The 57671-nt window shown below is 42.8% G+C and carries 49 protein-coding genes (1 of these 49 running past the window's edge); 40 read left to right on the forward strand and 9 right to left on the reverse strand.

The window, feature by feature from the left end; all coding sequences use genetic code 11:
* Positions 1–389 precede the first annotated feature (389 nt).
* The 9 genes from PV403_RS20530 to PV403_RS20570 all read left to right on the forward strand — a co-directional run bounded on the left by PV403_RS20530 (position 390) and on the right by PV403_RS20570 (position 16461).
* Positions 390–6098, forward strand: a complete 5709-nt coding sequence (locus PV403_RS20530) for a pectinesterase family protein (protein ID WP_332085859.1) — start codon at positions 390–392, stop codon at positions 6096–6098.
* A gap of 234 nt (positions 6099–6332) precedes the next feature.
* Positions 6333–8690: a helix-turn-helix domain-containing protein gene (locus tag PV403_RS20535; protein WP_332085860.1), complete on the forward strand. Its 2358-nt coding sequence runs from the start codon at positions 6333–6335 to the stop codon at positions 8688–8690.
* Between the two features lie 324 nt (positions 8691–9014).
* On the forward strand, positions 9015–9923 hold the full coding sequence (locus tag PV403_RS20540) for an ABC transporter permease (RefSeq protein ID WP_249717717.1): 909 nt from the start codon (positions 9015–9017) through the stop codon (positions 9921–9923).
* Between the two features lie 18 nt (positions 9924–9941).
* Complete coding sequence (locus tag PV403_RS20545) at positions 9942–10814, forward strand: carbohydrate ABC transporter permease (RefSeq protein ID WP_213535309.1); 873 nt, start codon at positions 9942–9944, stop codon at positions 10812–10814.
* Positions 10815–10842: 28 nt separating this feature from the next.
* Positions 10843–12339 (forward strand): extracellular solute-binding protein, encoded by a 1497-nt coding sequence (locus PV403_RS20550; protein ID WP_332085861.1) that lies wholly within the window; start codon positions 10843–10845, stop codon positions 12337–12339.
* A gap of 286 nt (positions 12340–12625) precedes the next feature.
* A complete protein-coding gene (locus PV403_RS20555) occupies positions 12626–13978 on the forward strand; it encodes a sodium-dependent transporter (RefSeq protein WP_213535311.1) in 1353 nt (450 codons plus the stop codon).
* 189 nt (positions 13979–14167) lie between these two features.
* Positions 14168–15196 (forward strand): hypothetical protein, encoded by a 1029-nt coding sequence (locus PV403_RS20560; protein WP_332085862.1) that lies wholly within the window; start codon positions 14168–14170, stop codon positions 15194–15196.
* A gap of 9 nt (positions 15197–15205) precedes the next feature.
* Positions 15206–15754 (forward strand): hypothetical protein, encoded by a 549-nt coding sequence (locus PV403_RS20565; protein ID WP_332085863.1) that lies wholly within the window; start codon positions 15206–15208, stop codon positions 15752–15754.
* A 71-nt stretch (positions 15755–15825) separates the two neighbouring features.
* Positions 15826–16461, forward strand: a complete 636-nt coding sequence (locus PV403_RS20570) for a DUF975 family protein (protein ID WP_332085864.1) — start codon at positions 15826–15828, stop codon at positions 16459–16461.
* Positions 16462–16540: 79 nt separating this feature from the next.
* Here PV403_RS20570 and PV403_RS20575 read toward each other — a convergent pair whose 3' ends face one another.
* Complete coding sequence (locus PV403_RS20575; protein ID WP_332085865.1) at positions 16541–17581, reverse strand: serine hydrolase domain-containing protein; 1041 nt, start codon at positions 17579–17581, stop codon at positions 16541–16543.
* 222 nt (positions 17582–17803) lie between these two features.
* On the opposite strand from PV403_RS20575, the gene PV403_RS20580 reads away from it, so the two are divergent.
* The 4 genes from PV403_RS20580 to PV403_RS20595 all read left to right on the forward strand — a co-directional run bounded on the left by PV403_RS20580 (position 17804) and on the right by PV403_RS20595 (position 23850).
* The gene (locus tag PV403_RS20580; protein WP_332085866.1) at positions 17804–18685 is read left to right on the forward strand and encodes a polysaccharide deacetylase family protein; all 882 of its coding nucleotides are present in this window, start codon (positions 17804–17806) and stop codon (positions 18683–18685) included.
* Positions 18686–18709: 24 nt separating this feature from the next.
* The gene (locus PV403_RS20585; protein WP_332085867.1) at positions 18710–19387 is read left to right on the forward strand and encodes a YkyA family protein; all 678 of its coding nucleotides are present in this window, start codon (positions 18710–18712) and stop codon (positions 19385–19387) included.
* Positions 19388–19558: 171 nt separating this feature from the next.
* The gene (locus PV403_RS20590) at positions 19559–20440 is read left to right on the forward strand and encodes a radical SAM/SPASM domain-containing protein (protein WP_332085868.1); all 882 of its coding nucleotides are present in this window, start codon (positions 19559–19561) and stop codon (positions 20438–20440) included.
* Positions 20441–20532: 92 nt separating this feature from the next.
* Entirely contained in the window at positions 20533–23850 is a 3318-nt protein-coding gene (locus PV403_RS20595) for a DEAD/DEAH box helicase (protein WP_332085869.1), read from the forward strand.
* Between the two features lie 90 nt (positions 23851–23940).
* On the opposite strand, the gene PV403_RS20600 is transcribed toward PV403_RS20595, so the two are convergent.
* Positions 23941–24177, reverse strand: coding sequence for a DUF896 domain-containing protein (locus tag PV403_RS20600; RefSeq protein ID WP_213535319.1), 237 nt, complete (start codon positions 24175–24177; stop codon positions 23941–23943).
* 222 nt (positions 24178–24399) lie between these two features.
* Between PV403_RS20600 and PV403_RS20605 the strand changes: the two genes are divergently transcribed.
* The 14 genes from PV403_RS20605 to PV403_RS20670 all read left to right on the forward strand — a co-directional run bounded on the left by PV403_RS20605 (position 24400) and on the right by PV403_RS20670 (position 38928).
* Entirely contained in the window at positions 24400–25467 is a 1068-nt protein-coding gene (locus PV403_RS20605) for a fatty acid desaturase (RefSeq protein WP_332085870.1), read from the forward strand.
* A gap of 123 nt (positions 25468–25590) precedes the next feature.
* Complete coding sequence (locus tag PV403_RS20610; protein WP_213535367.1) at positions 25591–26712, forward strand: sensor histidine kinase; 1122 nt, start codon at positions 25591–25593, stop codon at positions 26710–26712.
* A gap of 16 nt (positions 26713–26728) precedes the next feature.
* Positions 26729–27328, forward strand: coding sequence for a response regulator transcription factor (locus tag PV403_RS20615; protein ID WP_213535322.1), 600 nt, complete (start codon positions 26729–26731; stop codon positions 27326–27328).
* Between the two features lie 222 nt (positions 27329–27550).
* Positions 27551–28303, forward strand: coding sequence for a methionine ABC transporter ATP-binding protein (locus PV403_RS20620; protein ID WP_249717708.1), 753 nt, complete (start codon positions 27551–27553; stop codon positions 28301–28303).
* Positions 28300–28971, forward strand: a complete 672-nt coding sequence (locus tag PV403_RS20625) for a methionine ABC transporter permease (protein WP_332085871.1) — start codon at positions 28300–28302, stop codon at positions 28969–28971. The genes PV403_RS20620 and PV403_RS20625 overlap by 4 nt, the downstream gene beginning before the upstream one ends.
* A gap of 47 nt (positions 28972–29018) precedes the next feature.
* Positions 29019–29879, forward strand: a complete 861-nt coding sequence (locus tag PV403_RS20630; RefSeq protein ID WP_249717711.1) for a MetQ/NlpA family ABC transporter substrate-binding protein — start codon at positions 29019–29021, stop codon at positions 29877–29879.
* Positions 29880–30116: 237 nt separating this feature from the next.
* Positions 30117–32021, forward strand: a complete 1905-nt coding sequence (locus PV403_RS20635; protein WP_332085872.1) for a PAS domain S-box protein — start codon at positions 30117–30119, stop codon at positions 32019–32021.
* A 63-nt stretch (positions 32022–32084) separates the two neighbouring features.
* The gene (locus PV403_RS20640; protein WP_332085873.1) at positions 32085–32978 is read left to right on the forward strand and encodes an AraC family transcriptional regulator; all 894 of its coding nucleotides are present in this window, start codon (positions 32085–32087) and stop codon (positions 32976–32978) included.
* Between the two features lie 356 nt (positions 32979–33334).
* Positions 33335–33946, forward strand: a complete 612-nt coding sequence (locus tag PV403_RS20645) for an ECF transporter S component (RefSeq protein WP_332085874.1) — start codon at positions 33335–33337, stop codon at positions 33944–33946.
* Positions 33946–35439, forward strand: coding sequence for an ABC transporter ATP-binding protein (locus PV403_RS20650; protein WP_332085875.1), 1494 nt, complete (start codon positions 33946–33948; stop codon positions 35437–35439). Before PV403_RS20645 ends, PV403_RS20650 begins: the two co-directional genes overlap by 1 nt.
* Positions 35430–36224 carry an energy-coupling factor transporter transmembrane component T family protein gene (locus PV403_RS20655; RefSeq protein ID WP_332085876.1) on the forward strand — a complete coding sequence of 265 codons (795 nt, stop codon included), beginning with the start codon at positions 35430–35432 and terminating at the stop codon, positions 36222–36224. Before PV403_RS20650 ends, PV403_RS20655 begins: the two co-directional genes overlap by 10 nt.
* A gap of 178 nt (positions 36225–36402) precedes the next feature.
* Positions 36403–37908: an alpha-glucosidase/alpha-galactosidase gene (locus PV403_RS20660; protein WP_332085877.1), complete on the forward strand. Its 1506-nt coding sequence runs from the start codon at positions 36403–36405 to the stop codon at positions 37906–37908.
* Between the two features lie 210 nt (positions 37909–38118).
* The gene (locus PV403_RS20665) at positions 38119–38271 is read left to right on the forward strand and encodes a hypothetical protein (RefSeq protein WP_332085878.1); all 153 of its coding nucleotides are present in this window, start codon (positions 38119–38121) and stop codon (positions 38269–38271) included.
* Positions 38272–38499: 228 nt separating this feature from the next.
* On the forward strand, positions 38500–38928 hold the full coding sequence (locus tag PV403_RS20670; RefSeq protein ID WP_213535331.1) for a helix-turn-helix domain-containing protein: 429 nt from the start codon (positions 38500–38502) through the stop codon (positions 38926–38928).
* A 109-nt stretch (positions 38929–39037) separates the two neighbouring features.
* Here the strand turns inward: PV403_RS20670 and PV403_RS20675 are convergent, their stop codons facing one another.
* The gene (locus tag PV403_RS20675; RefSeq protein ID WP_332085879.1) at positions 39038–39835 is read right to left on the reverse strand and encodes a formate/nitrite transporter family protein; all 798 of its coding nucleotides are present in this window, start codon (positions 39833–39835) and stop codon (positions 39038–39040) included.
* Between the two features lie 531 nt (positions 39836–40366).
* Between PV403_RS20675 and PV403_RS20680 the strand changes: the two genes are divergently transcribed.
* The 9 genes from PV403_RS20680 (at position 40367) to PV403_RS20720 (ending at position 47383) form a co-directional block, all read left to right on the forward strand.
* On the forward strand, positions 40367–40888 hold the full coding sequence (locus PV403_RS20680) for a metallophosphoesterase family protein (RefSeq protein WP_332085880.1): 522 nt from the start codon (positions 40367–40369) through the stop codon (positions 40886–40888).
* The gene (locus tag PV403_RS20685; RefSeq protein ID WP_332085881.1) at positions 40857–41303 is read left to right on the forward strand and encodes a hypothetical protein; all 447 of its coding nucleotides are present in this window, start codon (positions 40857–40859) and stop codon (positions 41301–41303) included. The genes PV403_RS20680 and PV403_RS20685 overlap by 32 nt, the downstream gene beginning before the upstream one ends.
* Positions 41296–41952, forward strand: coding sequence for a glycerol-3-phosphate responsive antiterminator (locus PV403_RS20690; RefSeq protein ID WP_332085882.1), 657 nt, complete (start codon positions 41296–41298; stop codon positions 41950–41952). Before PV403_RS20685 ends, PV403_RS20690 begins: the two co-directional genes overlap by 8 nt.
* A 275-nt stretch (positions 41953–42227) precedes the next feature.
* Positions 42228–43556 carry an ABC transporter substrate-binding protein gene (locus tag PV403_RS20695; protein ID WP_332085883.1) on the forward strand — a complete coding sequence of 443 codons (1329 nt, stop codon included), beginning with the start codon at positions 42228–42230 and terminating at the stop codon, positions 43554–43556.
* A gap of 14 nt (positions 43557–43570) precedes the next feature.
* Positions 43571–44686, forward strand: coding sequence for an ABC transporter ATP-binding protein (locus tag PV403_RS20700; RefSeq protein ID WP_332085884.1), 1116 nt, complete (start codon positions 43571–43573; stop codon positions 44684–44686).
* Positions 44687–44690: 4 nt separating this feature from the next.
* Positions 44691–45578 carry a carbohydrate ABC transporter permease gene (locus PV403_RS20705; RefSeq protein ID WP_332085885.1) on the forward strand — a complete coding sequence of 296 codons (888 nt, stop codon included), beginning with the start codon at positions 44691–44693 and terminating at the stop codon, positions 45576–45578.
* A 91-nt stretch (positions 45579–45669) separates the two neighbouring features.
* Positions 45670–46497, forward strand: coding sequence for a carbohydrate ABC transporter permease (locus PV403_RS20710; RefSeq protein WP_332085896.1), 828 nt, complete (start codon positions 45670–45672; stop codon positions 46495–46497).
* 46 nt (positions 46498–46543) lie between these two features.
* The gene (locus PV403_RS20715) at positions 46544–46819 is read left to right on the forward strand and encodes a hypothetical protein (protein ID WP_332085886.1); all 276 of its coding nucleotides are present in this window, start codon (positions 46544–46546) and stop codon (positions 46817–46819) included.
* 360 nt (positions 46820–47179) lie between these two features.
* Positions 47180–47383: an excalibur calcium-binding domain-containing protein gene (locus PV403_RS20720; protein WP_332085897.1), complete on the forward strand. Its 204-nt coding sequence runs from the start codon at positions 47180–47182 to the stop codon at positions 47381–47383.
* Between the two features lie 109 nt (positions 47384–47492).
* On the opposite strand, the gene PV403_RS20725 is transcribed toward PV403_RS20720, so the two are convergent.
* From PV403_RS20725 to PV403_RS20740, 4 genes are all read right to left on the reverse strand, one after another.
* The gene (locus tag PV403_RS20725; RefSeq protein ID WP_160033967.1) at positions 47493–47690 is read right to left on the reverse strand and encodes a hypothetical protein; all 198 of its coding nucleotides are present in this window, start codon (positions 47688–47690) and stop codon (positions 47493–47495) included.
* Positions 47691–48127: 437 nt separating this feature from the next.
* The gene (locus tag PV403_RS20730; RefSeq protein WP_332085887.1) at positions 48128–49276 is read right to left on the reverse strand and encodes a mannitol-1-phosphate 5-dehydrogenase; all 1149 of its coding nucleotides are present in this window, start codon (positions 49274–49276) and stop codon (positions 48128–48130) included.
* A 38-nt stretch (positions 49277–49314) separates the two neighbouring features.
* Positions 49315–51282, reverse strand: a complete 1968-nt coding sequence (locus PV403_RS20735) for a PTS mannitol transporter subunit IICBA (RefSeq protein WP_332085888.1) — start codon at positions 51280–51282, stop codon at positions 49315–49317.
* The gene (locus PV403_RS20740; protein ID WP_332085889.1) at positions 51279–53414 is read right to left on the reverse strand and encodes a BglG family transcription antiterminator; all 2136 of its coding nucleotides are present in this window, start codon (positions 53412–53414) and stop codon (positions 51279–51281) included. Before PV403_RS20740 ends, PV403_RS20735 begins: the two co-directional genes overlap by 4 nt.
* Positions 53415–53828: 414 nt before the next feature.
* On the opposite strand from PV403_RS20740, the gene PV403_RS20745 reads away from it, so the two are divergent.
* Complete coding sequence (locus PV403_RS20745) at positions 53829–54248, forward strand: organic hydroperoxide resistance protein (RefSeq protein ID WP_332085890.1); 420 nt, start codon at positions 53829–53831, stop codon at positions 54246–54248.
* A 152-nt stretch (positions 54249–54400) separates the two neighbouring features.
* Here the strand turns inward: PV403_RS20745 and PV403_RS20750 are convergent, their stop codons facing one another.
* Positions 54401–54565 (reverse strand): hypothetical protein, encoded by a 165-nt coding sequence (locus tag PV403_RS20750; protein WP_213535347.1) that lies wholly within the window; start codon positions 54563–54565, stop codon positions 54401–54403.
* A gap of 169 nt (positions 54566–54734) precedes the next feature.
* On the opposite strand from PV403_RS20750, the gene PV403_RS20755 reads away from it, so the two are divergent.
* Positions 54735–55112 (forward strand): hypothetical protein, encoded by a 378-nt coding sequence (locus PV403_RS20755; RefSeq protein ID WP_332085891.1) that lies wholly within the window; start codon positions 54735–54737, stop codon positions 55110–55112.
* 123 nt (positions 55113–55235) lie between these two features.
* Here PV403_RS20755 and PV403_RS20760 read toward each other — a convergent pair whose 3' ends face one another.
* Positions 55236–56078, reverse strand: a complete 843-nt coding sequence (locus PV403_RS20760; RefSeq protein WP_332085892.1) for a hypothetical protein — start codon at positions 56076–56078, stop codon at positions 55236–55238.
* A gap of 411 nt (positions 56079–56489) precedes the next feature.
* Between PV403_RS20760 and PV403_RS20765 the strand changes: the two genes are divergently transcribed.
* Positions 56490–56960: a GNAT family N-acetyltransferase gene (locus tag PV403_RS20765; RefSeq protein WP_332085893.1), complete on the forward strand. Its 471-nt coding sequence runs from the start codon at positions 56490–56492 to the stop codon at positions 56958–56960.
* A gap of 239 nt (positions 56961–57199) precedes the next feature.
* Positions 57200–57671 carry the 5' portion of a TetR/AcrR family transcriptional regulator gene (locus PV403_RS20770; protein ID WP_283771314.1) on the forward strand. Its footprint extends 71 nt past the window's final position, so only the first 472 of its 543 coding nucleotides appear in the window; it begins with the start codon at positions 57200–57202; its stop codon lies beyond the right edge, outside the window.

The raw sequence follows: 57671 nt of genomic DNA on the forward strand, positions 1-57671 counted from the left end.
TTGATTTGAAATCATCCGAGACACCACCTGAAATTTATACTTTTATTATACAAAAAATCAGGATGCCTTTCCTCAATATTGAGGAAAGGCATCCTGATTTTAGATATTGGACTTTTTCAGTGGCCTCGGCACATGAGAGGGGTCTTTTTTTGTCCTATTATAGTGATGTGCAGAAATGAGCAAGAAGTATGCAGTAAACAACTTTATTGATAACGCTTACATAAGAATTCTTAATCTAATCGGGAGGTTGCTTCAGATATATAGCTTGTAAGTGTTGCCCTGACTGATAATGAGGATAATCTCTGAGACAAAAATCATGGAAAGTTCAGATCAGGGAGGTAAGGAGGATGTAAAGCAAGGAAGCTATTCATTTGAGGAGGGATTGTTTAATGTTGAAAAAACTCGGTGTGCTGCTGCTTGTTCTATCGCTTATTGCATCCATGCAGCCAGCTGCTGCGGCAACGTCTGATGTTTCGTCAGAAGCACCCGCTCTGCCGGCATTTCCTGGAGCAGAGGGCGGAGGCATGTATACGACTGGCGGACGTGGCAGTGAGACGGTGTATGTCACTACATTAAAAGACAGCGGACCGGGTTCACTAAGAGAGGCAGTAGCTAAAAGTAATGCAACCATCGTTTTTGAAGTGGGAGGGACGATCCATCTTGAATCCCCGCTCAAAATTACAGGCTCTAACTTGACGATTGCAGGACAAACCGCACCGGGAGAAGGCATAACGATATCGGATTACACCACTTCTTTTGCAGGTGATAATCTGATCATCCGTTATTTAAGATTTCGTCTGGGAGATCGTTATGTAAATGAAGATGATGCTTTTGGTGGTCGTTACCACAAGAACATTATCATTGATCACTGTTCATTCAGCTGGTCAGTTGATGAGGTGCTCAGCGTCTATGATAACGAAAATACAACGATTCAGTGGTCCATCGTTTCTGAAAGTATGCTGATGACCACACATTTTAAAGGCAGACATGGATATGGCGGGATATGGGGAGGAAAGAATGCAAGCTTCCATCATAACCTGATTGCCCATAATGCCAGCAGAAATCCTCGGCTTCCAGGTAAATCTCCAGAAGATAACGTAGATTTTTATAATAATGTCATCTATAACTGGGGATTTTTCTCCACTTATGGAGGGGAAGTCGGGCAGTACAACATTCGAGACAATTACTATAAATATGGGTCAAATACTTATCGTACGGTCCGCGACAATATTTTTCAGGAAGTTCATGAAGGCTCGAAAATATATATTGGCGGCAACTATGTAGATGGATCAGAAGAAGTGACAAGTGATAACTGGAAAGGGGTACCGATTGTTCGTAACCCAGCTTCCAAGCTGAATACACCGATCGTAATGCCAAACCCATCGGCACCGGAAACCGCGACGGATGCTTATGAGAGCGTGCTCGAAGGAGCGGGTGCTGTGCTTCCGCGAAGAGACTCGGTTGACGCAAGGATCATCAGAGATACAGCGGAACGGACCGGGGAACATATTAATTCTCAGAAAGAGGTTGGAGGGTACCCGGAATTTGCGTCTGTGAAGTCTGATCTAGCGGATGATGACAGGGACGGAATGCCGAATGTGTGGGAGACTCAGCAGGGGCTGAATCCTAACGATCCTTCTGATCGAAATGGGACGCAGCAGTCTGGATATACGAACCTAGAGGTATATCTAAACGGAATTGTCAGCAGTGGCTCCGTGAGTCCTGTAGTTACCATCAATTCACCAACACATCATACGATAATTACAGCAGGAGACTCCGTTACCATTGCGGCAGAAGCAATAGATCCAGATGGATCCATTGACCGAGTGGAATTTTATCAAGGGGATCAGCTGCTTGGGGAAGATAAAGCAGAGCCTTATTCTTTTGAATGGAAGGACATTCCTGATGGTACGTTTTATATAACGGCCAAAGCAATCGATAATACAGGAACCGCTGCACAGTCAGACAAAGTGACGATTCATGCCAACACAGAAGGAAATACAGAGCCATGGGTTTCAAAGGATATTGGAAATCCAGGAATCGCTGGTCATCTTCAAATCGGTGCGGACATTTCAGAAGTTACACTGAAAAGTGCCGGAGATATTGGTGGTCCTGCCGATGCGTTTCATTTTGCCTACCAAGAACTTGTCGGTAACGGTGAAATTATAGCAAAAATAGAGCACATCACAGGAACAGATAATGAGGCTGAGGCAGGTGTGATGATTCGTGAAAGCCTTGAGCCGGGTTCTAAGATGGCAGCTCTGATGATTCCATACGTTAAGGAAGGAAAGAAAACGGTCCTCATTTCGAGAACTGCCAGCGGAAAAAATGCAGTTACGAAAGAGCCAGAAGCTTTTGTAAATACACCGTACTGGGTCAAACTTATGCGCCTGGATGACAAAATCACAGCACTGACTTCAAAGGATGGGATCGAATGGACACAGTTTGATACGATCACTCTTCCGATGAATGAAAAGGTATATTACGGTCTTGCAGCAGATGCCTCCAAAGCAAATGATGAGGTGCTGAAATATAATACTTCAAGGTTCACAGGAGCAGAGGTCAAAAACCTGAAAGCTGATTACCCTGTAGCACCAACCGGAATAAAGACTGAGGCTGGAGATCAGCAAGTGAAACTGTCTTGGAATGAAGTTCCTCAGGCAGAGAGTTACCATATTTATTCTAGTACGATACCTGGCGGACCTTATGAACAGGTCGCATCCGCTGTTACAGGTTCTTCGTACCTTCACACGGGTCTGACTTCAGGGCTTGCTTATTATTATGTTTTGACAACAGTGAACGCGAGCGGCGAAAGCTTCCGTTCTTCCGAAGTAAGCGCGATACCGACAGGATCGGTCGGAACGATCCATGTGGTAGATGATAACTTTGAAGAGGTTGAACTCGGCGCCACCCCTGCAGGTTATGTCGTTCTTCCCGATCCACAGGATGCCGACCATACAGTAACTGTGGTAGATACTCCAGCAAGTTCAACAGGAAATTCATCGGCGAAGAGTCTAAAAGTTTATGATAACGCGCCTGTGAATACCCAATTCACTCGGCAGTTTACAAAACAGACAGGTGCATTTGTTGTAGAAGCTGACGTGATGTCCGAATCATGGCCGGGTACTTCCGTCCTGCTTCAGCTTCAGGATGAGACAGGTACCAAGATTCCGCTGTCCATTGAAATCCGGAAACCAACCCAGCCAGCGGCAGAAGGAACGGACACTTTCGTATATAAACGCAGTGGAGCGGACTATAAGCTTGCAGACCGTCCAGAAAATAACCGCTGGTATAATGTGAAGGTAGCAGTGGACATCACTGCACAGACTGCGGATATCTATATTGATCATGTGCTTAGTGCAGATGATGTACCGCTTCAAGCGGATGTGCGAGCTAGTGGGATCAGCCGCATTATGGGCAAGATGCCGGGAAGCGGCAAGGGTACGATCTATTATGACAACCTAAAAGTGTATAACGAACCTGTAGCGTCTCCAAAAGGACTGAAAGCTTTGCCTGGCAATGGAAAAGTTCAACTCGAGTGGCAGCCGGCTGCAGGAGCTGCTTCTTATACGGTGAAACGCAGTCAAAAAGATGGCGGTCCTTATGAGATACTAGCAAAAGGACTGACCGAATTTAGCTATGTCGATGAAACCGTTAAGAACGAAGTCAATTACTATTACGTAGTGACAGCAACAGGACCCGCTGGAGAGAGCGGCCTATCCAATCAGGCCACAGCACTGCCAAGCGCAAGCGCAGTGAAACCAGATGCTCCAAGCGGACTTACCGCTGCTGCCCGGAGTGGTCAGATAGATCTGAATTGGCAGCCGCTTACACAGGCGGTGACTTATACGGTGAAACGCAGTCAGACCATGACAGGACCTTTCGAGATGGTTGCCAGTAAAATTAGCGGTTCCTCCTATCGAGATTCCGGTCTTGTAAATGGACAGGTATATTACTATACGGTATCTGCTTCAAGTGTTGCAGGTGAGGGACCCGATAGTGAACCCGTTCAAGTTACACCTGTTCTACAGCTGAGAACACCGGAGATAACAGGCGAAAGTATCTCTCAGGGTGCCCTTATTTCTTGGTCTGCTGTGGATGCAGCTGAGAACTATTCCGTACAGCGAGCTGTATACGCGGATGGACCATTTGAGGAACTAGGGATTGCCGAATCCACATCCTATACGGATACGAATGTAATTAGCGGCAAGCCATATTATTATCAGGTAATTGCCAAAAATCAGGATTCGCGTAGTTTGGGATCGAAAGTGGTTGTTGTGAAACCTCAAGAACGCGAGGGATCGCCACCGGCAGGACCTCAGGGAGTTATGATTGTGCCGAGCAATGAACGGCTTACCCTGAAATGGGAACCTCTAGCAGGAGCCGATACGTATTCGGTGAAAAGAAGCTCGTCTCAAGACGGCTCTTATCTAACCATCGCGGATGGTTTGACAGAAACTTCCTTTACTGACACAGGCCTTACGAACGGAGAATCTTATTACTATATTGTATCTGCCGTCATCGGGGGAGTTGAAAGCGCAGCTTCACTTCCCATCAGTGATACTCCAGCCCGTAGTATTACCGTGGCACTAGACGGAAGCGGAGATTATCAGACCGTACAAGAGGCCATTAATGCAGTACCAGATCAAAATACATCCCAGATGATTATTTATATTAAGAACGGCACCTATCGCGAGAAATTGGTCCTTCCGGCTACGAAACCGAACATTCGGATGATCGGGGAGAGCAGGGAAGGTACCGTTCTCGTATATGGCGACAGTGCGAATACCCCGGGAGCCGACGGCTTGCCAATGGGAACTTCCAATAGTTCTGGATTCAAGGTGCTGGCAAACGACTATTCAGCAGAGCGATTAACCATTATGAATGATGCGGGAGATGACGCCGGTCAGGCGGTTGCCTTATATACTAAAGGAGATCGTATGACATTCCGGGAAGTAAATCTGAAGGGTTATCAAGATACCTTCTATGCCAATGATGGTCGTCAGTATTTTGTAGACAGTTATATTGAAGGGGATGTTGATTTTATCTTTGGCGGAGCAACTGTTGTTTTTGAGAACAGTATTATTCACAGTCTGAATGATGGTTACGTCACAGCGGCATCAACCCCGGAAGACAAACTAGGCTATGTATTCTTGAATAGCCGATTCACTGCAGAACCAGGACTTACAGGTACAGTTCCTTTGGGACGTCCGTGGAGACCTTATTCTAATGTATATGTCATTAACAGTGAACTCGGTGATCACATTGAACCAACGGGATGGGATAACTGGAGAAATCCTACGAATGAACTCACCGCCCGCTATGGGGAATTTGCGAGTTACGGCCCAGGCGCGAATCCATCGGCAAGATACGCTTGGTCAACACAGCTAACATATGAGGAAGCATCTTTGCTCACTCCTGAACATATTCTTTCTGGAGATGATGGATGGAACCCAGCCTCTATGATTGCCGTTCCAGACGGAGATACAGCTTTATCTTCAGTCATCATCGGCGGCCAGCCGCTGCCAGAATTTGATGCAAACCGGTTATCTTATGAAGTTACAGTAGGAGCTGGTGAGGATGTACCTCTACTAGAAGCTGCGGTTCGTTCTGCATATGCGAAAGTGGACATTATACAGGCGGATGCGGATTCAAGGCAGGCTCTTATTACGGTTACTGCACAAGATGGAAGTGAACGTAACTATACAATCCAGTTTAATACACAGGAACAAATCGATCAGACACCGCCGCAGTTAACTCTTTCCGTTGATAAGCCGGTATTGTACCCAAGGGGCAACAAGCTGGAAGCGATCAAAGTAACGGCTTCTGCGGAAGATGACCATTCCGGAGTAGCGGTGATTAATCTGGTGTCAATTACAAGCAGTGATGAAGACAAACATGAAGGACATCCAAGAGCAGATATTCAAGAAGCAGAGTTTGGTACTCCTGATTTTGAATTTATGCTTCGTGCTGAAGTAAAAGGCGGTTTGAAAGAGCGTATATATACAATCGTATATGAAGCGATTGATCATGCAGGGAACCGGACACTTGCCGAGACTACCGTTACAGTGATAAAAGAAAAAGGAAAAGAAAATTAAATTTTGTTCACTAAGTTAGGAAAATGATGAGGATAGAGGTACCCCGTTTGCTTACATGCAGACAGGGTGCCTCTATTTTTTGTATACAACAAATTGATGCAAGTAAAAAGGAGTCATTTAAGTCATGTCGAATGAAATATATAGTATAATTTGACAATAATGAGTAATTATTTCAAATAATGTTGTAAACGCTGCCATAATAGTTAAGCTTGGGTTAGAGGTGGAGGGTGAGTCATGCGCAACTATTGGATCAAGCTTTTGGTATTCTGTCTTTTACTCGGTGCGGTACCTACCCTATTTATCGGCCTGTTTTCTTACATCACAGCTTCTCAAGATGTTAAGGACAAAGTTCAGGCAGCCAATATGCTTGTGTTACAACAGACCGAAATGCAAGTAGAGCAAATGCTGCATACGTTAGAAGATTCAGTCACGCAGTTTGCAAACACGGCTTTGGTTCAGGAAGCCTTTCATCAATCCCTTACCAACGAAGACTTCATTACCGTTCGAAAGCTTACGAATGAGATGGCGAATCTGCGGTCTTCGGCTGATATTAAAGATACGTATATTATTCAATTTGAAAAAGAATGGGCCATTCATTTTGCTGCACTCCGAAAGCTTCAGGAATTACCGAATTTAGATGAATTTGAAGCCTATGCAAGTGAATCTAAGGGACTGATGTGGAATACAAGAGCAAAAACTCAGCCTGCAGCTCAAACGGAGCCAGGCAGTGATAACTCAATGGATGCGCTGGAGGTTCCAGAGGAAACGATCAGTTTGATCTATAAACTGCCGTTGCTCGCGGGAACGGATAAACCGGAGGGCATGATTGTTGTCCGCGTGATGTCAGATGAGATAAGAAGAGTGCTGACGAAGAGTAAAGAACTCGGAAACAGTTATATTTTGGATGCCTCGGGTCAGATGTTTCTCTCTTCCGCTTCGGAGAAAAGAGAGTATGCAGAGATTAACCATGCCATTAGGGAACAAATAAGTGATACATCATCTTCCAGTGGCTTTTTTAACACGAAGTCAGGCGGCCAGAAACTTGGAGTGAGCTACCGTGTTTCCAATTACAATGACTGGGTGTACGTATCTGTTTCCTCAATCGCTGCTGTAACCAAGGAATCTCAGTCCATCGGTCTAATGACGATCGCTGTTTGTGTTTCTATATTGCTTCTCGTGGCGGCGATTTCATACTTTGGCAGCCAGCGCATGTATAAGCCGATTCGTTATCTGACACAGCTCACTAGAGAAGCCAACGAAGAATCAGACATGATGGAGCAGAAAGACGATTTAGTGTTGATTCAGGAAGGCATCCAGGCACTGGCTTCTACCAAAAGTAAACTTAAACACGTAATGCAAGGGCAAATTCGGCATTTACGCGAATTTTTTGTGATCAAACTCTTCACGGGGCAATTGTCGGAGGAAGAGCTGATTCAGCGCACCGATATGTATGGCTTCCCAAGAGAATGGGAGCATCTGTTGGTCTTTGCCATTCAAATTGATGATCTTTCCTATACGAGGTACGCAGATGAGGACCGTGAACTTTTATTATTCGCGCTAAATAATATTGTAGAGGAATTGCTGCCCCCTGATCGCAGATTTAGTCCCGTTTTACTTGGTGGAACTCAGATCACATTGATTGCGAACCCGGAAGGAAGCAAAGAAGAAATTTTAAATTATGCGGCAGAGCAAGCTGAAATGATACAAGCCAAAGCAATGGAGTATCTACAGCTTCAGATCAGTATCGGGGTGAGCAGACCTTTCCACAATATAGCAGATGCGGTCATCGCTTATGGGGAAAGTCTAGAAGCGCTGCGCTGCAGAAACAGCCTTGGTTCCGGCATGATTGTCCGTGTTGAAGAAATCGACAAACGCGCGTCAGGCGAAACGGCGGTATATGGACATCTCAAACCACTTGAAGAGCAGATGGTACACTCTCTGCGGGAAGCTGATCTTGAGAAAACCATAGGAATGCTGGATCAGTATCTGTCTGCTGTATTGCACAAAAACAGCTACGTCAAAGAAAGACGTATTCTACTTTTACAGCTGATGATGCGAATTCTGCAGATTGTTCAAGAACAAGGAATTCCGGTCCATAAGATCATTGAAGGAGAGAAAACAATTGAGCGGTTCCTAAAACTACAGACTCACGAGGAGATTAGGTCGTGGTTCGAGCATAGGCTGCTTACTCCGATTGCAAGTATACTGCAAGAACGGCAGGAGAGTCAGTTTGTCAGCGCGGCTGAAAAAATTGTGTCCATTATACACGAACGTTATGACCAGGAACTCACACTCGAAGCGATTGCAGCAGAGCTTCATTTTCATCCGGTGTATCTAGGGCGTGTATTTAAGAAAGAGGTAGGGCGTACCTTTAGCGATTACGTAAGTGAGTTCCGGATGAAGATGGCTAAACACATGCTGGAGACGACAAACATGAAAATTTCGGAGATTGGTGAGAAATTAAGATATAAGAACATCAGTGCCTTTATCCGGGCATTTCGTAAAATGTATGGATCAACGCCAGGTCAATATAGAGAAGAGCGAAGCAGTTCGCGAATGGATACAGAAGGAAAGTCTGTAGATCATGCCTGAAAAAGGATGGATTCACTTTCTTTTCTTAGGAGCAGCATACCGGAATTTTCGGGGTGCTGCTTTTTTATATAAGCAGTAAAAATGATAAAGTTGTACCCTGCACATCGCTGGTTGCCTGCTGCGCATAAGTACGGTAATGACAGGTGTAATCAGCGGTCTTAGATTCAACATGCTGTGGAGGTTGCCCCGTAGGTATAGCTTGCACTGATTCCTGACTGTCATAATCAGGTCACCAAGCGACAAAGGAGGTAAACACCGCAAATGAAGAGCGAATCGACGTTACATAATCCGGACCAGGCAGATGCATTCGTACCTAAGTCTAAGATGAAGGGTGCGGTCATGCGTGATCTGATCCGGGATAGATGGTTGTATTTCATGTTAGCGCCGGGCATAGCTTACTTTATTATTTTCAAGTATGTTCCCATGTACGGCATTACGATGTCTTTTCAGGATTACCAACCTTACCTCGGTTTTTTTGACAGCCCATGGGTGGGGTTCAAGCATTTCGAAAGATTTTTTGGTGAACCGCAGTTTTGGATGTTGTTCCGTAATACAGCAATCCTAGCATTGTATAACTTGATTTTCTTTTTCCCATTGCCGATTATGCTGGCATTGATGCTGAATGAGGTTAGGTCTTCTTTTTATAAAAGATTTGTCCAAACCTTAGTGTATATTCCGCATTTTGTATCATGGGTTGTTGTAGTAGGTATTTTCTACATGCTCTTTACGACAGAGAATGGACTGATTAATGAGTTTTTATTCCAATTAACAGGTAAGAAAATCGCTTTTCTTCAGGATCCGGAATGGTTCCGAACGATGATCGTATCTCAATCCATATGGAAAGAAGTCGGCTGGGGGACTATTATCTTCCTTGCTGCCCTTGCTGGCGTAGACCTTCAGCTGTATGAAGCAGCGAGAATGGATGGCGCGGGGAGATGGCGTCAGCTGTGGCATATTACTTTGCCTGCGATTAAGAGTACCATTGTTATTTTGCTCATTCTTCGGCTCGGTAATTTCCTCGATTCCGGTTTCGAGCAAATCTTCCTGATGCTGAATCCAACCACTCGGGATGTAGGTGAAGTATTTGATACGTACGTCTATGTAAAAGGGTTGACCCAGGCGCAGTATAGCTACTCTGCAGCTGTTGGATTATTCAAATCGGTTGTGGGACTGGTCCTTGTCGTCTCGGCAAACTGGCTGGCTAAACGGTTTGGCGAAGAAGGCGTTTATTAAAGGAAGGGGTCAAATGCAATGAAACAAGATAAAACCATCGGAAACCGGTTATTTGATATCATCAACAACTCGCTGCTGCTTTTTGTGGCCTTAGCATGTTCACTGCCATTTATTTATGTGGTTGCCGTCTCTTTCACGAGTCCAGCTCAAGTGGCCCAAGGCGGGATCATTCTATTTCCGAAGGAATGGTCACTCTCGGCGTATCGTTACATTTTTTCTACCGATACACTGATGCGAAGTATGATGGTTTCGATATACATTACGGTAGTCGGTACGTTCATTAATCTGGTGTTCACTTCGCTTATGGCCTATCCGCTGGCGAAAAGACATCTTCGCGGACGCAGGACGATTATGATGGGAGTTCTGTTCACCATGCTGTTCGGCGGCGGACTGATCCCCACTTACTTTGTCGTAAAAGCGCTCCATTTAACGGATACCTTATGGTCCTTAATGATTCCTACGGCAATCAGTGCTTTTAACCTCATCGTGCTAAAAAACTTCTTTCAGCAAATCCCTGATGGACTGGAAGATTCAGCGAAAATCGATGGATGTAATGATCTAGGTGTTCTCATTCGGATTGTCTTGCCTTTATCCTTACCGGCGATGGCGACCTTTGGTCTGTTCTACGCGGTTGGGCACTGGAACCAGTTTTTTAACGCGATTCTTTATATCAATGACAATACGAAATGGCCTATTCAAGTATTACTTCGTGAGATCGTTATTCTTGCATCGGGCCGGATCGGCGACACCAATATTGATGACGCGGAAATACAGCCGCTGACGATTCGAATGGCGGTCATCGTGTTTGCAACGATTCCTATTTTGGTCGTATATCCGTTCCTGCAAAAACATTTTGCTAAAGGAGCAATGCTAGGCTCAGTAAAGGGTTAACTTATCATTTGATATAGGGGGAAAAAAGATGAAAAAGAAAGTTCATTTATTGTCCGCTTCCGTTATGACTGCTGCACTGGTATTATCCGCATGTGGGGGGGCAAAAGAGGCCGCTGTGATTGATGGAAGTAAGCCTTATTCACTGAAATATGTTGTAAATCAGGTAGGAGAGATTCCGACAAAAGGGAATGAGATCGAGAAAGCAATTATGGAGTACACGAACACCGATCTTAATATCCAGTGGATTCCAGCCTCTGCTTATGATGAAAAAGTGAATGTAATGATCGCTTCGGAAGAGCTTCCTCAGTTGATCAAGCTCGGATATAATCCAACAACGATTGGAGCACTCAAAAATGGACAGTTTTGGGAAGTAGGGCCCTATATCAAGGATTACCCTAACCTGGCAGCACAGAGCGAAGATTTCTATAATAACATCAACGTGAACGGTAAAATATACGGGGTGCCTTTGTTCCGTGACTTGGGACGGGCGACGCTGCACTACCGTAAAGACTGGCTTGATACACTTGGGCTTCAGGCTCCGGTTACCCTAGATGACTGGTACAACGTTATGAAAGCGATTGCTAAGGAAGATCCAGATAAGAACGGAAAAGATGACACGTATGGCCTTGTATTTGATAAAAAATACAATCAGGAAGCGGCCTCAACACTAACTCGCCTCGCCGTTTCCCAAGGTGCGCCTAACAAATGGGCGGTTGATGAAGAAGGTAATTTTACACCGGAATTCATGACCGAGCCTTACTTTGAAACCATGAACCTGGTAAAACGTCTGTATGAGGAAGGTTTAATCAATCAGGATTTTGCAGTCGTAGACACGAGCGAAATTGATAAGTTATACGAGTCAGGTCGTGCGGGAATTCGTTTCTCCGGAGGGAATGCCCAGTCTTGGCAGGATAAAGTCATTAAGAACGTTCCAGAAGCAGTGATTGATGTCGCACCGGTAACGGGCCCCGAAGGACGCAGACTCCCTGGAGAGACAGGCAACGCAGGATTCCTGGCTATTCCTAAGAAGACAGTAAAAACAGAAGAAGAAATGAAGCTGATTCTGAAATTTGTTGACCAGTTGATGGATCCAGAAATGGCGACTCTTTTAGTTAAAGGGGTAGAGAACAAACACTGGAAGGATGCAGGCGATGTAACGGAGGTACTGGACCGTGATGCGGATCTGAAAGAAGTAAAGCCGTACCGTGATACGATGCCGAACCGCAACGAAAACTATAATATTGAAAAGCTGGCCAAACAGCCAGATCTGTTCCGTAAAAGCCAAAAGTTTGTAAAAGAAAACGATGAATTTATCGTGCCTAACCCTGCATTGACTTTAGATTCTGCGATCTATGCGGAACGTGGTAAGGAGCTGGAGCTGATGACCACTGATGCACAGACGAAATATATTATGGGTCAAATTGATGAAGCTGGCTGGCAGGCAGCGATAGAACAATGGAAGAAGCAAGGCGGCGACCAATTGATGTCTGAATATAAAGAAGCTTACTTGAAAACAAATAAATAAGAGACAGGCGAGCAGCTATAGAGATAGAGGCAGTTAAACACTGCCTCTATTTTATTTTTTTGATGAGAGGTAACAAAGTCGAAGAATTGCAATAATGAAAAAATAAGCATTAATATTTTCGTGTTAATGCATTTCTGTAACTCAAATTTAGGTAAAAAGAATTATTCATTATTTAACATAACATTACATATATACGTTTAAAGTTCTATCTTGTATAATACATTATTATTTATTTAGTAGTTAGCAATAAATATTAGGTACGGATTTAACCGAGATGGAGGGCTTCATGGGACCAAATAAGACAAACGAAAAAGGCACAGGAACCAGCGAACGGTTCTCTTCTTCAAAAGGATTTATACTAGCCGCAATTGGCAGTGCAGTAGGACTGGGTAATATGTGGAAATTCCCTTACATCACAGGGGAAAATGGAGGCGCAGCCTTCTTTCTATTATTCATTGCATGTCTGGTTGCAGTAGGACTTCCTGTTCTGCTTGCTGAGCTTGCAATCGGCCGGGCAGGCCGGGGAAGTGCAGCTTCATCCTTCGTAAAAGCAGGGGGAGGGAGAATATGGGGGAAACTAGGGTTTATCTCCGTTATTGCGCCTTTCCTTATCATGACGTTCTATATCTTAGTAGCCGGCTGGACTCTTCATTATGCTGTCCTGTCCTTTAGCGGGCAGATGACGACGGGTGTAGATTTTGATGCTCAGTTTGATAAGTTTACGGGAAGTTACTTGCCTTTAATCTGGGCATTTGTTGCGATGGCGATTGTTGCTTTGGTTGTTATAAAAGGAATATCTGGCGGAATTGAGAAGTTTAATAAAGTGCTCATTCCTGGAATGCTTGTTCTGCTTGTTATTCTTATGATTCGTTCTATCACACTGCCAGGTGCGATGGAAGGTGTAAATTTCTTCTTAGCTCCTGATTTCTCGAAGCTTTCTCCAGAGGCCGGACTTGTTGCACTCGGACACGCTTTTTTCTCCTTATCTTTAGGAATGGGAACGATGATAACGTACGGAGCATTCGTGGATCGGAAACAATCGCTAGGATCAGCTACTCTTGCTGTAGGTGTAGGTGATTTGATCTATGCTTTCATAGCGGGTCTAATTATCTTCCCGACGACATTTGCTTTTGGGATTGATCCGAGTTCCGGTCCAGGGCTTGTATTTGTAGCTTTGCCGGCTGCTTTCTCAGCAATGCCGCTTGGCTGGTTGTTCGGAGGTCTGTTCTTTATCTTGCTGGCAATTGCCGCGCTGACTTCTCTTGTATCCTTGCTTCAAGTACCGGTTACGCATGCGATGGAAAAATGGAACTGGAGTCGTAACAATGCAGTGTGGATTATTTCCCTGCTGATCTTCTTGGTGAGTATTCCGTCAGCTCTTTCCATGGGTCTGATGAAGATTAATATTGGGGAACGTAATTTCTTTGATTATGTAGATTTCTTTGCTTCAAACTGGCTGCTTCCCATTGGCGGACTCATTGTTACTCTATTTGCGGGATACTTTTGGAAGACCGCTGCAAAAGAAGCAGGTCTTACGACTAAATGGTTCCGCATCTGGCTGTTCATGCTTCGTTATGTAGCGCCGATTCTGATGATATTCGTATTTTTACATTCAACTGGAATTCTAAAATTAGAATAAAGCAGGAACAAAAAAATATAATGAAATCTAAGGCTTCCCTTTTTACAGGGGAGCCTCTTTTCATTTTCTTATGAAGATGGATAGCAACAAACAACAAATTTCGACAATTATCTCTGCGTGCATCTGCTATATTGAAAATACATCTTTGAAAGATAGGGTGAAACTGTTCCTTAGAGGGGAGTTTCTACAATGAAAAGTTTGAGAAGAATGGAGTTATTGATTATAAGTCTGCTTATGATCGTATTGACTTTGATTATAATAATTTTGTTTTATATCCAGGGTAAAGAGCGTACCCCAATAGATCACAGTAGTCCGGAGATAATCACCGAATCCTATGAGACCATGCAGAATACCTCCCTAGAAGAAAGTGGAGAACCGGTTAATCCCTATTTTCCTAATGATCTTGCTGTGCCGCTGACGTCTGATCAAGGCAGAATTAAGGATCAGCATTCTTTTGCTATACAATCGATTCGAAAAACTAGCATTTTGATACACACGAATGAGGGTGAAAGAACGTTTAGCACACCGCCTCAAAATAACAGTATGATACTCGAAGCATTCGGCGACATTAATCTATCCAGTGCAAAAGCCGACATTCCAGAACCATCGGATGATGGGATTGTTTACATTCGTTTTCATGCAGAAGATGTAGTGTATTCGGTTGCATATGATTTGAATAGCAATACGTATCTTCTAGGTGGACAAAGGTATTATGCTACATATAATACGATAGGATATATGAATTTATTTTGCCGGCCGGACACAATCTTAGCTACGCTCGGTGAAATGAGGATGACTGACATGGAGACGGAAGATGTCTCAAGATATGTAGTTAATCAAAGCGAGCAGTACAAGACGAGTGAACTCAAGGTGCAAAATCAGAACTTTGCTGAATGGTATGATCACATCAAGGGAGATCCTAATTACAAACAGCAGATGCGTTTTTATTCGATCCTGGATGATAAAATAAAGACAATTCTTGTAGATGAACAAAATGGTGTTTTATTTACGGGTTTAAGTGTTTTTTTTACAAAGAACGAGGTAGAGACTGCTGACGGAATATCTATTGGTAGCAGTACGTATGATGTGGTAAGCCGGCTCGGAGAGCCGAGTAAAATGACCAGGAGCAAATGGAGCTACCAGGTGGATGAAGAGCATTATCTACATCTGTATATGAAAGAGAAGAAGGTTCAGTATATGTCACTTTCATTTCTATAGGCTGGAATCATGATCGATATGTGGAAAGGAGCTATTATGTTTGACCCAACTGTTTTTGATAACTTAAAAGTAGCACTCGAGAATGAGCTGTATGATATGGACAATTTAGATCAGCGTGTACGCATAACTGGCAGAGTAGACCGGATGGAACTTGCTGTGATGTCACGATTATTTCGGATACAGTTTCAATTAACGGATGATAACCTGATTACGGGTGAAATCGAACTTGCGGCATCACTGCAAGAGCTGGCTTCCGAAATTTTGGAACAGAAAGGCGCGGAGCCAGGCTGTGTACTGACCATTAGATACAGAATGCCAATTTCAAACCCCGATAAAAACTGTCCGCAGATTCAGCAGGTGATAGAGAAGATTTGGCCGGATCAGACGCTGACGCAGACGATCAGTTACGTATACGATCCAAGGAAGATATCGCCGATGCTCAGTACAACCGAAATATTATTTCCTCGAAAAATTAACGAAGAACAAATGAATGATATTCCAGAACTAGCACTGTATGCAGCGCAAACAGTTCAGGAGCTGAGAGACCAAATAAAGTAATCTTTAAGCAAGGTTCCCTGAGCTGAATAACCGTGCTATAATCGAGTTTTGACAGGAGGAATGAATAAATAATGGGCATTATGAAAATGAAACACCGCTCACTTGATGCGCTGAAAGGAAACTGGGGAAAAGCCATCTTACTGACGGTCCTTATCTCCATAATCACCGTGCTTATCCCAACAGCGATGGATATACAAAGAAGTGGAGGGGTTGAGCCCTGGGTTAACGAGGAGGCACCTGGTTCTCTTTTTAGTTTTGTATATGAGATTGTATTAATGCCGTTTTATGTTGGCGTATCATGGTTCTACATCAGTCTTGTTAGGAAAGAAAAAGCGCAAATTCGCAATATTTTTAAAATATACCAAGACGGTAGATTAACCTTAAAGTTAATATGGACGTATATTGTAATGATCTTCTTTATACTGTTATGGACTCTTCTTCTCATTGTTCCAGGAATTATTAAAAGTATTTCTTATTCGCAGACGTTGTACATATTAAGGGATCATCCTGAATATTCAGCAACCCAAGCGATCACAGAGAGCAGAAGACTTATGGACGGATATAAGTGGAAATATGTTCTGTTCCTTCTTAGCTTTATTGGATGGTTTTTGTTAACAGCCGTAACCTTTGGACTTGCTTGGTTCTTTGTAGGGCCTTATTTCTCAGCAGCACAAGCTGTATTCTATGATGAACTAAAAGAGCAATAGATAACTTGCGTACATCTCACCCTAAGACTTTTTAGAAATGAAAAAGCTGACGCCTTAGGAAACTGAAGTTCCTAAAGCATCAGCTTTTTTTAGTCCCTTGCTTAGCCGCAAGCAGAAGTTCCATCCCCATGGTAGTCGGGTTTAGATGGCTGTGATCGCGAATATTCGATAAGATCACCACACCAAACGGCAGATCAGGACGAAAACCAATGAAACTTTGATATCCATGAGTGCCAGCGCTGTGATAGAGGATTCCTTCTTGTGCATTCTGATGCCAGCCTAACCCGATTCTGAACTGATTGTTTTTTTGGAAATAGTTTTTTTGGGTAATAGAATAAATATCAAAAATTTCCCTATTTGGATGTACACCCATATGGGCGGAAAGAAAAGTAAGCAAATCACTAGCAGTTGAACGGAGTGCACCCGTACCGGGAAAATCATTCAACTCTATTGGTGGAGCTGCCCGGTGTCCTCTGTATCCAGGAACGAGTCTTGTCATCCCTTCGCTTGTGAGGCGAATCGAAGTATCTGGCATTTCCAGAGGAATGGTAATCATGTCTTGTACAGCATGTTCATAAGAAGTCTGCATCTCTGTAGCTAGAATATGCCCAAGCAGACCGATCCCGGCATTGGAGTAGCGGTAGGTCTTTCCTACACTTTCAGCGGAAGCGCGCCGTAAGTAGAAAGCAGCTTCAGACAAACTGAAAGTGGAACAGGAGTCACGGCTTTTCTCGGAATCAAATAAGTTACGGACTTTTCTCCAGATTTGCTTTTCCGGAAGACCGGAGGTATGCGTCGCCAGATGACGAAATGTAACCGGTGAGTCCGGAGGGAGAAGCGGAATATATTGACCTAATGAATCATCGATATCGAGGAAACGGTCATGATGTAAATGTGCTAGTAATGTGGTCGTAAATAGTTTTGTAATAGACCCAATTTCATAGATAAGTTCACTGTAATTCGTCGTAGTATAAGGATGGATATCACCTATTCCATAGACTCGTCTTTCATTTCCGTACACGGTTCCAATAACAAGTACGGACTCTTTATGTTTGTTATAATAGGTTTCGAGATTCCGATTAACCATACTTTGGATGATTTGTGACAAATACGGACTCACGATCGTTATGCTCCTTTGGAAAAAAGTTGTATGTAGTTATTACGTTTATTTTATCTGAATTGTAACCTCGTTGTCATTCAACAGATAGGGAATTCCTTTAATCTTATATCTGGGGCTAAGAAATAACCACAAATTTAGACAATTCCCCTTTTACGTCAAGTGGAATCGACAGCAGATTTAGAGGATCATGGCGTAAAAGAATCTATTAAATTATAGAAAGAAGTGACAACCTTGAGAAGACAACGGAAACAAAAACGCCCTGTATTTCGGGGAAGACAAGCAAGAAGAAGAATTCGTTATGATCGAGTATTGATCGCCGCGTTTATTTTGGCACTCTCGGTTTTTCTTATATGGAAGATTGGAAGTTTTGCTTTAGATCGATTCCCACAAGTAGCAGAATCTTCGGTGGTAGTACAACAACCTAGTATGCTAGGGGGATTTACCGTTGTACCGATGGCGAAAAAAGAGCCTGTTCGGTTTAAGGGTAAAGTTCAAAAAGTTGCATACCTCACTTTTGATGATGGTCCAAGTAAATATACGAATGATATTCTTGATGTACTTAAAGAAAATAAAGTACAAGGCACCTTTTTTATGGTAGGTACGGAAATACATAAATACCCGGATGCAGTGAAGCGAATGGTGGAAGAGGGCAGTTATCCGGGTATGCATACCATGACTCATGAATATCAGACACTTTACAAGAGCGGAAGTTCAGCCAATTTTATAAAAGAAGTGAAGCAGGAACAAAAGATCATTCAAGATTTGACAGGATATAAACCGTTTTTGGTTCGTGCACCCTTTGGCAGTGCTCCGCAGATCGGCGAAAAGTTCCGAGGCGATATTGCGAAAGCACAGTTTAAGCTGTGGGATTGGACCACAGATTCTCTGGATTGGGATTTGCCGGGTAAACCGAAACAAGTCATTGCCAATGTAAAACGAGATGTACACAAGGATGTGGAAGTTATTTTATTCCACGAAAAAGAGCAGACGGTGGAGGCACTTCCTGAGATTATCAAGCATCTGAAAAAGAAGGGGTATAAGATTGAAGTCTATAACCCGGAGAATCATCTTGTTATGAATTTCAAAAATGATTTACGTTTATAAATAGATACAGGAGGATTTTATTATATGTGGTCAAAAGGGAAGCTGGGTGCTCTGCTGATGGTATGCATGGTACTCCTTGCAGCCTGCAGTAAAGAGGATGCGCTTAATACGATGAAAACCATGGAAGATACGGTGAACACTGAGAATCAGATGCAGGAGCATTTACAGCAGATTGCGAATTTAGAAGGTCAAGATTTAGAATTATATGATCTGATTATGGAGCAAGGTAAAGAGGCGGATGCGAAGCTGGATGATTTGCTAGAAGATGCCCTAAAGCATGTAGATGATCGCAAGGAGCACCTGGAATCAGCCAAACAGATTATGGATGCGGCTAAAGCGAAAAGTAAATCATGGAGATCGGCTTTGGATGTCTATAATAATGATGCGAAAGAGCAGGAAATGTACCAAAAGGCAGACCAGCTATGGAATGATTATGAAGCTCGTCAGGCGACATTCGGTGAGTTTTATGAGCAGTACAATAAGAGCCTGGCAAAAGATAAAGAGTTGTACGTCCTACTGGAAGAACAAGATGAAGCCATTTCATTATCCAAGCTGAAAAGCAAAGTGAGCGAACGTAATAAAGCTTTTGCGAAGGCGAATAAATTGAAACAGCAATTCAATCAGGAAACGTCTGTTTTTAATAAAGAACATGAAAGTTTTGTAGCAGAAATGCAGCAACACTTATCCAAAAATAAAAAATAGACAGGTCGAGGGCAGTCCGCACATCGTTGTGGCTGTCTTTTTTATGGGCGGTCTTCAATTACATGCTGGCATCCTTCGTGAAACGGCTCGAAATGGAACTTCTACTGGTCGTATGGAGCGGGCTTCTTTATAATGTAAGATATAATAGATAACAGATTGGAGTACATGGGCTTGAAAACATTCAAGAAAGTTTATGTTGAGATTACAAGTATCTGCAATTTAGCTTGCAGCTTCTGCCCACAGACGAAGCGACAAGCAAAGTTCATGGATTTGAATACATTTAATAACATACTTGATCAAATTAAACCACATACCCAACATATTTATTTGCATGTTAAAGGTGAACCTTTGCTTCATCCGAAGCTTGATCAGCTCCTTGATGCAGCTGATGCGAAAGGCTTCAAAGTCAATATGACGACGAATGGAACGTTAATTGAAAAGGCGAGACATCGTATTCTTGGGAAACCTGCAGTGAGACAAATGAACTTTTCTCTCCATAGTTTTGATGGTCATGAGGGAAGTGAGGATCGCGAAGGATATCTCTACCGCATCATTGACTTTGTACGAGAAGCGGTCAAACAAGATATTATCGTTTCGTTCCGGCTTTGGAATTTAACCGAGGACAATATGACGAATCTGCAAAAACAACGGAACCGGGAAACACTAGATATATTGGAACATGAATTTGGACTCGATTTTAAGATTGAAGAGAAAGTAACACCAGGTAGTGGTGTGAAAATCGCTAAAAACATTTATTTAAATCAAGACCATGAATTTGAGTGGCCGAGCCTTGCTGCGGAAGAAGATGATGGAAAAGGTTTCTGCCATGGACTTCGTTCGCAGGCAGGTGTGCTCGTAGATGGAACGGTTATTCCATGTTGTCTCGATGGAGAAGGGGTAATTAACCTGGGGAATATCAATGCAACGCCATTCTCTGAGATCGTGGAGAGTAAACGCGCGAATGATTTATTTTATGGATTTTCCCGCCGGGAGGCTGTGGAAGAATTATGCCGTAAATGCGGTTATCGCAAACGTTTTGGTGCCGGTGCATAAAACTTATGATAGCCTGGTCATCATGTTAAGAAAGGCGTCCTTAGGGGCGCTTTTTCTCATAGACTGAGGATACGGAAAGGAAAGTATATCGAATGAATATCATGCTGAATCGACGAAAAATAAAACTGCTTTGCGGTCCCCGCTTCTATGAGCAAGGAGAATACACGTATGATTCAGGCAGTGTAGGAATTACCTTATCTGATGCAGACAAAGGACAGTTCCGAGCTGTAGTCAAAGACGGGACCAAGAATAGATACGATGTTGAAGTGAACTTAGATCGGAATGGAGATGTACTGGCCAGTTGTTCCTGTCCAACATTTCCTGTACACGATTACTACTGCAACCATATTGCGGCTGTACTCATTCAGATTAGTTATTTACAGGAGGAAGGTACTGCCAAAGTCAGCGCTTATCCATCTTTGCTGCATAAACCTGATCTTGAACTGCCAGAAGGTTACTTAACGCCAAGGATTCAGCGTGCAGATACCTCTGAACAGGCAGAAAATCAGCGAGCAGAAGATATCCTTTCTTTGTTTAGCAGCGGTTCACACATTTCGGTCGCGGCTGCAAATACGATTTTGGATACAAGAGAGCGACTGTCGGTTCAGTTTATAATTAAAACAGTTCCTTATGGATTTCATAAGCAAATGCTTGGTCTTGAGATGAAACTTGGTCCTAAACGATTATATATCGTGCAGCAGGTCAAACAGTTTTTAAGTCGTCTAGCGCGCAAGGAATCTCATGTGTTTTCGAAACATTTCACGTATGATCCTGGAGTTCATTGCTTTTTGCCTCAAGATTACGCGGTCCTGGCTGAACTCATTCATCTGGAGCGTCAAGAAGAAATGTATCTGGAGTCACTAGGCGGATATCCGGGAATAGGAAAAACCCGCAGCCAAGACCGAATGCTGCTGATCCCGCCGCTGGCTTGGGAGAAAATCGCTCCGTTACTATCGAAAGCCGGGGATGTTTATGTACAGCAGGAAGATGAACTGTTTAGCAGTTTTTCGCTGCCTGACCAGACGCTGCCTCTTGATTTTGAATTTTCAAAAGCTTTAGATCACAGCGGATTTCAGTTGGAAATACCGGGACTTCTTCAGATGATCATTCTAAGAGATTATTCTATGGTACTGCATCGCGGTGTTTTTTATAAGATTCCAGAGCAATCCGCTCATCATTTAGCAGGACTTAGGGATAAATTAGCATCTAAAAAATCTCCTGTACTCCGTATTCCCGAGCAGCAGATGGGGCCATATATGGAGAAAGTTGTACCTGGACTCATGCGCCTTGGGCGTGTACATGTAGGGGAAGAAATTTCGAGTCAGATGGTGAAAGTCCCGCTTAAAGCCCGGCTGTATTTAGACCGAGTGAGAGAGAAACTGCTGGCAGGGCTTGAATTCCAGTATGGAGATGTCGTGATTAATCCGCTGGAGGAGAAAGAGCGTACCCCGGCAGGCCGTATCCTGATTCGTGACAAAGTGCAGGAGGAACAAATCCTGCGGCTCATGGAAACCAGCAGTTTTGCAAGAACGGAAGCAGGATATTATTTGGAAGATGAAGATGCAGAGTTTGATTTTCTGTATTACACCATGCCTCAGCTTGAGCAGCTTGTTGAGGTGCTTGCCACCTCAGCGGTAAAAGTGCGAGTTGTCACCTCACCGGTGGTTCCTCTGATTCGTGCTCATTTGGATGAAAGAACGGACTGGCTTGAATTCAAATTTGATATCAAGGGAATACCGGATGACGAGATCAAAGAAGTATTAACGAGTGTGGAGGCAAAACGCAAATACCACCGGCTCAGAAATGGAGCTTTGCAGCCGCTGACAACTCCTGAGTTTCAGGAGATGGTGAGGCTCATGAATGAGATGGGGTTCCGTAAGGGAGATCTAAGCAGAGGAGAAGCCAGACTTCCTGCGTACCATGGTTTATCACTGATGGATAAGCAATCGGAGCAGATTGAAATGAGTGAAACCCTTCAGCAGTTCCTTGTAAATCTCGCCCATCCTGAGAAAATGAATGATCCGGTACCTTCCTCTCTGAACGCGGAACTTCGTGATTATCAGAAGACAGGCTACAGATGGATGAAAATGCTGGCTTCCTATAGTTTCGGCGGAATTTTGGCTGATGACATGGGACTTGGAAAAACCCTGCAAAGCATCACGTTTATTCTGTCGGAGATAGACGCCATGCGTGAACACAACATGCCGGCACTGATCGTGTGTCCCGCTTCGCTTGTATATAACTGGCATAATGAACTTAGAAAATTTGCTCCTGATCTTCGAACCGTTATTGCAGATGGAAGCAAAGGAGAACGGGGAGAAGCCATCCGTCAGATGGGTGAGGTGGATGTGGTCATTACCTCGTATCCACTGCTTCGAAGAGACGGAGATCTTTATGCGAAGCAGCAGTTCCATATCCTTATTCTGGACGAAGCGCAGGCTTTCAAGAATCATTCGACACAGACGGCACAATCGGTCAAACAGCTCTCGGCAAAACATCGATTTGCACTCACCGGTACTCCGATCGAGAACAGCCAAGAAGAACTTTGGTCCATTTATGACGCTGTTTTTCCCGAATTATTCTCCGGAAGAAAAGCTTTTCAGGAGTTGCCTAGAGAATCGATTGCAAAACGAATTCGTCCATTTCTGCTGCGCCGGGTAAAATCGGATGTACTGCAGGAACTGCCTGATAAAATCGAATCCCTGCAAGCTTCCGAGCTTTTGCCAGAGCAGAAAAAACTGTACATCGCTTATCTAGCCAAGCTGCGGCAGGAGACGGTAAAGCATTTAAATGAAGAAGGATTTCAGAAGAACCGTATTCGAATTTTAGCGGGGTTAACAAGACTGAGACAGCTTTGCTGTCATCCCGCCTTGTTTGTGGAAGGATATAAAGGAAGTTCTGCGAAGTTTGAGCAGCTGATGGAATTGATTGAAGAGAGCCGCAGTGCAGGAAAACGAATCTTGTTATTCTCTCAGTTTACGGAGATGCTCGGAATCATTGGCAGAGAACTTGGACTTCAAGGAATTCCATTCTTCTATCTGGATGGCCAAACACCAGGCCAAGAAAGAGTTGAACTCTGCGAGCGTTTTAATCAAGGGGAAAGTGATCTTTTCCTGATCTCACTAAAAGCAGGCGGGACAGGGCTTAATCTGACGGGGGCCGATACCGTAATTTTGTATGATTTATGGTGGAATCCCGCGGTTGAAGATCAAGCAGCAAGCAGAGCACACCGTATGGGGCAGAAAAATGTAGTTCAGGTAATACGCTTAGTGACCCAAGGAACGGTAGAAGATAAAATGTATGAACTTCAGCAACGCAAAAAGAATCTGATCGAAGAAATTATTCAGCCTGGGCAAGAAGCAGTTTCACCGCTCAGTGAGCATGAAATTCGTGAGATTCTTTCGATATAGTATTTAATCAAAAAAAAGGATAGGGACAGGGCATAATTGCCTTGTTCCTATCCTTTTTGATCTATAACCGAAATATATCCGTCTTAAGCTTTAGTTAAGCTTCGATTTATTTTGTTGTTGCTCAATTTTAAGCTTTTCCGGTGTAACATCTTCACCATTGGGATCAACAATGGTAAGCCCAGAAATGGTGGACATTACTTGTCCGCGAATGGCTTGAAGATATTCTTTACGCAGGACTTGCTGTTCAGCAAGCTCTTCCTCAGTTAAGCCTTCTGTTTTTTGCTTGCGGCTCAGTTCGTTAATTCTATTAATTGAAGGGATGATCATTCTTATCTACCTTCCTTTCATGTAACAGTTGTATATGACAGTTTACTTTAAGTATAAGTAATATGCAACCTGAAGATTATAAAATGGGCGTGTTCCTTTTGTCAATGGAGTATGACATATATCATACTTTATCACTGACGTTTATGACTTACCCATATGACAGTCTCCCAATATAATTAAGATATTATATGCGTAGAGCTTACGCGTGAAGGAGAACATGCCATGTCTGCATCCTTTAAAACTCAATTAAAAAAAGAAGTAGCCCCTTATGAGAAAACAGAACTGAAATCCAGTATCATACAAATGATTAATACATTGGTACCTCTTTTTTTACTCTGGTATCTGGCTTTTGAAAGCCTGACGGTTTCCTATTTCATAACATTGCCTCTATGTCTGATTGCTGCCGGATTTGTCATTCGAGCGTTTATTATTTTTCATGATTGCTGTCATGGGTCTTTCTTTAAGAGCCGCAAGGCAAACGATATCGTAGGAACACTGCTTGGTGTCATTTCCCTTACTCCTTATATGCAGTGGAAGTATAGTCATTCGATGCATCATGCAACCAGCGGTAATCTGGATAAGCGAGGAACAGGCGACATCTGGATGATGACAACCGAAGAATATCAGTCATCTAAATGGATGACGAAATTGTATTACCGCCTGTATCGTAATCCCATTGTTTTGTTCGGGGTCGGCCCGATCGCTGTATTTTTGCTTCAATATCGTTTTAATCGGAAAAATGCAAAGCGTAAGGAGCGTATGAACACGTATTTGACCAATCTGCTGATTGTAGCGGTTTACGCTGCTCTGTGCCTTACAGTAGGCTGGGAAGCCTTCTTACTGATTCAAATCCCTATTTTTTATTTTGCAAGTATGCTGGGCATATGGCTCTTTTATGTACAACATACCTTTGAAGATTCCTATTTCGAAAATGAAGAAGATTGGTCTTATGTTCAGGCAGCCGTAGAAGGCAGCTCATACTATAAACTTCCTAAAGTATTGCAGTGGATTACGGGGAATATTGGTTTCCACCATGTGCATCACCTAAGTCCACGAGTGCCGAATTATCATTTGGAGGAAGCACATAATGCAACGCCTCCTCTGCATAAAGCGACGACAATCACCGTGGCAACCAGTCTAAAGGCCATGCGGTTCCGGCTTTGGGATGAGAAAAGCAAACGTTTTGTAACATTTAGAGAATATAAGAAAGTGCTTCACGAGCAGAAGCTGGAGCTAGCCCATAATGAGATTCGCAAAGATAAGGTATCTACTTCAGCGCCTGTCAGTTAAAGCACAGGATATGATACAATATTTAATAAGCTAAAATGAGAGAAATGACTATAGATGCTTGGAATCTATAGTCATTTTTTCTTGATATTTCTGAATAGAAGCAGGTGTGAGTTCGTGAGTATGATGCATCGTTGGCAGGACGTTTTTCGCAAAAATACAGGCCTAAATCCGTATGTATGGTTAGTATGTTTCATCCTCCCTTTCTACTTTATCATCGGCTCCTCCTCCAAAGGATATGTCGTATTTGGTATCCTGGCGATTATGTTGTTTTTTGCATCTAATTTGCTGGGTCTTGTGATGAAGGGGTGGCCGGTATATATCTGGTATGGGCTGCAGATCGCCATCTCCATTTTAATGGCAGTTATTTTTGGATTTGTTTACTTCTCTTTATTTCTCGCTTTTTTTATTGGTACGATTCAAAATAAAGCCGGCTTTATTACGTTATATACAATTCATTTAGTCAGCACCTTTGCCACCATCAATTATTTGCTGGCGTCCGCTAATCTTGTCGTGATCAAACAGCTGCCTTTTGTACTGATTAGTATGATCGCTGTTATTCTATTGCCCGTCAGTACATATAACAAGAATAAACAAGACGCGCTTCAGGGACAGCTCGAAGATGCGAATAAACGGATATCGGAACTGGTCAAACAGGAAGAAAGACAGCGGATTGCAAGAGATTTACATGATACACTGGGACAAAAGCTTTCGCTTATCGGTCTGAAGAGTGAACTTGCCAGTAAGATGATAACACGTAATCCAGCTCGAGCTCAGGAAGAGATGAAAGATGTGACACTAACAGCAAGAACGGCTCTTAAGGAAGTACGGGAGATGGTCACCCAGATGAGAGGCACAAGGTTTGAAGATGAATTGTTCCGTATCAGACAGATACTGAAGGTTGCGGACATCGAGCTGCTGATCGAAGGAGAAGATAATCTGACAGGCGTCTCCCTTATGGCAGAGAATGTGCTGGGTATGTGCCTGAAAGAAGCCGTTACGAATGTCATTAAACATAGTGAAGCGAGTATATGTGAGATTATGATCGAACCAGATCATACCGAACTTGTTATAACCGTAAGAGATAATGGAAAAGGGATGAAAGACGCGCCTGAACGAATTCGAGGTAATGGACTTCGGGGAATGAGAGAACGTTTGGAGTTTGTTAACGGCAGTCTTGCGATTACTTCGGTAGAAGGGACCAAGGTGCGGATTGCAGTGCCTCGGGCCGTTCAGCGTCAAATGTGAGAGGAGTTTGAGTGATATGATTCGTATTGTAATTGCTGAGGATCAGCGGATGCTGCTTGGAGCTCTCGCCTCCTTACTTGATTTAGAAGAAGATATGGAAGTCATTGGACGGGCAAATAATGGAGAAGATGTGGTTAACCTTGTCAAAGAACATGGGCCGGACATCTGTATTATGGATATTGAAATGCCAATCAAAAGCGGACTTGATGCAGCGGAAGAAATGAAGGACCAAGATGTAAAAATCATTATCCTAACCACGTTTGCTCGCAGCGGCTATTTCGAACGGGCACTAAAGGCGGGCGTCAGTGGATATTTGCTAAAAGACAGTCCAATTGAAGAACTAGCACAGACGATTCGAAGCGTTATGTCGGGAAGAAGAATCTATGCAGCGGAACTTGTTGACGAAGGATACGGGGAGAAGAACCCGCTTACGGAACGAGAGAAAGCTGTACTGGAACTAATCGCAGATGGCAAAAACACGAGAGAAATTTCAAATGAACTATACATCACCACAGGAACGGTAAGAAATTATGTGTCCGTCATTTTAGACAAGCTCGGGGTGGGCAACCGGATTGAAGCCATTAAGCATTTTAAAGAAAAAGGCTGGTTTAAATAAGAAAATAGATCTTTCATTAAATTGGAAGCCGTATTTCTCAGAATTTGTTAAGAAAAATTAGAGTCAAATCCCTATCGATATGGTATGATTTGAAAGTGCGAAATGAAATTGACAAACTGGATTTTAGCATTTTTGAGAAGTACGATGATCAAAATACCTGCTCGCACGAGACGGATGTCTTGCGCGAGTTTTCTTTATGTCAATATTGAAGGAGGAATAAGCTTGATATCGCTAGACCATGTCAGCAAGAGTTTTGGTCCTAAGAAGCATGGAGAGCGACTGACGGTAGTAGATAATGTTTCGCTACATATCGAACAGGGCAGTATTCATGGCATTATCGGGGCAAGCGGCGCCGGGAAATCAACACTGCTTCGCACCATGAATTTGTTGGAGAGACCAGAAGAGGGTCAGGTTTATATAGGTGGACAAGAGCTTACGCAGATGAGGGAAAGGGAGCTGAGAGAAGCAAGAAGAAAGATCGGAATGATTTTTCAGCACTTTAACCTGATTGAAAATCGGACCGTAGAGGGGAATGTAGCCATTCCTCTTGAGCTTGCAGGTGTGAAAAAGGCGGAACGTATAGCCCGGGTACACGAATATTTACGGTTTGTGGGGCTTGAGGACAAGGCGAAGCAGTATCCTGCGCAGCTTAGCGGGGGACAAAAACAGCGTGTGGCCATTGCTAGAGCACTTGCCAACGAACCTCAGGTGCTGCTTTGTGATGAGCCCACCTCTGCGCTTGATCCGAAGACTACTTCGGGTGTGCTCGAGGTACTTAGACATGTTAATGAAGCATTGAAGATTACGATCGTCATTGTGACGCATGAAGTTCCGGTTGTTGAACGGCTGTGTACGGCGGTATCCTTTATGGATGCAGGAAAGATTGTACGGACACTGCCAATTAAGGAAGGGGCATTACCACCTGATATGCTCGCCTGGTATGAGGAGCAGGAAGCAGGTGATATCGAGAGATGAATTTTTATGAGACATATATAGCGAAGTATGAGAGTGAGATGTGGGAAGCCATCGGACAAACCTTTTTCATGGTAGGCGTCTCGCTGGCGGCTGCGATCCTAATCGGACTTCCGCTGGGAACACTGCTCTACTTAACGCGAAAAGGCCAGAAATATGAGAATATTGTATTATTCACCATACTTGACGTTATCGTAAATATCATTCGTTCTTTTCCATTCTTGTTGCTCGTTGTTTTTATGATTCCATTGACACGAATGATTGTAGGAACCGCTCTTGGTACAACCGCTGCATCTATTCCGCTTGCTGTTGTAGCCATCGCAAGTTACGCAAGGCTCGCTGAGCAGTCGCTGCTTGAAGTGCCGAAAGGTGTGGTTGAGGCTGCGTCCTCGATGGGAGCGAATCTGTTTCAGTTTATTTATAAATTTTTGTATGTTGAGGCAAGATCTGGACTGGTGCGAGGTTTAACCTTGTCCACGGTCAGCTTTATTTCCTACTCCACGGTTGTCGGTGTCGTTGGCGGCGGAGGAATCGGCGATTTTGCTATTAGGTACGGATATCAGCGGTATGAAACAGAACTTATGGTATTCACGATCGTCATTATGATTGTATTCGTACAGCTTATTCAGTATTTGGGGAATCTTTTGGCACGTATTCTGGATAAGCGTTAATAAGTGCAATGTTTTGCTTTTGAATATGAGGAAGAGAGGAATATCAGATGATGAAGACAAAAAAGAATGGCATGAAACAATGGCTTGGACTTGCTATGTTGGCGGTACTTATGTTAGCTCTAGCAGCTTGTAGTTCAGAGAGCAGTGACGGGGGCGTTCAAGGGGACTCAACTGCTTCTCAAGAAGGTGAGATGCAGCAGATAAAAGTAGCCAGCAGTCTGTCTGCAATGGTCGATATGATGGAAGCGATAAAACCGGTGCTTGAAAAAGACGGAATTCAGCTTGAAATTGTGAGTGTATCCGATAATATTCAGCCTAATGAAGCTTTGAACAATAAAGAAGTGGATGCGAACTTCTTCCAGCATAAAGTGTTCATGGAGCAATATAACGAAAATAATGATGGAAACCTCGTCATGGTTACTCCTATTTATCACATTATCTACGGTGGTTACTCTAAGAAATATAACAGCATTGAGGAGTTACCAGAGGGTGCAACGATTGGAATTCCGAATGACCCAGCCAATATTGGACGTTCCCTTGCGATGTTTGCTGAGAACGGAATGATTACACTGAAGGATGGTGTGGGTATTAACGCCCTTCAGTCGGATATTATCGACAATCCTAAGAACTATAAGTTCAAAGAAGTAGATCTTCTCATGCTTGGCCGTGCTTATGATGACGTGGATATGGTTACTCTCTATCCTGCCTATGCTTCACCGCTGGGTTTAACACCTGAGGATGCGATCGTCACCGAAACGCTGGATGAGGAATTTGCCATATCGCTGGTTGCACGTGAAGACAACAAAGACTCCGAAGCCATTCAAAAACTGGCAGCTGCACTGACAAGTGACGAAGCTAGAAAATTTATTGAAGAAAATCATAAGGATACGATGATTCCTGCATTTTAAATCATGATAAAGAGAGAGATGACATGCCTTGTATGGCACATATGTTATCTCTTTTTTTTGTGAGGATTGATGGGGAAAAGGAGAGGAAAAAGGCAGAATTCAGCTTTACTTTTTATAAAATGAGTATTTTAACCGTTTTTTACAAAAATATTGATCAATATGGCAGTTTTTCATAAAACAACCCGTCCACAAGACCTCTTCCTAGTTGTATAATAGTCCATGTGAGGAGGTGCTGAGATGAGTGACCTGGAACGATTAGAAAATATAAATTTAGTAGAGCACATTTTTACTCAAGCGCCTGTTGGGGTTGCATTAGTATCACTAGACGGTAAATGGATCGATGTGAATCCTGCAGCATGCCAAATCATAGGGTTTAGCAGAGAAGAGCTTATTACGCTTCCTGCACTTGACTATATACTATCAGAAGCTATACCGCCAACTGAGCTTGCATCGAAGATGTCTTCTGGTTTCGAGAATGAAAAACAATATCTACATAGAAACGGTAATGTGGTCTGGGCTTGTGTATATATATCTTTATATTGTGATCAACAAACGGGAGAACCTGCCTATTACATTGTTCATATGATAGATATCACAAGCAGCAAGGTGGCAGAACTGAAACTATTAGAGAGCGTGGAAAGGTATACATCGCTCAAAAAGTATAATCATGATGCGATTATTTCTTTTGGGCTGGACGGAATTATCATTAATGGGAATCAGATGGCAGAACATCTTACAGGATACACAATTTCTGAGTTAATTGGTACACGGATTTCGCGTATTGTTGGTGAAGAAGCCATTGCCAATCTGGCTTTTGTAGATCAGGAATATACGGCAATTGAGCGGGATATTAACGTGGTTCGCCATAAAGATGGAAATGTGGTGGAAATACTCGCCACGCTCGCTCCTATTATTATTCATGATCACAAAGTCGGTTTTTATCTTATTGCCAAGGATATGACAGAACAGAAACGGCTTATTATTGAGAAAGAAGCAGCAGAAAGAACGAACAAAGCGAAAAGTGAATTTTTAGCCATGATGAGCCATGAAATTCGTACTCCGATGAATGGTGTGATTGGGATGACCGACTTGCTTTTGGATACGGAGCTATGTGATGAACAAATGCAGTATGCATCCATCATTAAGCAGAGCGGGGAAGCACTCCTTACCATCATTAACGATATTCTTGATTTCTCTAAGGTTGAATCTGGAAGAATGGAGTTATCTATTGAACCGATGGAATTAAATTCATTACTTTCGGATGTCTATTATCTCAATTTGCCAAGAGCTAACAATAAAGATTTACATGTAGAAATATCGGTCGATGAGAGTATTCCCGATAAGCTGATGGGCGATGGTAATAAGCTTAGGCAGGTTCTGATTAATCTGCTTAGTAATGCGATTAAGTTTACGCAGAAGGGAACCATTTCTTTATCCGCGAAGAAAATCGACCAAGACGATGATGAAGTGTGTCTTGAGTTCGAAGTTTTGGATACGGGTATTGGGATCCCGGAGGATAAGGCAGACAGACTGTTTGAACCTTTTTACCAAGTGGATCATTATATGACAAGACAAATCGAAGGAACGGGACTTGGTCTTGCGATCAGCAAGAAGATGGTAGAACTGATGGGCGGGGAAATAAGATATGAGCCTAGAAGGGACCAAACTGGTTCACGTTTTGTATTTACTGCTTATTTCTCCCTGCAAACAAACCTTGAATTGATAGAGGATAGACATGCTCAAAAATACGGTGATGAAATAGATAATGGGCTGCGTATTCTTGTCGTAGAAGATAACGAAGTCAATCAGATCGTTCTTGTTAAAATGATGAATAAGTTAGGCTATAAGGCTGTTGTTGTTCCGAATGGAAAAGAAGCACTGAAAGCTTGCTTGGAAGATTCCTATGATATTGTGTTTATGGATATCCAAATGCCGATTATGGATGGAGTGGAATCTACGCGGCTTATTCATGAACAACTAGCGGATGATAGCCCTTATATTGTGGCTGTAACGGCACATGCGATAAAGGGCGATCGGGAAAAATACATGTCACTGGGCATGGATGAATATATAAGCAAGCCGTTAAGTATGAATTCATTATCTGAAGTCATCGAGAAGTTTCAAGCCCAGCGACTGACGTAAGGCCCCCTAGGTACTTCATCTTCTGAATCGTTTGCTGATTCGAAATACAGGGGGGACTTTAACATGTCAGGCAGTTTTTTCTGCATGCATCCGTCAGAAGGCTCGTGGAACCCGTACTTCTATGCCTACTATTATAAGCAATGGAAAGACTATGAAATGGCCTACCATGAACATCGCTGGACTGAAATTATGTATGTGATTCAAGGGGGATGTACCATTGATGTGAAGTGCAAGAATGGATATCGTGAATTGATCACACTGCGTAAAGGCGAGTTTATTATTCTGGACGCCGATGTTTCGCATAGACTCATTGTTGGGCCCGGGGTTGCCTGCCGGATGCTTAATGTGGAGTTTGGTTTTGAAGAAGGAGAAACTTTATTTGATTCATCAATGAAAGCGTTATTGGCAGAAGAAAAAGCATTATCCGACTTTGTGAGCTCCCCCTTTGAGTACCTGGTTCTCTCCGATTCGGAAGAGGTATATTATGTTCTCAAAAGTCTCGTGCTGGAGCTTGACCGGCAGCCAGTAGGACAGAAAAACACCATGACGGATCTGTTGTTTCTACAATTGTTTGTACGTATTGCAAGGCTCCGCGAAGACGTGGTAATGACAAGAGAGCCGAGTGCAGAAGGGTATGTCAAACGCTGTATCCTTTATATGCATCAAAATTACGACCGCAACATTCAAATTAAAGATTTAGCAGCAGAAGTCCGTCTTCATCCAGGTTACTTACAGCGAATATTTAAAACAAGCACATCCCAAACGATGACAGAGTACCTAACCGGAATTCGAATGGAAAAAGCTAAAATGCTGCTCCATCAGACGGATATACCTATTTACGAACTATGTGATTATGTAGGGATCAGCAGCAGTCAGTATTTTCATACTTTATTTAAAAAACATACAGGGCTCACCCCTAGCACCTATAGAGAACAGATGGAGCGCAGATCCTGGTAAATTTATAGAAATAATTGCCAATACAGCATATTTCATGTACATTGTAACTAACTTAAAAAGCATGAACGGGAGCTTGATCAAGTCAGGCTGAGAGAGTGGCCTTATGCCGCTGACCGTAGATCTGATCTGGGTAATGCCAGCGTAGAGAACGAATATCGCGAATCGTATGTAGGAACAAATGTGATGCATGAATGTAGAAGCAGCCAGCTGAACGATATGATGTGAGGTAACCCTCCAAGCTAATCGCTGCCGATGCAAGTGTATCCTTTGTCTTTTAGATGCGAATACAGATGCGTCCTTACCTGGCCTGCCCGAATTGGGGAGGCTTTTTTTATATTCTAAGGAGGAATTTGTACATGTTGCAGACAAAAGGCGATAGTTCAAAGTCAAGGCGCAAAGGGCTTACATTAACCGATATTCTAGTTACCATTGTGCTTGCAGTTGTATTTGGAATCATCTATAAAATATGGGGACCTACTTATGATCTAGTCAAACCGTTCGGACTCCATGCGGAACAGTTGATTTACGGCATGTGGTTTATGGCAGGCACCTTTGCTTTTCTCGTCATTCGTAAACCAGGTGTCGCTCTTCTAGCAGAGATTGCGGCTTCGACCGTAAGTGCATTTCTAGGAAGTGAGTGGGGGATATCTACACTGATCTATGGCGCGGTACAGGGACTCGGAGCTGAACTTATCTTCGCTCTATTTCTATACCGGAAAGTGAATGTATGGATTACGTGCCTTGCTGCCATCGGCTCAGCGGCCGGCTCCCTGATCCTCGATTTTGGGTATGGTTATATCGATTCGCTGCAAACGTGGAGTTATGCGCTGCTCATTGGACTACGATTAGCTGGAAGTATTGTGCTAGCTGGAATGGTTGCTTATTCACTGTATAAGGCTTTAGAAATAACAGGGGTAACGAAATCCTTAAGAAGGACGACGAAAGAAGATATGGAGGCCCTGCATTAATGCGTCCTTCTATAACAGGCCCCGCAGAGGACAAAGTTCTGCAGACAGAGGAGAAATCACACGATACTCAGCCGCCAGTAGCAGTAGCTATTGACGGTCTGCGTCTCAAGTTTCCCGGAGAATCTCAAATCTGGTTCAACAAATTATCTTTAACCATAAATCAAGGGGAGAAAGTGTTACTGCTTGGTGCCAGTGGCAGCGGGAAGTCAACACTGCTTCAAGTGCTGAGCGGACTTATTCCTCATTCGGTTGATGTGCCGATGAAGGTAGATCATATACGTATTCCTGATCATCCAGGGATTGTTTTTCAAGATCCAGATACTCAGTTTTGTATGCCTTATGTAGATGAGGAACTAGCTTTTGTGCTGGAGAATCGTGAGGTTCCCCGGGATGAAATGCAAGCGAAGATAAGAGAACTTCTAAGTCTTGTTGGACTGGAATTACCTGATGTACATACACCGGTGCAAGCTCTCTCCCAAGGTATGAAGCAGCGTCTGGCCATTGCTTCGGTACTTGGAGTAGAACCGAGTGTCCTTTTTCTAGATGAACCGACAGCACTGCTCGATAAACAAGGGACGATTGAAGTATGGGAGACGATACGAGGCATTGCTGAAGAGCGCACTGTGATTATAGTAGAGCATAAAATTGATTATATCCTTGATTATGTAGATCGTATTATTGTCTTGTCTTCCGAAGGAGAGATCATGGCAGATGGCGGGGCCGAAGAGATCTTCAGTCAGCATCAGCAGACGATAACGGATTATGGAATCTGGCATCCGGGGATTTGGAAGAATTGTCCTAGACCTCTTAGACAGGAAAATGTCATAGCTAATGAGAAGGGAGCAGAGCCGCTTCTACAACTACGAGAATGTGTAATTCATCGCAGCAGCAAGCCTGTTATTCAAGCAGAGGAGCTGCAGGTGCTGCCTGGTGACTTTATTGGAATTACAGGACCCAATGGTGCAGGGAAGAGTTCATTTTTGCTTGGATTAATGAAACTGCTCCCTATCACGGGAACGTATTTAGTGAACGGTATAGAGCTGAAAAATACCAAACAGGCAGCACAGCATATCGCCTATGTATTTCAGAATCCAGAATTGCAGTTTGTTACGCATTCCGTATGGAATGAAGTTGAATATTCACTGCTGTTTGAGCCCATATCGATGGAAGAACGCCGAGTGCGGGTGGAAGAACTGCTGCGAAGGTTCCATCTAAGTGGACTAGAGAACAGGCATCCCTACGAGCTGTCCCTTGGGCAAAAAAGAAGGCTGAGTGTAGCTTCCGCAGTCGTTCGTAATCCCCGTGTATTGCTGCTTGATGAGCCTACATTCGGGCAGGATGCAAGAAATACCTTTGCGATGCTGGATGAACTAGAACGTCTGCGAAGTGAAGGAACAGCCATGATCATGGTGACTCATGATGAAGAAATTGTGGCCCGGTACTGTACTTCTGTATGGCAGGCAGCAGAGGGGAGAATCACCACTTGCCACTAAATATCCCATACCATGAAACTTGGCTGCACCGGGTTAACCCCGGGTTTAAGCTGATTACGTTTGCTTTGATGTTTCTTGTGGTCATCCTAATTCATAATCTCAATATGATGATCTATTTATCAATCGCTATGCTCCTTCTCTTAATCGGTTCCGGTCATCCTCCGCTTCGTTTACTCCTGTATGCATCCCCATTTATTCTGGTGTTTATATCGACATCGACGGGAATGATGTTTTTCGGAAAAGGAGAAACGACTTGGTGGAAATACAGCATTATACATATAACCGAAGAGAGTTTTTTACGCGGGATACATCTAGGCTGCAGGGCGTTATCGATGGCTGCAATTGGCTTATTATTTGGGCTGACAACGAGACCTGTGCGCTTGTTCTACTCTCTGATGCAACAGTGGAGACTTCCGCCGAAATATGCGTATAGTTTCCTGGCTGCGATGAATCTGATCCCGATTCTAGTCTATGAATTTCAGACCCTTCGGCATGCATTGATGATCCGAGGAGGAGGGAACCAAACACCTAAGTGGAATATATATGCGCTAATAAAATCATATGCGATTCCGCTGCTGGCACAAAGTATTCGAAGAGCGCAGCGGATTGCCGTGGCGATGGAGGCAAAGGGGTTTCAAAGTGAGAACAAACGGACTTACTACTATCGTATTGGATACTCAAACAGTGACATTTGGTTCATTGTTTATTTTATAGGGGCAGTTGCATCAGCTTACGGACTTGGCCTCTCTGTTCCTCTTGTAGAGCATGCTGTGGATGTGAGATAGGCAGAGCAGTGATATAGATTCATACAAGAATAAAAGTGAGGATTTTATACGAAGTTAGCGAAAAGAAGTCATGATATTGGTAACGCTTCCTATCTTGCGATTGCTACAATAATCGTATACAAATCAAACCCTTTTTTTGAGGGGGAAGGTTTCAATAATGGAAGGTGGAGCATCTTATATGTCATGTAAAATCGCTTTTATTGGCGCTGGAAGTATTGGATTTACACGCGGATTACTGCGTGACTTATTAACCGTACCTGAGTTCAGTAACCTCGAGATTTCATTTCATGATATTAGTAAACATAATCTCGATATGGTAACAGAGTTGTGTCAAAGAGATATTATGGAAAATGGGCTTGGCATACAGATTCATTCGACAACCGATCGACGCGAGGCTTTGAAAGACGCAAAATATGTCATTTGTACGATTCGTGTCGGCGGTCTGGAAGCTTTTGCGAGCGATGTCGATATTCCACTAAAATATGGTGTCGATCAGTGTGTAGGGGACACGCTTTGTGCGGGCGGAATCATGTATGGTCAGCGTGGCATTGCGGAAATGATGGAGATTTGTAAAGACATTCGTGAGGTGTGTGCGGAAGATGTACTGCTGCTGAACTACTCTAACCCAATGGCGATGCTTACCTGGGCGTGTAATCAATATGGCGGTGTCCGCACCATCGGTTTGTGTCATGGTGTACAGCATGGGCATCATCAAATTGCCGAAGTGTATGGACTTGAGATGAAAGAAGTGGACATCGTATGTGCAGGAATTAATCATCAGACTTGGTATATTAAAGCAAGTCATGAAGGTAAAGATCTGACCGCGGGGCTGCTTGAAGCCTTCCTGAAACATCCAGAGTATAGCCGTACCGAAAAAGTAAGGATTGATATGCTTCGCAGATTCGGATACTACAGTACAGAATCCAATGGACATCTGAGTGAATATGTTCCATGGTACCGGAAACGTCCTGAGGAGATTAAGGAATGGATTGACCTCGGCAGCTGGATTAACGGCGAAACAGGCGGATATCTGCGTGTGTGTACGGAAGGTCGTAACTGGTTTGAGACAGATTTTCCAAACTGGATGAAGGATGAGCCCAATCGTTTTACAGCAGATCAGCGAGGGCAGGAACACGGATCTTATATTATCGAGAGTCTTGAGACTGGAAGAGTCTACCGCGGACATTTTAACGTAGTAAATAACGGAGTTATCTCGAATCTGCCGGATGATGCCGTCATCGAAGCTCCAGGGTATGTAGATCGTAACGGCATCTCTATGCCGCATGTGGGTCCGCTTCCCCTTGGACCGGCTGCCGTATGTAATGTGAGTATTTCCGTACAGCGCCTTGCCGTAGAGGCGGCCATTCAGGGAGACGATCAGCTGCTTCGTCAGGCTTTTTTGATGGACCCGCTCGTAGGTGCTGTATGTAACCCGAATGAGATCTGGCAGATGGTTGATGAGATGCTCGTTGCACAGGAAAGGTGGCTTCCGAAGTACAGTCATGCGATCGACGAGGCAAAACAAAGAATGGCTTCCGAAAGCTGGATTCCGGTTAAAGATTATGAAGGTGCGGCACGGATGAAAGTGAAGACGGTTGAGGAAATGCAGCAGGATCGCGAAGCGGCGTCTAGAAATGCAGGTGAGTCGGATAAAGGGAAGGATCGGGAAAAGGTAGGAAATTAAAAAAACGAAGTATGCTTTTCATAGGCATCTGTCATTACCATGGCAGGTGCTTTTTATTTTTGACGAGCATTCTCTACAGAAATGAGCTTCTTTGTTCGATAAAAAAGGAAGAGGGTGAAATTGATTTACTCAAAGGAAATAGAGGAAAATATATACAAATGGTTGGTGTGCTGTTAAATTAATAAAAAAGAAGTTATAGGAGGAAATAAGATGAGTCGACGTATAGATATGGTTATTATGTTTGGTTACTTGTGTATCCTCCTGTTCGGTGTACTAGTAAAAGAAATTCCAGCTCAATTTGGAACGAAGACGGATACAGCATCAAAGGGAAGAAGTAGTAATAATCATAAGAGTGATACATAGAATGACAGAAGAGACTGTATTTCTAATCATGAAATCAGTCTTTTTTTGTAAACTAAGGAATGAATTGACCACTAGATGATTCAGGTCTATAATATTAACATAGCTGTTAAGTTTACGAATAGATTCATTTTTAAGGCATATTTTAGGTATAGATTGCATTACATAAGGAAATAAGAACAACATGAACATTCAATATTATGCTAAAGAGTAAAGGAAGGGTAATTCGAAATGATTAAGACTGAAACCGCTTACCGCAGAGCAAAAGAAAAGCTGAAAGACCACAAAGCCTATATCGCGAATGAGAAACTTCGTTTAGAAAGTATGGGTCTTAGTAAAGACCAAATTTCACACGCTGTTCAGCCGCTGCTTGCTTTTAAAGGGGAGCTTGAACAAGATATTCAACATTATGAGATGATTAAACAAGGAGTCTTCCTCCCGATTGAGACGATTATGGAAGTCGGTAAAAATTTAATTGCTCATCGGATCTATATGAACTTATCTCAAGCCGAGCTTGCGAAAAGACTGGGGGTATCTGAAGCTCAAGTATCAAGAGATGAACGGAATGAATATGAAGGAGCAACGACAGAGAAGATACAAAGTGTGATGAATGCGCTAGGTTTAAAAACAACGATTCATATTGAAACGGCTGCAGTGTAACTAAGGGAATCGGGGACTGAATACGGACGGCCCCTTGTATAGAATGAATGCATAAACAGGGTGTAGGAACATTAGTCGTTCCCGCACCCTGTTTCTCGTTAAGCGTAGGTTAGTGTTTTATTTCTTCTTCCTCATCTTCAAACGGCTTATTGATATAGTAATAAAAATACCCCATCATAAATACGCCGCCGACCATATTACCAATGGTAACTGGAATTAAGTTGTGGAGTATGGCACCAATCGTAATCGTTTCCGAATGATCCAGCACTAGTGCGATCGCAAAGGTACACATGTTAGCAATACTATGTTCATAACCTGATATAAAAAAGCAGAAGACAAAGAGGACCATTGCAAACAGCTTCGCGCCATTTTCCTTCATGAACATCGGTACAAAAAAAGCGAGACATACGAGCCAGTTACATAGAATAGCACGGAAAAACAACTCCACTACGGTAGCATCCAGCTTATGCTCCACTACATTAATCAGGAACGAGTTAACACTAGGAGAGGCATAGAGATTCGTTACATCAATGAGAAATGCGAATACCAGTGCACCAAGCAGGTTGCCTGCATACGTGAGTCCCCACAGCTTGTAGACGGTTTTCCATTCCATTTTTTTCTTAAGGGCTGCATAAGTAAAATAAAAGGTATTTCCAGTAAACAGGTCCGCTCCCCCATAAGCAATCAGGATGATCGCTGCTCCAAATGTAAGTGCGGCCATGGGATAAGCTGCCGGTGAATCCGCTATGTAAAAATAGTTACCTGTCTTAAAAGCAACAATAACCCCGAATCCAATGAACATACTGGCAAGCATCGCTCGCAGAATGTACATTTTCCAATCTTTTTGGTAGACTCTTTGCTTTCTTAGTGCATATTTCTCAACTTGTCGTAAACCTTCTGCTTCCAAATGGATCCCTCCGTATTCTGCGAAACAAATAATAAATCGATTATGATTTCCAGAGTCTTTACAAGATTATGTCCAGGTTCAAGTCAGTGTATGTATTTCCAGTAATACTAAGGTAAGAAAAGAACGTAATATCCGACCTCAACCTAAATTAAAATAAGCGATCGTAAAATGTAATCCTATAAGTTATTTCACATTTGAGTTATGAAATTGATTCAAAGATGTAAATAACAAAAGGGCGCGAGTGAGTATTCGAGCCCTTCTTTCTTATATATACCACCATAATAGCAGATGACACACTATATTGCGTATTTATGCAAAGTTCTTCCAATAGATTACGTGAGAATTTATCCTGTTCATAACATTTCCAAGCAGAAACTTCAATTTATTATTTTTAACACAATTTGATTTAAATGTAAATACAGGTTTGCTGAAGATACACATTTACAAAAAACGTGACTGGATAAAGATCTCAGATAACATTCTCCCTCTATACTTCATTACAGATCAACTCAAAGGAGAGTGTACAAGACCATGAGGATCGCATTGATAGGTGACTTACATTATCATGAGGCAGATCAAACACTAGGTAACTGGGTAGAAGCAAGAGATGCGTTTTATAAAAATATGCTGCATCATTTTTTAAGTTCTGAAGCCGACTTGTATATATCACTTGGGGATCTGACCAATCTCGGAACAAAGCGCGAATTGCAAGAAGTTTACGAGATCATACATTCTTATGAACGCAGGTTTCATCATGTTCTGGGTAATCACGATACGTATACTCAGCCTAAAAAAGAAATTCAAAAACAAACAGGACAAGCCTGTTATTACTCTATAACTATGGAAGATTTCATTCTTGTATTTCTAGATACGACAAGAGAGATGGATGTGAGAAACTGGGGAGGCTGGCTTGACGAAGAACAGTTGAACTGGTTTGAGGAAGTGGTCCAAATGTCAGGATCAAAGCCGATGCTGGTCTTTGCACATCACCCGGTCCATGTAACAACGACAGGTTCAGATCGTGAAAAAAGGATCAATCGATCCTTCCATTGATATGTGGCGTATTCTCCACCAGAAAAAAGGAACAGGGGTTTATTTTAACGGACATACGCACGTGGATTCAATTATGGAACAGGATGGATGGACCTTTATTCAGCTGTCTGCCTGCCTGGATCAGCATGCCTATCGGATCGCCGAAATTACGGGGGAAGAAGTCCGAGTTCAGGCTGTAGATATTATAGATTCCACGCTCACTGATCAGTTACCTGAAATTTTTACTTATATGAATCATTTTAGGGCCACTCCGCATGCTCGGGGAAAACAGCAAGAGCGAGCGTGCTGTGTGCAGCTGCTGGGCGAGCGGTTGAACGAAGCAGATTTATTCGAAACATTAGAAGCGGTGCTGAATGAAGAGGACCTGCAAATCAGTGCAGCCACCAGACACGGAGGAGATAAAGCGCATGTCTAACCGTGTATCTCAGCTAGCTCTAGGAGCGGAAAACACCAAACTATCCACTAGAAAAACAAAACAGCAGCATGCTGTGGATGATCTGCTAAAACGTCTATCCGAGTATCGTAATGTAGCTTCCATTCGGGATGTTCGTTACCTTGAAACCGCCCTTTCTTACCGAGATCAGCTCAGTGCGGTGTTCCTTCTTACCGGAAGTATTGGTGTGATTAAAAGTTATGTGGAATTATTTCAAAAACATCATATTCCGGTATTCGTGCATGTAGAGAAGATCGGGGGGCTTTCTTATGACCAGCAGGGGCTTGAATATGTAGCGAATGCAATACGGCCGGACGGGATTATTACAACCAAGATTCAAGTCGTCAAGAAAGCACAGAAATTAGGTCTTACTACCATCCAGCGATTCTTTCTTGTTGATTCGGAAGGACTGGCCAATATTGCGCAAAGTCTCGCTCAGGTAGAACCCGATGTTATCGAGATCATGCCTGCACGCATTCCTGAGGTGCTTCACAAGGTGAGAGAAATGACAGACATTCCCGTCATCTCCGGAGGACTTCTACGAAAACGAGAGCATGCGGAAGCATGTATATTGGAGGGGGCAACGGCCATTTCTTCATCTAGTCAGCAGATGTGGGAAAAATCATTCTAGGAGCGATTCCTTCAAAATCTAATCTATAAAGTTTATCCTTACTTAACACGAATCTTCAATTCGGTTAACAGTAACGTCTTAAGATGAGAAGAGATAAGAGAAATAACGTATTTCCTGACAAGTAAATATGTACCCGGGTTGGAGTGATGGAGAAACCTAATCGGATCAAGAGAGAGCCTGTAACTGGCTGTTCTTGGTCTGATCGAGGTTTCTTTTTGTTATATCAGGTAGCTGGGCTTAGGTTCATGATGTTCATTCTAAGGAGGATACAAAGGATGAGAAGAGGAAAGAGACGGAATTTATTAACACTGGTACTAGGAATGAGCGTTTTACTTGCTGCTTGCGGTACGGATTCAGGAGGAAGCAATGCAACAAGTGCTGCAGGTGCTGCTCCCGGGAACAGCGGAAATACGGAAGAGAAGATACAGATTAAATACTGGTATGCCTATGGAGAAAAGATTGAAGAGGCAAAACAAGAATTAGTAAAACGTTTTAATGAATCTCAGGACAGAATCGAAGTCGTTGCTGAGTATCAAGGCAACTATGATGATTTACATGCCAAGGTACAAGCTGCTTTTGCTGCAAACAATGCGCCGGCCGTATCAGATCTAGAGATTTCCTCAACAGGAACCTTTGCCAGGTACGGAATGATCACTGATCTCACTGCTTTAGCAGAACAAGATAAAGAAAAACTGCAAATTGACGATTTCAACCCAGGACTCATGGGGAATGCCTATGTGGATGGCAAGCTATACGGGCTGCCGTTTATGCGAAGTACACCGATTATGTATATGAATGTCAGCATTCTAGAAGAGGCCGGGCTTGACCCCGCTGGACCGAAGACATGGGACGAATTTGAAGAGTACGGTAAAGTGCTGAAAGCAAAAGGGAAAACAGCAATGACAATGCCTACAGATATTTGGTTCTACGAGGGACTTGTAGCACAGTCTGGTGGTCAGGTATTAGCGGATGATGGGAAGTCTGCTTTATTTAACTCTCCTGAAGGTGTTGCTCCTGTAGAGTTCTGGAAGAAATTAGCCGGCGAAGGAATCATTAAAATTCCAGTGGGAGATGAAGCTGGAGCAACGGCGGAAAAAGACTGGGCTAACCAGACATCTGCGTTTCGATTTGGTTCAACCGCAGGGGTTGCCGGTGCTATTGAAATCTCACAAGGAAATAACTTTGAATTTAACACGGCCTTTATGCCGGCGAATAAATCATATGGCGTTCCTACAGGCGGTTGTCAGCTCGTAATTACATCAAAACTTAGTGAAGAAGAAACAGCGGCAGCTTGGGAATTTCTTACCTTCATGACAACGGCTGAGAGTACAACGTATCAAAGCAAACACACGGGATATTTACCTACGCGAATCTCAGCGCTCGAAAGTGAAGAATTACAGTCGCTCTATAAGGAATACCCGCAATATAAAGTTGCTGTAGATCAGCTGGCTTATGCCAGACCTCGTCCGATGGAGACGGCATATCCTGAAGTTGCGAAAATCGTAAAGAATGCCATTGAGAAAACATTACTTGATCCCAAAGTCTCTGCCCAGGATGCGATGAACGAAGCCAATGAGAAAGCAAATACACTGTTAGGTAAATAAAAGGAGTGGAGAAGATGGGCCAAATTGAGCTAAAAGGAATCAGCAAGTTTTTTAAGCAGGAAGAGGTAATCAAGGACCTTGACCTTACGATAAAAGATGGTTCATTTACGGTGCTTGTCGGTCCATCTGGCTGTGGTAAATCAACAACGCTCCGCATGATTGCGGGGCTTGATGACCAGTCCAGCGGCGATATTTTTATTGATGGCAAGCGAGTGAATGGAGTTCCCCCGGGTATGCGTGATGTGGCGATGGTTTTCCAAAACTATGCACTCTATCCAACGATGAATGTCCATGACAATATTGAATTTGGACTGATTAACCGGAAGATTCCGAAGAAGGAACGCGATACGCTGATTGCTGATATCTCCGAAATTGTAGGCCTGAGTGATTATATGAAAAAGAAGCCGGAGATGCTCTCCGGCGGACAGCGCCAGCGTGTAGCTCTTGCTCGCGCTATGGTTAAGAAACCCGAGGTCTTTATTCTCGATGAGCCGCTCAGTAACCTGGATGCGAAGCTCCGCCATCAGATGCGGGCAGAGCTTATTCAGCTGCATAAAAGGCTGGGGACGACATTTGTGTATGTAACCCATGATCAGGTAGAGGCCATGTCTATGGGCGATGAGATTGTCATTATGAATAAAGGAGTCATTCAGCAAGCGGCTTCCCCAATTGAACTGTATCACAATCCAGCAAACATGTTTGCTGCTCAGTTTATTGGAACACCTGCGATGAACATTCTTCCCTATAAAGGGATCCATTTTCCCTCTTTATCAGCAAAAAGCAAAGAAGAGATTCGCCATTTCGGATTTCGTCCTGAGCACGCGCAGCTGCATACCGGGCATGAGTTAAAAGGAGAGGGCCTTAGAATCAGTGGAGAAATCATGACCAGGGAAAGCCTCGGGGCAGAGAGTATATACCAGATCCAGTCGAGCTTCGGTATGTTTTCCGTTAAGACTTTCCTTTCTCCTCTTATTATGAATAACATGGTTACCGTTACAGTTCCATATGAGCAGTTGTACTATTTTGACTCTAGGGGACTTAGGGTAAGACAAGCAGAATATAGAGCCGCTGGAAGTGAAAATGGAACGACGAAATCTCTTGAACTCATTTCGGTGAGCGGAGGAGGCTAGAGGCATGATGAGTTCGACATCAAGTATATGGCATAAGCTTAGACCTTATGGAATGGTAATGCCGGCACTAGCTGTTTTTGGTGTATTCTTCATTTATCCTATTTTTTATATGATGTATCTCAGTGTATTTGACTGGAATTTTGTCAGCCCTACAAAGGATTATGTCGGTTTGCAAAATTTTTCGGCATTATTGTCGGATGCTGAGTTTCGTCAGGTCATACTAAATACGACAATATACACCGTTTCTACCGTGCTTCTCACCCTTAGTATTTCTTTACTGCTGGCTCTTTGGTTAAATCGTTCCGGAGCGTTCTATGGATTTGTCCAAGGGGCCATATTCAGTCCGCATATTATTTCTTTGGTATCCATTTCACTGCTATGGAGCTGGCTGATGGACCCAGAGTATGGGCTATTGAACTGGGTTATCGGCCTTTTGGGATTTGGACCATTAGAGTGGTTATCTCATCCGGATACTTCCCTCATGTCACTCATTCTGGTTGCTGTGTGGAAAGGGATCGGATTTAACACCCTTGTCTTTATTGCCGGATTGCAAAGCATTCCGCAAAGTATCTATGAAGCGGCTGCACTGGATCGTTCCAAACCATGGCGTACGTTTATGCGTTTAACGCTGCCCATGTTATCTCCAACGCTGTTTTTCCTAGCGATTATGAGTATGATTGGTTCCTTTCAGGTGTTTGAGACGATTGCCATTATGACGCAGGGCGGGCCGGTGAATTCCACAAACACCTTGGTCTATTACATCTATCAATATGGTTTCCGTTTCTTTAAGATTGGCTATGCTTCAGCGGCTGGGGTAATCTTGCTTGTGATTGTCGGGATCCTAACCCTTATCTATTTCCGTCTATTATCCAAAAAGGTGCATTATCGGTAAAAGGGAGAGGAGGCTACTTATGAATGTACTTGAACCAGCAGCAAGAGCAGAACGCGCATCTAGGGACAAAGTGAAAGAGGAAGTAAGCAGCATGAAGGTGATAAACCGTCTCCTGAAAGTCGTTAACGTAATGTTAATGGGGGTGCTTGTCCTTATCTTTGCTTTACCCTTTGTTTGGATGGTGTCCACATCACTTAAAACACTGCCGGAAACGATGATCTTTCCGCCCGAGTGGATTCCAGAAGCCCCGCAGTGGCAAAACTTTATTCAAGCCTGGAACTCTGGACCGTTTCTTCACTATTTTATGAACAGCGTGATGATCTCCGCAGGCATTCTGCTGCTGCAGATGCTGACGATTATTCCTGCTGCCTATGCGTTTGCGAGGTTTGAGTTTAAGGGATCAGGTATTTTGTTTGGATTTGTCATGGTAACGCTGATGATTCCTTCTCAGCTCATCTTCTTGCCCGTGTATCTTGAACTTAGTTCCTGGAATCTGCTTAACACGCATCTTGGGCTGATTCTACCTTTTGCATCCAGTGCATTCGGGATATTTCTTCTGCGCCAATCGTTTAAGCAAGTGCCGAATGAACTCATCGAGGCAGCTCGTCTGGATAAAGCAAAAGAGTGGAAGATTATGCTGAAGCTGATGATTCCCATGGCTCGTCCTGCACTTATTACCTTCGGATTGTTCAGTTTTATTAGTCACTGGAATGATTATTTCTGGCCGCTGGTGATGACAACGAACGAAACGGCGCGGACCCTTCCGCTCGGGATTGCCAAGATTCGAGAAACAGAAGGATTGACCACATGGAATGTTCTTATGGCAGGCAATTTGATACTTGTTGTACCGATTCTAATTATTTTCTTCTTTGCACAGCGCTCGATTATTAAAGCATTTGTATATAATGGTGTGAAATAAGGACATATGTATATGAAGACAAGCTGTTTTCAAGTGACTAGAACCTATGGTTAAATGGTATCCGGAGGTGATTTTTATCCTGAACCCGGGTAAGAAAAAACGCAATCCTAAGTTTGTAATAGCGGAGGCAGTTGTTACCGCCCTCGCCCTAATTTTATTGATTATTTCGCTAGTGAATTCGGGTATCTCTCTAGGTTGGTTTTTCCTCAGTATGTCTGTGGTCTATGCCATTCGGTATTGGGAGCTTCGATCGTGGATTCAGGTGCTTTCCATCGTGATTTTGGCTTTAGGTGCCGTAAGTTTGTTTATGTTAGGACAATAAGTTAGACGAGTTAAAAAAGTGGCCTCTCCTATTAAATGGGGAGGTCTTTTTCGTTTAATTCCCCATCTGTACTCATAAAAAAGACGTGCCAATTAGATAGTCCGCTAATTAAAGAAAGAGCTGGTGAAGGAGTAAAAGCATCATAAACGGATCTCCCACCTGGATATTATTCACTTAATAACATTAATCTTCTATAAAAACTTCCGAAACGATCAATAAATTCATATATTTTCCTTTCATATTATATTAAAATAAATGACGGTGTTGTATACATAATGTATCGGAGGTGGCGTGTAAATGAGAAAATGCCTAAAAATCACAATGGTAACTTTGGTATCTGTTTCCATAACGTTCGGAGTAATGGGTGAGATCCATGCAGAGAGTGCGAAAAAGTATAAGAACTGTACTGAGCTGAACAAAGTGTATAAGGGCGGAGTCGCCAAGTCTTCTTCCATTAAAAATAAAGGAGGCAAAACGAAATATAAACCGCATGTTTCTGCATCGCTGTATGAAGCCAATCAATCAAAAGATCGGGATAAGGACGGGATTGCTTGCGAGAAATAGAAGAATAGAGGGGAGATAGCATAATAACAAAAGCCGATACTCGCTCCTTATCAAAAGAGTGGACATCGGCTGATCAAATAAAAAATAATATAGGATAGGGGGCTAGAATTCAAAATGGGACAGGAATGAGGGTAGAGCAATGTCTAATTTCCTGAAAAGGAATGCTGACAATACCTTGTGTATGTTTTAGACGAAGCTTCTTATAAGGAAGCTGAAGACTTACGACTCCAGAATAGACAGACCCATCGGTTAAAGAAAGATGTACAGAATAACCTTTTTGCTCAGCAATTTGTAGTTCTTTCATCATAGAAATTCCTCCGTTCGCTTTTGATTAGTTCATAATAACTATGTCGGTAGCAGGAAGAAAAAAGTGAAGACATATTTTTGTAATCGCTTTCTTTAAATATAAATGAATTTCCTGAGCGAAAACAAGGTGTAAATAGTCCTGTTTATCATTTTATATACTTATAGAATACCCAAATGGACAAAACAATTAACATATTTGCGAAAAACCTTATATACAAATATCAATCTCATAACTCATTAAAACGATAAATTTGTAACTACATATAGACAAATAGAACCATTTTGATCTATATATAATCTTGATTAAAGCAACTGAAGGTATTATGAAATTGATTTAAAAAAGAACCATTTTAGCGGAGAAATCTGCACTAAAAACACAAAAAAACCGTCATCCTTAGAGGATGACGGTTGAGCATATTCAGCTTCACATCAGATTTATTAAGCTTTGGAAGTCTTCGCATATTCTTCACAGATGATGCGGTGATCTTCACTGCCTTCCGTAAATCCAGTAACAGAGGATACAGCAGCTTCGATGCCATTTTTGGCAATTTGCTCTTGCAACTCTTTGGATTGCGGATCTTGCGGGTTATCATAATGGAATGCAGCTGCAATACCTTTCAGAAGAGCAACATGTCCAAGTCCATATTGAATCGCCATATTAGCAGGACCTACTAGACGATCAGCAGGACCAAGCTTACGAAGCGGTTCACGACCTACACGAATAACTTCATCGCGAATATATGGGTTTTTAAAGCGTTTTTCGATCTTATCAATGTATTTATAGTGTTCTTCTTTATCAAAACCATGTTTCTTGATCAGTGCATCGCCGCTTTCTTCCATTGCCTGACGTACCACTGCGCGAATCTCATCATTATTGATTGCTTCTTCAATGGTTTCCATACCAGCCAGGTAACCAAGGTAAGCAGTAATCGCATGACCTGTGTTCAATGTGAACAGTTTACGCTGAACATAAGCAAGCAGGTTATCTGTCAGTTTCATGCCTGGAATTTGAGGTACTTCTCCTTTGAGGGAAGGCTCTTCTACGATCCATTCGTAGAAAGACTCAACACCGACATCAAGCATGTTCTCACCTTGGTAAGGAGGAACGATCCGGTCTACTGAACAGTTAGCAAAACCTACATTCTTCTCAGCATATGCTTTACCTGCCTCGGACAAGTGAGTGTACACCTGTTCTTCTAGGTGTTTGCTTCCGCCGACCATGTTCTCACAAGCGATGATATTCAGAACACCTCTGTCTGCTTCTCTGCGAGCTTCAATACCTTTAGCAATCGTAGAAGCAATAATTTTCAGAACATTCGGACCTACTGCAGTCGTTACGATGTCAGCCTCAGCCACTTCGTTCACGATATCTGGACCATTTGAGAGTACACCAGAAACATTCGTGATGGTTTCTTGTCTTTGCTCCAGATCAAGAATATGGATTTGGTAGCTTTTTTTCTCGTTCAGTTCATTAATCATTTCTTCATTAATATCTGCAAATACGACATGGTAAGAAGCTTGGGAGAGAAGGGCGCCGATAAAGCCGCGCCCGATATTTCCTGCTCCAAATTGAATTGCTTTTTTCATATGAAAAACCCGCTTTCGTTTTAAAGATTTGGTATTCTTTATTCTCCGAAAATGCTGTAGATTTCATTAGGATCTTTGGATTGTGCCAGTCTAGTTACAGTAGATTCATCTTCAATGGCTTCTGCAATTTTCGTAAGAATCTGTAAGTGTTCTCTGCCTGCTCCGGCGATCCCGATTACGAGATATGCACGGCCGCCTTCGAATTCAACACCTTCTGGATATTGATGAACAACGATACCGCTTGTTTTAATTTCTTTTTTCGCATCGCCAACTCCGTGAGGAATCGCTACACCGTTACCGATGTAAGTCGTTGCTACCCCTTCGCGTTCAATCATGGCATCCACATAATGTGGTTTTACATATCCTGCTGCAACAAGGGATTCACCTGCACGGCGGATCGCATCTTCCTTACTTACGGATGGAAGCTGGAGTACAATGTTTTCTTTACGTAGTACGTCGCCGCCTTTTGTTTCTTCCGAAGTTTCTTTCACTTCTTCAGGAACGGCTTTTTCTACTGCACCCGATACATCTTCTTTTGCGTTTTCAGGTACAGGAGATGCACTTTGTTCATGTTTTGCTTTTAAGTCGGCAATTAACTTGTCATAAATCGGATTATTTACAAAGTTATCAATCGAGACGTGAATTGCATTCGGAGCTTTTCCTTTTGCTCGTGGAGTCAGATTCTGCTGTGTAACAACAAGATCTGCATCACCTGGAATATTCTCAATTGCTGTGTTTGTTACGTCAATCGGCAGGCCAGCTGCTTTTACTTTTTTACGGAAAGAAGTAGCGCCCATCGCACTTGAACCCATACCAGCATCACATGCAAAGATGATTTTCTTGATTTCTGCTTTGTCATTCAAGTTTGCTGCAGGAGCATCAGTGATCCCTTTGCTGCTCTTTTTCATACCTGCTACTGCTTCTTTTGCTTTTTCTAGGTCTTGTTCATCTGCAGAAGATCTGCGCAAGAATAAAGAAGAGAGCAAGAAAGATACAACAACAGATACGAGAACACCAGCAAGAATAGGAAGATAAGAACCTTTTGCTGACATCGCCAAGATCGCAATGATACTTCCTGGAGAAGATGCAGCAATGAGACCCGCATCAAGCAAGTTAAATGTGAATACACCAGCCATACCAGACACGATGACAGATACGAACATAATTGGTTTCATCAAGACATACGGGAAGTAAACCTCATGAATACCACCAAAGAAATGAATGATTGCTGCGCCCGGTGCAGATCCTTTAATGGAACCTTTTCCGAAGAAGCAGTAAGCAAGCAGTACACCAAGACCTGGTCCTGGGTTTGCTTCAAGCAAGAACATGATCGATTGACCCGTGGTTTCTGCTTGTTGAATACCAATTGGACTTAGAATTCCATGGTTAATTGCATTGTTCAAGAACAAGATTTTTGCTGGCTCGATAAAGATGGATACAAGCGGGAGAATTCCCCAAGTCAGCATCGCATCTACACCTGAAGCCAACAGGTTAGTGAATGTGGCTACAACAGGTCCAATACCGTAAAGTCCTGCAATAGCGAGAAGCATACCGATAATACCGGCAGAGAAGTTGTTAACAAGCATTTCAAAACCAGAAGGTGTTTTGCTTCCAACATATTTATCAAACTGCTTGATTACCCATCCGCCGAGCGGACCCATGATCATGGCACCGATAAACATCGGAATATCTGCTCCGACAATAACCCCCATTGCGGCAATGGCACCTAGTACCCCGCCTCGATGATCGTGAACGGCTTTACCGCCGCTATATGCAATCAGCAGTGGAAGAAGGTATTTAATCATTGGATCCACAAGGGATGCCAGTGTAGCATTCGGGAAATAACCTGCCTCAATAAAGAGAGCAGTCAGAAGCCCCCAGGCAATAAAGGCACCGATATTCGGCATAACCATTGCACTTAGAAAGCGTCCAAATTTCTGAGTTGCTTGTTTGATGTTGCCCGTTTTTTTAGGGACAGATTCGCTAGTAGCTTCCAGCGTACTCATATTTGTTCTACCTCCATTGTGTATTGTTCCATCTTTCGTAAATATAGATCTTTCAAAATACCTTGAATTTCTTTCGTTAAGGCAGCTTGGCGAGCTACACTTAGACGAATAGCAAAGCCAGGACGGTCTATCAGGGATTTGCTGACTTCGCTTGCCGCTTCCAGATACGTACGTTCGCTTTGTTTTGGAGCTAATAAAATGATGGCAGAATAGAGATTTGCATCATTTTCTGTGCCATAGGTCAGCGGTTCCTTAAAGCGAATAATACCAAGAGCTAAACGATGAATAACGGTCGATCTGCAGTGTAGTAGAAAGATTCCCTCCGTAGAAAGAATCGTTTCCCCAAGTCGTTCCCTATCATGAAGTTCGCGGCTGAGCGTTGAAGCTTCTTCCTCCTCGGTCGTAAATTGCCTAGCAATCTTATCGATCAGCTCATTAACCGTTCTAGATTCCACTAGATCTTCAATGACCAGATTATTCATGAGATCTTGAATACCTTGAATCAGATTCTTCTGCTTTTCCAGCGTATCTGGTAAATAAGCGGGTGCTTCATTTGAAGCAGGCTGAAGTTCTGGTAAAGGTTCAAGATGTTCAAGAGCAGTTCTTACGTTTTTCATATCCGCTTCTCCAAGGAGAGGTGATACTCTGACTACTTGTCTCTTGCTTGTAAGATCTACGGTGGAGATGACAAGATCGACTTGTTCATCAAGCTCACTGATCTCTGCAGCAGAGATGGCATCGACAACTTGAAGAGAAGGGAATTCTTTTCTAACTCTGGTTTGGAGAAGACTTGAGGTGCCCATTCCGCTTGCACATACGATTAAGACACGAACAGGTCGTTCTCTGTACTTAACTCCTGCATATTCTGACATCGCTCCGATGTGTAGGGCGATGTAACCGATTTCTGCTTCTGGGACAGGCTTTTCTAGATAATCTTCTAGGACTTTGGCGCACTTTTTGGCTACCTTATAAGTGGTAGCGTATTGCTCCTTAATCTGAGAGAGCAAAGGGTTACGAATATCGAGGCCAAGCCGTAATCGCTCAATAGCAGGACCAAGATGACTAATAAAACCATAGAAAAGCTTGCTGTTACTTTTTAATTCAAAACCTGTTTCCGCTTCCGCTTCTTTAAGAATTTTTCGAGCCAGGCGAACGAGCTCAAAACTGACATTCTCGTAAGCTGCCTCCGATTCGGCTTCGGTTTGAATTCTTGTCTCAGCACCCTTTAGGTGCATAGTAATATAGCCAACTTCATCTTCGGGAATCGTTAGACCGAGAACTTCCTCTAAGCGTTTTACAAGCATCTGAGCTGCATTGAAATCAGGATGCAATCGCAGTTCGCTAAGCACGCTTGGGGGAATAATAATACGTTGTCCCTTTTTGATTCTCTCGATCGCAAGAGCAAGGTGGACGGCAAGCCCAATAAAGGCGCTGTCTGTCAGCTTCATCCCGGTTCTTTCTTCGAGTTCTGTCAAATACTTCTCAATAATCACAATCGTGCTATCTTCTACAAGATTCAGAAGCCGACTTCGAATATGATATTGAATTCGTCCTAACGTTTGGCCGCTTTCATTGAGCGGGTCACGAACCAGACGAATGAGTTCATATTCATCCACACTCTCATGAAGCAGATGAATGAGTGCAGCCCGATAATCCTTTTCTGTGCCTTCTACGTAAATACCATATCCCGGTTTACGCATTAGCTTAATATGAAAGGCTTCCAGCCAGCCTTCGATGAGATCCAGATCGTGGCTGAGTGTACCTTCCGTTACTTTAAATTTTGAAGCGAAGGTGAAAAGTTTGATCGGTTCAGAACTCAGTAAAAGCTCACTAATAATAAAATAGCGGCGTTCATCTCGGGAATAACTGGCGGGTGCTTTAAAGGCTTCAATCGCGTCACGAACGGACTCAAAAGCAGAGGGTTCTCCTTCAAGCATAAGACCAGCCCCGGGTTTACGGTTTAGCGTAAGAGCATAATCGCTGAGCCATTTTTCCATAGCGGACAGCTCGCGTTTAATCGTTTTTTCACTAACATCCAATTCATCTGACAGCTCACGTACGGTTACAAAGCGGCCTGGCGTTGCAAGAAGAAACCGGGTCATTTGAACTGTTCTTTCACTGGGTTTCTTCATGAATCCACGCTCCTTGTAAAAAGTATACGAAAAACAAACTGGCCAGAATTAAGAAAACGATATCAACTTGCAGCTTGAAATTTATAAGGTTTTTTACTGGAGTCAATAAAAATTGTAATCAAAGCCCTTGACAAATTCAAAGGAAAGATACTGGGGTTTGACCCCTACAACATAGGGACATATTTAAAAAGGACAAAGGTAGTGTTCGTTAATGGAGAAAACGTTATTCAGAATTTCTGAAAAGAGTAAAGAGAGTAAAAACCATTGATTATTAAAAAAGGATTTACTTTCAATATTATATTTTGTACAATTGAATTGTTAGTAATTTTATTGAGTTGAAATTAATTAAGAAGAATTGAAACAAGAGATGAATCGAAACAAGAATACATGAGTAATCCAAAGGAGAATAAAACGATGAAAACATTATATGAAACAACCGTGATCAACACAGGTGGACGCCAAGGGTTTGTACAATCTCCAGATAATACATTCCTGCTGGAAGTTGCAGCCCCGCCTGAACTTGGAGGAAAAGAAACGACAGCGACCAACCCGGAACAATTGTTTGCTGCGGGATATAGTGCTTGCTTTAACTCTGCGCTGGAGTTTCAATTGAAGAAGAATCAAGTAAAGATTGAGAAGAGTACAGTAACCGCGACGGTGATGTTAAAAACGGATCCTGAGGATAACGGAGTTAAACTAGAAGTCGAACTGAACGTTCGTATCGATGGACTGGATGAGGAAACAGCACAGAAGTATGTGAAACTAGCTCATGATTACTGCCCTTATTCTAAAGCCATTAAAGGAAATGTAAATGTTACAGTAGGTCTGGAATAAGCCGACTATTTAAATAGAAGAAACTGGTTAGAAGTAATACGTGATATCAATAAAAAGACTGCAGGCAAACTAGTTTAAGCTAGTGTGTCTACAGTCTGATTTGGATACCAAAGCGGTATCCATTTTTTTAATTGAAATTAGAATCGTGATCCTTACGTATTCCATTTTTCCTGTTCTTTTTTCTTTTCCATGTCCTGACGCCATTTCTCGTCTCGATCGAGAGCTTCTTTCACATAATCCCGGGGTGGAATTTTAGAATTAATGTTAAGCAACAAGAAAATAATAATGATTAAGAGTAAAAGTATCAAAAATACCATGTTTGCGCCTCCTTCATATATGTTCTATCCATTGAGAGAACAATAATTCTGTGTTATAGTAGCGTTTTATTTTCAAGATAACTACGTGGTAATTTTTAATAGTTAACCTTGATTATACCATTTTTATGTTGTTTACGAAGGGATATGTTTTAAAATGGGGAGAAAAGAAATGAATAAAGGAATGATTTTTGCCTTCTTTTGTGCGATTCTCTTATTGTTTCAACTTGAAACCGCAGAAGCACAAGAAGTGACGAATACCAAGGTACAAATGGCAACTCTTAGTACGTTATCTGCTAAGATGGAGCGGGTAAACAACCCAGATGAGGGTAAGGGATTGTCATTATCAAACGAATTAAGGGAACAGATAATAGATAAGTACGGTCTTGAACCGCCAGAGCCAGTAAAGCCGAAATTTACAAGTGACTGGGGCATAATCTATGGTGATATTATGATGAGTTCTGGTAAACCTGCTCTTCAGCTGGGACCGAATGCCTCAAGAGATCTGGCTAAGCTATTTACGTACATAATAACGATCGCTAATTTATAACTAGGATTACAATGTAAAATCCCTCTGTCATTCCATCAAGGTTATTACTTTGTTAGATGATCAGGGGGATTTTTTCTATTTCGCTAAAGATTCTTTATTTTCTAACTTAGGGTACCGATTACACTATAAAAAGCTGGCCATCATGCCGCCAAGCACAGACAGTACAATAGAACTAACAATTTTGTAGATTAGATAGAACAAGATAAGGTTAGCAATGATCAGCGCATAGGTGACATCTACTGTCTGGTGGTTCGTCTGCAAAACTGGATATGTAAAAATACTTATATTTACGGCTACAAAAGCAATGAGAAACGCAATCCCCATTAAAACCAGGGATAGGTTTGTAAGATGCACCATAAACAGGAGATTCGCTAGCAGAATTGATGCTACAGAAGGAATAAGCAGGGTTCCATATCCCGCTGCGACCTGCTTAAAGTCCGCTTTTGTTCGGTATAGCTTTGTCATACCGTAAACAATGGCTAAACCAACAAGCAGTGTAATTCCTGTAAACAGTAAGGGCTTCATAAACCCGCTCATAAAGCTGGTGCCATATCCAAAGCTGACTCTGTTCAGCACAAGCATGGAGAAGAGGGCAGTAAGAATCGAAATCAAGCTCATTGTAATATAGCTGTGTAGTGCATGTGCCGGTTGTACATTTCGCATCGTCTGGTAAGGTCTTAGCAGTGCTTTTACAAAAAAGGAAAGATACTGTCTGCTTACTTCTGCAGCTTGCTGAACCCGTTCGTTTTGCCCAAGTGATTGCAGGGGATTGGCTTTGGCTCTTCCTTCAGCTGCAACTTGACCTCCTTTTATTACGGAATCTCCGTATCCATCCTGAGTGGAAAACCTTGCTTCTTCATTGCTGTCTACGTGTGACGGATTCGTAATCCTTCTTCTACTGGCGGCACCGCATTCTGCGCAGTAGGCACCTTGTCCGTTTTCATAACCACAATTCTCACATCTCATTCAATAACCTCCTATAAAATGATTACGCCCGAGTATCCTTCTAACAGTCTACCGAACTAGAGCGATCGACTACCTCGGACAGAGGTTATATCGGATAGAAAGGTAAAATATATAATATTTTACTAATTTTAATTAATTTTTTTTAATATCCTTGGTTGTTATAATCAGGAGTATATATAGATCAAAATGGTTATGAAATTGATTCAAATTTATATAAATAGATGTATAGGATTCAGACATAAAATCGCAAGTTTTTGCAAATAGACAGCGTATTAGAACATGCCATTAAGACCATCATCCGAGTATACTTATAGAATAAATCCCAAATATACCTGCTCTATGTCGAACAGATTGCTGTATAAGATTATTCTTGTTCAACATCGATGCAAAAAATCAGCGGAGGTACTCCTTATGCCCGATATGCTCGTGAAACTATATGACTTGCCTGAAGTAGAACCACTAAGAAGTTATGAACAGCGTACAGGGGTTACGATCCGCCGTGCGATCGCACCAGAGAAGCATGTTGTTGCTGACTGGGTGGGAAAGCATTTTGGAAAGGGATGGGTAAGTGAAGCGGAAGTTGCTTTTGCCAGGTCGCCTATTACCTGTCTTGTCGCGGTAGAGAACAGTAAGATGCTTGGATTTGCTTGTTATGACGCTACGGTTAAAGGTTTTTTTGGTCCTACCGGAGTGGATGAGAAAGAGCGTGGACGCGGAATTGGAAAAATGCTGCTGCTCTATTCACTGGATTATATGAAGCAGGAAGGTTACGGATATGCGATTATTGGAGGAGCAGGGCCGACCCAATTTTATGCAAAAACAACAGGTGCTACCGTTATCGAGGGTTCTGTTCCGGGAATGTATAAAGGGATGCTTTCGTAAGAGTGAATTGAAATGCACCCATTTATTGTATGGTTAAAGTATAGTTAAGAATATCATGACCCCTTATTATTGCTGAGATGATATGATCTTAGCGAAGATAAGGGTTTTTCGTATTGACATCCATTTTTTCCATATATTATAATTATACCGAACAGTCGGTTTAGGGAAAGGAGACGGTTCTCATCGAGGTCAAGCGCAGAAAAGATGCAACTCAAATTAAAAAAGATATCGCTCATCAGATCAAGGATCTATTTTCACAAAAGGGATACAATGCTGCTTCAATGGAAGAGGTTTGTCGAGTTACAGGCCGAAGTAAGGGCAGCATCTATTATCATTTTAAGAGCAAAGAAGAGATGTTTATGTATCTCATCAAGCTGAATAATGAGGAGTGGATGGAAGCCTGGATGGCGAAGGAAGCGGCATATGTGACGACCCGGGAAAAGTTGTTTGCTCTCGCAGATCACTATGTGGATGATATGAACAATCCTCTGACTCATGCGGTTAATGAATTCATGTCCAGCCAAGTTGTCACAGAGGATATGCTAAATGATATGTTGGAGGTGACACGGCTTCCTTATAAGGCATATGAACAGTTGATTATACGAGGTATGGAGCGCGGGGAACTGAAGAAAGACAGTTCGAGTGACATCATGTATGTCCTTAATGGACTAATAAACGGAATGAGTACGCTTTATTTCGAGAAAGACTTAG

This window comes from Paenibacillus sp. GYB006, assembly GCF_036577645.1.
Classification (GTDB): Bacteria; Bacillota; Bacilli; order Paenibacillales; family Paenibacillaceae; genus Paenibacillus.

Bases quoted from the DNA above. Each gene is read 5' to 3' on its own strand.
- PV403_RS20670 (WP_213535331.1), top strand. From the start codon at position 38,500: ATGATTAAGACTGAAACCGCTTACCGCAGAGCAAAAGAAAAGCTGAAA.
- PV403_RS20545 (WP_213535309.1), top strand. From the start codon at position 9,942: ATGAAACAAGATAAAACCATCGGAAACCGGTTATTTGATATCATCAAC.
- PV403_RS20535 (WP_332085860.1), top strand. From the start codon at position 6,333: ATGCGCAACTATTGGATCAAGCTTTTGGTATTCTGTCTTTTACTCGGT.
- PV403_RS20665 (WP_332085878.1), top strand. From the start codon at position 38,119: ATGAGTCGACGTATAGATATGGTTATTATGTTTGGTTACTTGTGTATC.
- PV403_RS20750 (WP_213535347.1), bottom strand. From the start codon at position 54,565: ATGGTATTTTTGATACTTTTACTCTTAATCATTATTATTTTCTTGTTG.
- PV403_RS20645 (WP_332085874.1), top strand. From the start codon at position 33,335: ATGTTGCAGACAAAAGGCGATAGTTCAAAGTCAAGGCGCAAAGGGCTT.
- PV403_RS20640 (WP_332085873.1), top strand. From the start codon at position 32,085: ATGTCAGGCAGTTTTTTCTGCATGCATCCGTCAGAAGGCTCGTGGAAC.
- PV403_RS20600 (WP_213535319.1), bottom strand. From the start codon at position 24,177: ATGATCATCCCTTCAATTAATAGAATTAACGAACTGAGCCGCAAGCAA.
- PV403_RS20660 (WP_332085877.1), top strand. From the start codon at position 36,403: ATGTCATGTAAAATCGCTTTTATTGGCGCTGGAAGTATTGGATTTACA.
- PV403_RS20725 (WP_160033967.1), bottom strand. From the start codon at position 47,690: ATGATGAAAGAACTACAAATTGCTGAGCAAAAAGGTTATTCTGTACAT.
- PV403_RS20615 (WP_213535322.1), top strand. From the start codon at position 26,729: ATGATTCGTATTGTAATTGCTGAGGATCAGCGGATGCTGCTTGGAGCT.
- PV403_RS20690 (WP_332085882.1), top strand. From the start codon at position 41,296: ATGTCTAACCGTGTATCTCAGCTAGCTCTAGGAGCGGAAAACACCAAA.
- PV403_RS20700 (WP_332085884.1), top strand. From the start codon at position 43,571: ATGGGCCAAATTGAGCTAAAAGGAATCAGCAAGTTTTTTAAGCAGGAA.
- PV403_RS20570 (WP_332085864.1), top strand. From the start codon at position 15,826: ATGGGCATTATGAAAATGAAACACCGCTCACTTGATGCGCTGAAAGGA.
- PV403_RS20760 (WP_332085892.1), bottom strand. From the start codon at position 56,078: ATGAGATGTGAGAATTGTGGTTATGAAAACGGACAAGGTGCCTACTGC.
- PV403_RS20730 (WP_332085887.1), bottom strand. From the start codon at position 49,276: ATGAAAAAAGCAATTCAATTTGGAGCAGGAAATATCGGGCGCGGCTTT.
- PV403_RS20610 (WP_213535367.1), top strand. From the start codon at position 25,591: ATGCATCGTTGGCAGGACGTTTTTCGCAAAAATACAGGCCTAAATCCG.
- PV403_RS20715 (WP_332085886.1), top strand. From the start codon at position 46,544: ATGGTTAAATGGTATCCGGAGGTGATTTTTATCCTGAACCCGGGTAAG.
- PV403_RS20740 (WP_332085889.1), bottom strand. From the start codon at position 53,414: ATGAAGAAACCCAGTGAAAGAACAGTTCAAATGACCCGGTTTCTTCTT.
- PV403_RS20705 (WP_332085885.1), top strand. From the start codon at position 44,691: ATGATGAGTTCGACATCAAGTATATGGCATAAGCTTAGACCTTATGGA.
- PV403_RS20720 (WP_332085897.1), top strand. From the start codon at position 47,180: ATGGGTGAGATCCATGCAGAGAGTGCGAAAAAGTATAAGAACTGTACT.
- PV403_RS20755 (WP_332085891.1), top strand. From the start codon at position 54,735: ATGAATAAAGGAATGATTTTTGCCTTCTTTTGTGCGATTCTCTTATTG.
- PV403_RS20710 (WP_332085896.1), top strand. From the start codon at position 45,670: ATGAAGGTGATAAACCGTCTCCTGAAAGTCGTTAACGTAATGTTAATG.
- PV403_RS20765 (WP_332085893.1), top strand. From the start codon at position 56,490: ATGCCCGATATGCTCGTGAAACTATATGACTTGCCTGAAGTAGAACCA.
- PV403_RS20585 (WP_332085867.1), top strand. From the start codon at position 18,710: ATGTGGTCAAAAGGGAAGCTGGGTGCTCTGCTGATGGTATGCATGGTA.
- PV403_RS20560 (WP_332085862.1), top strand. From the start codon at position 14,168: ATGAAAAGTTTGAGAAGAATGGAGTTATTGATTATAAGTCTGCTTATG.
- PV403_RS20745 (WP_332085890.1), top strand. From the start codon at position 53,829: ATGAAAACATTATATGAAACAACCGTGATCAACACAGGTGGACGCCAA.
- PV403_RS20555 (WP_213535311.1), top strand. From the start codon at position 12,626: ATGGGACCAAATAAGACAAACGAAAAAGGCACAGGAACCAGCGAACGG.
- PV403_RS20680 (WP_332085880.1), top strand. From the start codon at position 40,367: ATGAGGATCGCATTGATAGGTGACTTACATTATCATGAGGCAGATCAA.
- PV403_RS20565 (WP_332085863.1), top strand. From the start codon at position 15,206: ATGATCGATATGTGGAAAGGAGCTATTATGTTTGACCCAACTGTTTTT.
- PV403_RS20650 (WP_332085875.1), top strand. From the start codon at position 33,946: ATGCGTCCTTCTATAACAGGCCCCGCAGAGGACAAAGTTCTGCAGACA.
- PV403_RS20635 (WP_332085872.1), top strand. From the start codon at position 30,117: ATGAGTGACCTGGAACGATTAGAAAATATAAATTTAGTAGAGCACATT.
- PV403_RS20595 (WP_332085869.1), top strand. From the start codon at position 20,533: ATGAATATCATGCTGAATCGACGAAAAATAAAACTGCTTTGCGGTCCC.
- PV403_RS20625 (WP_332085871.1), top strand. From the start codon at position 28,300: ATGAATTTTTATGAGACATATATAGCGAAGTATGAGAGTGAGATGTGG.
- PV403_RS20530 (WP_332085859.1), top strand. From the start codon at position 390: ATGTTGAAAAAACTCGGTGTGCTGCTGCTTGTTCTATCGCTTATTGCA.
- PV403_RS20735 (WP_332085888.1), bottom strand. From the start codon at position 51,282: ATGAGTACGCTGGAAGCTACTAGCGAATCTGTCCCTAAAAAAACGGGC.
- PV403_RS20630 (WP_249717711.1), top strand. From the start codon at position 29,019: ATGATGAAGACAAAAAAGAATGGCATGAAACAATGGCTTGGACTTGCT.
- PV403_RS20540 (WP_249717717.1), top strand. From the start codon at position 9,015: ATGAAGGGTGCGGTCATGCGTGATCTGATCCGGGATAGATGGTTGTAT.
- PV403_RS20605 (WP_332085870.1), top strand. From the start codon at position 24,400: ATGTCTGCATCCTTTAAAACTCAATTAAAAAAAGAAGTAGCCCCTTAT.
- PV403_RS20695 (WP_332085883.1), top strand. From the start codon at position 42,228: ATGAGAAGAGGAAAGAGACGGAATTTATTAACACTGGTACTAGGAATG.
- PV403_RS20550 (WP_332085861.1), top strand. From the start codon at position 10,843: ATGAAAAAGAAAGTTCATTTATTGTCCGCTTCCGTTATGACTGCTGCA.